Origin of the sequence: Halorubrum halophilum, assembly GCF_000739595.1 — an archaeon.
In the GTDB taxonomy this organism is placed as follows: Archaea; Halobacteriota; Halobacteria; order Halobacteriales; family Haloferacaceae; genus Halorubrum; species Halorubrum halophilum.
Genome location: NZ_BBJP01000013.1, coordinates 55,656 through 110,779 on the forward strand (window position 1 = coordinate 55,656; position 55,124 = coordinate 110,779).

General features: G+C 68.2%; 57 protein-coding genes, 4 tRNA genes and 2 pseudogenes (1 of these 63 only partly in view). 35 read left to right on the forward strand and 28 right to left on the reverse strand.

From position 1 onward, the window contains the following. The first annotated feature begins 261 nt into the window (after positions 1–261). Positions 262–426, forward strand: coding sequence for a hypothetical protein (locus tag ACP96_RS04610; RefSeq protein ID WP_154020403.1), 165 nt, complete (start codon positions 262–264; stop codon positions 424–426). Between the two features lie 204 nt (positions 427–630). Here the strand turns inward: ACP96_RS04610 and ACP96_RS04615 are convergent, their stop codons facing one another. Continuing rightward, entirely contained in the window at positions 631–1,164 is a 534-nt protein-coding gene (locus tag ACP96_RS04615; protein WP_050032425.1) for a DUF5815 family protein, read from the reverse strand. A 96-nt stretch (positions 1,165–1,260) separates the two neighbouring features. Beyond that, complete coding sequence (locus ACP96_RS04620; protein WP_050032426.1) at positions 1,261–3,483, reverse strand: CDC48 family AAA ATPase; 2,223 nt, start codon at positions 3,481–3,483, stop codon at positions 1,261–1,263. A 229-nt stretch (positions 3,484–3,712) separates the two neighbouring features. On the opposite strand from ACP96_RS04620, the gene ACP96_RS04625 reads away from it, so the two are divergent. Then, on the forward strand, positions 3,713–3,904 hold the full coding sequence (locus tag ACP96_RS04625; RefSeq protein ID WP_050026720.1) for a hypothetical protein: 192 nt from the start codon (positions 3,713–3,715) through the stop codon (positions 3,902–3,904). A 47-nt stretch (positions 3,905–3,951) separates the two neighbouring features. Here ACP96_RS04625 and ACP96_RS04630 read toward each other — a convergent pair whose 3' ends face one another. The 5 genes from ACP96_RS04630 to ACP96_RS04650 form a co-directional block, all read right to left on the reverse strand. Continuing rightward, complete coding sequence (locus ACP96_RS04630) at positions 3,952–5,070, reverse strand: ATP-NAD kinase family protein (RefSeq protein ID WP_050032427.1); 1,119 nt, start codon at positions 5,068–5,070, stop codon at positions 3,952–3,954. Positions 5,071–5,291: 221 nt separating this feature from the next. Continuing rightward, positions 5,292–5,987 (reverse strand): competence/damage-inducible protein A, encoded by a 696-nt coding sequence (locus ACP96_RS04635; protein WP_050032428.1) that lies wholly within the window; start codon positions 5,985–5,987, stop codon positions 5,292–5,294. Between the two features lie 38 nt (positions 5,988–6,025). Further along, positions 6,026–6,802 (reverse strand): DUF5803 family protein, encoded by a 777-nt coding sequence (locus ACP96_RS04640; RefSeq protein ID WP_050032429.1) that lies wholly within the window; start codon positions 6,800–6,802, stop codon positions 6,026–6,028. Positions 6,803–6,805: 3 nt separating this feature from the next. Continuing rightward, positions 6,806–7,501, reverse strand: coding sequence for a DUF2110 family protein (locus tag ACP96_RS04645; RefSeq protein ID WP_050032430.1), 696 nt, complete (start codon positions 7,499–7,501; stop codon positions 6,806–6,808). Continuing rightward, positions 7,501–8,025 carry a transcription factor gene (locus tag ACP96_RS04650; protein WP_050026713.1) on the reverse strand — a complete coding sequence of 175 codons (525 nt, stop codon included), beginning with the start codon at positions 8,023–8,025 and terminating at the stop codon, positions 7,501–7,503. Before ACP96_RS04650 ends, ACP96_RS04645 begins: the two co-directional genes overlap by 1 nt. Positions 8,026–8,182: 157 nt before the next feature. Here ACP96_RS04650 and ACP96_RS04655 point away from each other — a divergent pair, with 157 nt between their 5' ends. Beyond that, complete coding sequence (locus ACP96_RS04655) at positions 8,183–9,262, forward strand: hypothetical protein (RefSeq protein WP_050032431.1); 1,080 nt, start codon at positions 8,183–8,185, stop codon at positions 9,260–9,262. Between the two features lie 29 nt (positions 9,263–9,291). Here ACP96_RS04655 and ACP96_RS04660 read toward each other — a convergent pair whose 3' ends face one another. After that, on the reverse strand, positions 9,292–10,773 hold the full coding sequence (locus ACP96_RS04660; protein ID WP_050026476.1) for a PAS domain-containing protein: 1,482 nt from the start codon (positions 10,771–10,773) through the stop codon (positions 9,292–9,294). 72 nt (positions 10,774–10,845) lie between these two features. Between ACP96_RS04660 and ACP96_RS04665 the strand changes: the two genes are divergently transcribed. Then, positions 10,846–12,324, forward strand: a complete 1,479-nt coding sequence (locus ACP96_RS04665) for an ATPase domain-containing protein (protein WP_050032432.1) — start codon at positions 10,846–10,848, stop codon at positions 12,322–12,324. A gap of 6 nt (positions 12,325–12,330) precedes the next feature. Here the strand turns inward: ACP96_RS04665 and ACP96_RS04670 are convergent, their stop codons facing one another. Continuing rightward, a complete protein-coding gene (locus ACP96_RS04670) occupies positions 12,331–12,969 on the reverse strand; it encodes a tRNA (cytidine(56)-2'-O)-methyltransferase (RefSeq protein ID WP_050026478.1) in 639 nt (212 codons plus the stop codon). A 169-nt stretch (positions 12,970–13,138) separates the two neighbouring features. Between ACP96_RS04670 and ACP96_RS04675 the strand changes: the two genes are divergently transcribed. Then, a complete protein-coding gene (locus tag ACP96_RS04675; protein WP_050032433.1) occupies positions 13,139–14,212 on the forward strand; it encodes a phosphoribosylaminoimidazolesuccinocarboxamide synthase in 1,074 nt (357 codons plus the stop codon). 144 nt (positions 14,213–14,356) lie between these two features. Here ACP96_RS04675 and ACP96_RS04680 read toward each other — a convergent pair whose 3' ends face one another. The 3 genes and pseudogenes from ACP96_RS04680 to ACP96_RS04685 all read right to left on the reverse strand — a co-directional run bounded on the left by ACP96_RS04680 (position 14,357) and on the right by ACP96_RS04685 (position 18,699). After that, positions 14,357–15,472: a methyl-accepting chemotaxis protein gene (locus ACP96_RS04680; protein ID WP_050032542.1), complete on the reverse strand. Its 1,116-nt coding sequence runs from the start codon at positions 15,470–15,472 to the stop codon at positions 14,357–14,359. A gap of 198 nt (positions 15,473–15,670) precedes the next feature. After that, a pseudogene (locus ACP96_RS19475) lies at positions 15,671–15,895 on the reverse strand (PAS domain-containing protein); the annotation flags it as partial. An 83-nt stretch (positions 15,896–15,978) separates the two neighbouring features. Continuing rightward, complete coding sequence (locus ACP96_RS04685; RefSeq protein ID WP_050032544.1) at positions 15,979–18,699, reverse strand: AAA domain-containing protein; 2,721 nt, start codon at positions 18,697–18,699, stop codon at positions 15,979–15,981. Positions 18,700–18,810: 111 nt separating this feature from the next. On the opposite strand from ACP96_RS04685, the gene ACP96_RS04690 reads away from it, so the two are divergent. From ACP96_RS04690 to ACP96_RS04715, 6 genes are all read left to right on the forward strand, one after another. Next, the gene (locus ACP96_RS04690) at positions 18,811–19,362 is read left to right on the forward strand and encodes a hypothetical protein (protein WP_050026484.1); all 552 of its coding nucleotides are present in this window, start codon (positions 18,811–18,813) and stop codon (positions 19,360–19,362) included. 1,048 nt (positions 19,363–20,410) lie between these two features. Beyond that, positions 20,411–20,863 carry a hypothetical protein gene (locus ACP96_RS04695; RefSeq protein WP_050032434.1) on the forward strand — a complete coding sequence of 151 codons (453 nt, stop codon included), beginning with the start codon at positions 20,411–20,413 and terminating at the stop codon, positions 20,861–20,863. A 63-nt stretch (positions 20,864–20,926) separates the two neighbouring features. Continuing rightward, positions 20,927–21,865, forward strand: coding sequence for a methenyltetrahydromethanopterin cyclohydrolase (gene mch, locus ACP96_RS04700; protein ID WP_050032436.1), 939 nt, complete (start codon positions 20,927–20,929; stop codon positions 21,863–21,865). 37 nt (positions 21,866–21,902) lie between these two features. Beyond that, entirely contained in the window at positions 21,903–22,436 is a 534-nt protein-coding gene (locus ACP96_RS04705; RefSeq protein WP_050032437.1) for a hypothetical protein, read from the forward strand. 69 nt (positions 22,437–22,505) lie between these two features. Continuing rightward, positions 22,506–23,711: a potassium channel family protein gene (locus ACP96_RS04710; protein WP_050032438.1), complete on the forward strand. Its 1,206-nt coding sequence runs from the start codon at positions 22,506–22,508 to the stop codon at positions 23,709–23,711. Beyond that, positions 23,708–24,073, forward strand: coding sequence for a nuclear transport factor 2 family protein (locus ACP96_RS04715; protein WP_050032439.1), 366 nt, complete (start codon positions 23,708–23,710; stop codon positions 24,071–24,073). The genes ACP96_RS04710 and ACP96_RS04715 overlap by 4 nt, the downstream gene beginning before the upstream one ends. Before the next feature lie 26 nt (positions 24,074–24,099). Here the strand turns inward: ACP96_RS04715 and ACP96_RS04720 are convergent, their stop codons facing one another. Continuing rightward, a complete protein-coding gene (locus ACP96_RS04720; RefSeq protein WP_050032440.1) occupies positions 24,100–24,696 on the reverse strand; it encodes a DNA-3-methyladenine glycosylase family protein in 597 nt (198 codons plus the stop codon). Positions 24,697–24,822: 126 nt separating this feature from the next. Between ACP96_RS04720 and ACP96_RS04725 the strand changes: the two genes are divergently transcribed. Beyond that, positions 24,823–26,808, forward strand: a complete 1,986-nt coding sequence (locus ACP96_RS04725) for a 3-hydroxyacyl-CoA dehydrogenase/enoyl-CoA hydratase family protein (RefSeq protein ID WP_050032441.1) — start codon at positions 24,823–24,825, stop codon at positions 26,806–26,808. A 121-nt stretch (positions 26,809–26,929) separates the two neighbouring features. On the opposite strand, the gene asd is transcribed toward ACP96_RS04725, so the two are convergent. After that, positions 26,930–27,976, reverse strand: a complete 1,047-nt coding sequence (gene asd / locus ACP96_RS04730) for an aspartate-semialdehyde dehydrogenase (RefSeq protein WP_050032442.1) — start codon at positions 27,974–27,976, stop codon at positions 26,930–26,932. A gap of 155 nt (positions 27,977–28,131) precedes the next feature. On the opposite strand from asd, the gene ACP96_RS04735 reads away from it, so the two are divergent. Then, positions 28,132–29,811, forward strand: coding sequence for a Na+/H+ antiporter NhaC family protein (locus tag ACP96_RS04735; protein ID WP_050032443.1), 1,680 nt, complete (start codon positions 28,132–28,134; stop codon positions 29,809–29,811). Between the two features lie 258 nt (positions 29,812–30,069). Here ACP96_RS04735 and ACP96_RS04740 read toward each other — a convergent pair whose 3' ends face one another. The 3 genes and pseudogenes from ACP96_RS04740 to ACP96_RS04750 all read right to left on the reverse strand — a co-directional run bounded on the left by ACP96_RS04740 (position 30,070) and on the right by ACP96_RS04750 (position 32,370). After that, entirely contained in the window at positions 30,070–30,657 is a 588-nt protein-coding gene (locus tag ACP96_RS04740; RefSeq protein WP_050032444.1) for a hypothetical protein, read from the reverse strand. Positions 30,658–30,725: 68 nt separating this feature from the next. Continuing rightward, positions 30,726–31,756 (reverse strand): annotated as a pseudogene (locus tag ACP96_RS04745) (hypothetical protein). Continuing rightward, entirely contained in the window at positions 31,753–32,370 is a 618-nt protein-coding gene (locus tag ACP96_RS04750) for a hypothetical protein (protein WP_050032445.1), read from the reverse strand. Before ACP96_RS04750 ends, ACP96_RS04745 begins: the two are co-directional and overlap by 4 nt. 141 nt (positions 32,371–32,511) lie before the next feature. On the opposite strand from ACP96_RS04750, the gene ACP96_RS04755 reads away from it, so the two are divergent. Together ACP96_RS04755 and ACP96_RS04760 are read left to right on the forward strand one after the other, a co-directional pair. Further along, complete coding sequence (locus ACP96_RS04755; RefSeq protein ID WP_050032446.1) at positions 32,512–33,492, forward strand: calcium/sodium antiporter; 981 nt, start codon at positions 32,512–32,514, stop codon at positions 33,490–33,492. Positions 33,493–33,579: 87 nt separating this feature from the next. Next, the gene (locus ACP96_RS04760) at positions 33,580–34,314 is read left to right on the forward strand and encodes an MBL fold metallo-hydrolase (RefSeq protein WP_050032447.1); all 735 of its coding nucleotides are present in this window, start codon (positions 33,580–33,582) and stop codon (positions 34,312–34,314) included. A gap of 36 nt (positions 34,315–34,350) precedes the next feature. Here ACP96_RS04760 and ACP96_RS04765 read toward each other — a convergent pair. Then, positions 34,351–34,423 (reverse strand) — tRNA-His (locus ACP96_RS04765). Positions 34,424–34,584: 161 nt separating this feature from the next. Here ACP96_RS04765 and ACP96_RS04770 point away from each other — a divergent pair. The 6 genes from ACP96_RS04770 to ACP96_RS04795 all read left to right on the forward strand — a co-directional run bounded on the left by ACP96_RS04770 (position 34,585) and on the right by ACP96_RS04795 (position 39,805). Then, positions 34,585–35,040 (forward strand): DUF5814 domain-containing protein, encoded by a 456-nt coding sequence (locus tag ACP96_RS04770; RefSeq protein WP_050032448.1) that lies wholly within the window; start codon positions 34,585–34,587, stop codon positions 35,038–35,040. A 543-nt stretch (positions 35,041–35,583) separates the two neighbouring features. Then, complete coding sequence (locus tag ACP96_RS04775; protein WP_050032449.1) at positions 35,584–36,420, forward strand: COX15/CtaA family protein; 837 nt, start codon at positions 35,584–35,586, stop codon at positions 36,418–36,420. 128 nt (positions 36,421–36,548) lie between these two features. After that, on the forward strand, positions 36,549–37,346 hold the full coding sequence (locus ACP96_RS04780) for a basic amino acid ABC transporter substrate-binding protein (RefSeq protein WP_050032450.1): 798 nt from the start codon (positions 36,549–36,551) through the stop codon (positions 37,344–37,346). 1 nt (position 37,347) lies between these two features. Continuing rightward, a complete protein-coding gene (locus tag ACP96_RS04785; protein WP_050032451.1) occupies positions 37,348–38,133 on the forward strand; it encodes an amino acid ABC transporter permease in 786 nt (261 codons plus the stop codon). Further along, complete coding sequence (locus ACP96_RS04790) at positions 38,130–38,879, forward strand: amino acid ABC transporter ATP-binding protein (RefSeq protein WP_050026091.1); 750 nt, start codon at positions 38,130–38,132, stop codon at positions 38,877–38,879. Before ACP96_RS04785 ends, ACP96_RS04790 begins: the two co-directional genes overlap by 4 nt. Continuing rightward, positions 38,879–39,805 (forward strand): amino acid ABC transporter permease, encoded by a 927-nt coding sequence (locus tag ACP96_RS04795; protein ID WP_050032452.1) that lies wholly within the window; start codon positions 38,879–38,881, stop codon positions 39,803–39,805. The genes ACP96_RS04790 and ACP96_RS04795 overlap by 1 nt, the downstream gene beginning before the upstream one ends. 12 nt (positions 39,806–39,817) lie before the next feature. Here the strand turns inward: ACP96_RS04795 and ACP96_RS04800 are convergent, their stop codons facing one another. Beyond that, positions 39,818–40,897, reverse strand: coding sequence for a zinc-dependent alcohol dehydrogenase family protein (locus tag ACP96_RS04800; protein WP_050032453.1), 1,080 nt, complete (start codon positions 40,895–40,897; stop codon positions 39,818–39,820). Positions 40,898–41,144: 247 nt separating this feature from the next. Between ACP96_RS04800 and ACP96_RS04805 the strand changes: the two genes are divergently transcribed. Next, entirely contained in the window at positions 41,145–42,335 is a 1,191-nt protein-coding gene (locus ACP96_RS04805; RefSeq protein WP_050032454.1) for a sensor histidine kinase, read from the forward strand. Between the two features lie 39 nt (positions 42,336–42,374). Here the strand turns inward: ACP96_RS04805 and ACP96_RS04810 are convergent, their stop codons facing one another. The 6 genes from ACP96_RS04810 to ACP96_RS04835 form a co-directional block, all read right to left on the reverse strand. Next, a complete protein-coding gene (locus ACP96_RS04810) occupies positions 42,375–43,853 on the reverse strand; it encodes a replication factor C large subunit (RefSeq protein ID WP_050032455.1) in 1,479 nt (492 codons plus the stop codon). Positions 43,854–44,125: 272 nt separating this feature from the next. Continuing rightward, positions 44,126–44,196 (reverse strand) — tRNA-Pro (locus tag ACP96_RS04815). Between the two features lie 72 nt (positions 44,197–44,268). Continuing rightward, positions 44,269–45,255 (reverse strand): RNA-guided pseudouridylation complex pseudouridine synthase subunit Cbf5, encoded by a 987-nt coding sequence (locus tag ACP96_RS04820; protein WP_050032456.1) that lies wholly within the window; start codon positions 45,253–45,255, stop codon positions 44,269–44,271. A 48-nt stretch (positions 45,256–45,303) separates the two neighbouring features. After that, positions 45,304–45,882 (reverse strand): (d)CMP kinase, encoded by a 579-nt coding sequence (gene cmk, locus ACP96_RS04825; RefSeq protein ID WP_050024933.1) that lies wholly within the window; start codon positions 45,880–45,882, stop codon positions 45,304–45,306. An 87-nt stretch (positions 45,883–45,969) separates the two neighbouring features. After that, complete coding sequence (locus ACP96_RS04830) at positions 45,970–46,293, reverse strand: hypothetical protein (RefSeq protein WP_050032457.1); 324 nt, start codon at positions 46,291–46,293, stop codon at positions 45,970–45,972. After that, positions 46,283–47,323, reverse strand: a complete 1,041-nt coding sequence (locus ACP96_RS04835) for a zinc-binding dehydrogenase (protein ID WP_050032458.1) — start codon at positions 47,321–47,323, stop codon at positions 46,283–46,285. The genes ACP96_RS04830 and ACP96_RS04835 overlap by 11 nt, the downstream gene beginning before the upstream one ends. A gap of 237 nt (positions 47,324–47,560) precedes the next feature. Here ACP96_RS04835 and ACP96_RS04840 point away from each other — a divergent pair. The 13 genes from ACP96_RS04840 (at position 47,561) to rpsB (ending at position 53,755) form a co-directional block, all read left to right on the forward strand. Further along, a tRNA-Ser gene (locus ACP96_RS04840) sits at positions 47,561–47,646 on the forward strand. Between the two features lie 57 nt (positions 47,647–47,703). After that, complete coding sequence (locus ACP96_RS04845; protein WP_015910531.1) at positions 47,704–48,228, forward strand: 30S ribosomal protein S13; 525 nt, start codon at positions 47,704–47,706, stop codon at positions 48,226–48,228. Then, on the forward strand, positions 48,225–48,752 hold the full coding sequence (locus ACP96_RS04850) for a 30S ribosomal protein S4 (protein WP_050024936.1): 528 nt from the start codon (positions 48,225–48,227) through the stop codon (positions 48,750–48,752). The genes ACP96_RS04845 and ACP96_RS04850 overlap by 4 nt, the downstream gene beginning before the upstream one ends. A 6-nt stretch (positions 48,753–48,758) precedes the next feature. Next, a complete protein-coding gene (locus tag ACP96_RS04855) occupies positions 48,759–49,151 on the forward strand; it encodes a 30S ribosomal protein S11 (RefSeq protein WP_004595254.1) in 393 nt (130 codons plus the stop codon). A gap of 1 nt (position 49,152) precedes the next feature. Continuing rightward, positions 49,153–49,905: a DNA-directed RNA polymerase subunit D gene (locus tag ACP96_RS04860; protein WP_050032459.1), complete on the forward strand. Its 753-nt coding sequence runs from the start codon at positions 49,153–49,155 to the stop codon at positions 49,903–49,905. A 107-nt stretch (positions 49,906–50,012) separates the two neighbouring features. Beyond that, positions 50,013–50,097, forward strand: a tRNA-Leu gene (locus ACP96_RS04865). Positions 50,098–50,136: 39 nt separating this feature from the next. Further along, positions 50,137–50,490 (forward strand): 50S ribosomal protein L18e, encoded by a 354-nt coding sequence (locus ACP96_RS04870; RefSeq protein WP_050032460.1) that lies wholly within the window; start codon positions 50,137–50,139, stop codon positions 50,488–50,490. Further along, positions 50,487–50,936 carry a 50S ribosomal protein L13 gene (locus ACP96_RS04875; protein WP_050024940.1) on the forward strand — a complete coding sequence of 150 codons (450 nt, stop codon included), beginning with the start codon at positions 50,487–50,489 and terminating at the stop codon, positions 50,934–50,936. Before ACP96_RS04870 ends, ACP96_RS04875 begins: the two co-directional genes overlap by 4 nt. Next, positions 50,930–51,328, forward strand: a complete 399-nt coding sequence (locus ACP96_RS04880) for a 30S ribosomal protein S9 (protein WP_050024943.1) — start codon at positions 50,930–50,932, stop codon at positions 51,326–51,328. The genes ACP96_RS04875 and ACP96_RS04880 overlap by 7 nt, the downstream gene beginning before the upstream one ends. 12 nt (positions 51,329–51,340) lie before the next feature. Next, positions 51,341–51,535, forward strand: coding sequence for a DNA-directed RNA polymerase subunit N (locus ACP96_RS04885; protein ID WP_050024945.1), 195 nt, complete (start codon positions 51,341–51,343; stop codon positions 51,533–51,535). A 3-nt stretch (positions 51,536–51,538) separates the two neighbouring features. Beyond that, a complete protein-coding gene (locus ACP96_RS04890; RefSeq protein ID WP_050024947.1) occupies positions 51,539–51,718 on the forward strand; it encodes a DNA-directed RNA polymerase subunit K in 180 nt (59 codons plus the stop codon). After that, positions 51,718–52,920 (forward strand): phosphopyruvate hydratase, encoded by a 1,203-nt coding sequence (gene eno / locus ACP96_RS04895; RefSeq protein ID WP_050032461.1) that lies wholly within the window; start codon positions 51,718–51,720, stop codon positions 52,918–52,920. Before ACP96_RS04890 ends, eno begins: the two co-directional genes overlap by 1 nt. A gap of 16 nt (positions 52,921–52,936) precedes the next feature. Next, complete coding sequence (gene rpsB, locus ACP96_RS04900; RefSeq protein ID WP_050024949.1) at positions 52,937–53,755, forward strand: 30S ribosomal protein S2; 819 nt, start codon at positions 52,937–52,939, stop codon at positions 53,753–53,755. A 113-nt stretch (positions 53,756–53,868) separates the two neighbouring features. On the opposite strand, the gene ACP96_RS04905 is transcribed toward rpsB, so the two are convergent. From ACP96_RS04905 to ACP96_RS04915, 3 genes are all read right to left on the reverse strand, one after another. Further along, the gene (locus ACP96_RS04905) at positions 53,869–54,237 is read right to left on the reverse strand and encodes a DUF4870 domain-containing protein (protein ID WP_050024951.1); all 369 of its coding nucleotides are present in this window, start codon (positions 54,235–54,237) and stop codon (positions 53,869–53,871) included. 50 nt (positions 54,238–54,287) lie between these two features. Then, a complete protein-coding gene (locus ACP96_RS04910; RefSeq protein ID WP_050024977.1) occupies positions 54,288–54,881 on the reverse strand; it encodes a mechanosensitive ion channel domain-containing protein in 594 nt (197 codons plus the stop codon). A 117-nt stretch (positions 54,882–54,998) separates the two neighbouring features. Beyond that, on the reverse strand, positions 54,999–55,124 hold the 3' end of the coding sequence (locus tag ACP96_RS04915) for an RNA-guided endonuclease InsQ/TnpB family protein (protein ID WP_050032462.1). 1,029 nt of this gene lie beyond the right edge of the window; only the last 126 of its 1,155 coding nucleotides appear in the window; the start codon falls outside the window, past its right edge; the stop codon is at positions 54,999–55,001.

Consider the following 55,124-nt stretch of genomic DNA (forward strand, 5'->3'; position numbering starts at 1 on the left):
ATTTGAAAGGGGTAAGTACGGCGTCGATCCTCGCCCGCTTCGATCGTTTCTTGAGGAGGAGGAGGCGTCCGCGTTACTGATTCAGTTGAAGACGTCGACGGCCGGCCCGACTGCGCTTCCGACTGCGTTCGGGCCACGGATCGGTCCCGTCGGAATGTAGCTGTCTTCCGATCAGCCACCGGTTTCGGTATCTCTCACCTTCGTTTCCCCATAGTGCCGGAGAAGGGTTTCGACCGTCTCTTTCACCCCAAATCTCGTCGCTTGATCTCGGAGCTGATTCCCGTTACCATCGAGATACACGGGAGGGACACCGGCGTAGTATCTCTCGATCTACGGGAGAAATGCCACGTCGACGAGGCGGCGTTTCTCGTCGAGGCTGACGGGGCTCTCACAGCTCTGCACTCACGGACCTCGATCCGAATTTGAGTCGTTCGACACGGGTATCAGACTGACTATAAAACCTATAAAGAACGATAAGATGGTAGAAATATATACTTTTAAATGTATCAGATTCCGTCAATTCAAAATGTCTCTCCCGGTCGAGCCAACGGCTTTCGGACTGGCGGAACGATCGTAGTATCGATCGAAAACAGGCGGAGTTCGACACGATCGAGATTCCGAGCGTCGCACTCAGGCGTACGGGTCCTCGGCTTCCAGATCGCGCTCGGCGCGGTACTGGTCGACGAACTCGCTCACGTCGAACTCGACCATCTCCTCTTCGAACGCCGAGAGCGCCTCGTCGTCGTCGGCGTGGCTCACGGCGTGTTCCATCAGTTCGACGACGAGTTCGACGACGATCTCGTGGAGCCGGCGGGAGTCGAAGTCGGTCACCCACGCCATCGCGTACCCCACGTCGGCGTTCTCGCTGGCGTCGGACGCGACGACGGCCTCCGGGAACTCCTCTAAGACCACGCCGAGCAGGTGGGGCGTGTCGAACTCCGGCATCTCCTCGCTCGTCGTCTCGATCGCCTCGCGGAGCACCTCGACCAAGAAGTCGGGAATGAACCGCTCCGGGGGATGCACGTCCATCACGACCGCGTGCGTCTCGCCGCAGTCGCACTCGAACTCGCGCATCCCCAGGTCCAGTTCGCCGGACGCGATCGTCTGTCCGCACGGCAGCTCCAGCGTGTTCTCGTCACCGCCGGGGACGCGCGGCTGGGACATACCCGACGTTGGGCGCTGTCGTGGTTAAAAGGCGCGGAACGGGACGGAAGCCGGGGCGCCGTAGCCGCGGCGACGCCGCGAACGCGGCTCCGCCGCCTACTGGAAGCCGATCCGGCCGCCGGTGTCGCGGATCGCCTCCCCGCTACCGCCCTTGAACTGCTCTTCGACCTCCTCGTAGTACGCGAGGATGTCGTCGTTGATCGTGGGGCGCACCGACTCCAGCGCGCGCCGGAAGTGCTTCATCTCGACCTCCTCGGCGTCGTCGTCGTCCCGCAGCGCCTCGATGGCGGCCTCGCGGGCGATCCCCTCAAGGTCGGAGCCGACGTAGCCGTCCGTGATCTCGGCGATCTCGCGCAGGGTCACGTCTGGCGCAAGCGGCGTGTCCTGCGTGTGGATGTCGAGGATCTGCTCGCGGCCTTCTTGGTCGGGCTGGCCGATCATCACGAGCCGATCGAACCGTCCGGAGCGCAGCAGTGCGGGGTCGATCATGTCGGGGCGGTTGGTGGCGCCGATCACCATCACGTCGCCCATGTCCTCTAACCCGTCGAGCTCGGTCAGCAGCTGGTTGACGACGCGCTCGGAGACGTTGTTCCCCATCTCCTGCCCGCGCGAGGGCGCGAGGCTGTCGAGCTCGTCGAAGAAGATGATCGTCGGGCTCACCTGCCGGGCCTTCCGGAAGGTCTGCCGGATCGCCTTCTCCGACTCGCCGACCCACTTCGAGAGCAGCTGCGGCCCCCGGACCGAGATGAAGTTCGCGTTCGTCTCGTTGGCGACTGCCTTCGCCATCAGCGTCTTCCCGGTGCCCGGCGGGCCGTACAGCAGCACGCCCTTCGGGGCGTTGACGCCCATTCGGTCGAACTTCTCCGGCGAGGTGAGCGGCCACTCCACCGACTCTTGGACCTGCTGTTGAGCGTCGCTGAGTCCGCCGACGTCGTCCCACGAGATCTTCGGCAGCTCGACGAGCACCTCGCGCATCGCGGAGGGTTCCACCTCGTTCAACGCGCCCGAGAAGTCGTCGCGCTTGACGATCATCCGGTCGATGAGGCTCGGCGGCACCTCCTCCTCGTCTAAGTCGATCTCGGGGAGGTAGCGACGCAGCGCCTTCATCGCGGCCTCCTTCGTAAGGCTCTCGATGTCGGCGCCGACGAAGCCGTGCGTCTCGTCCGCGAGGTGGTCTAAGCTCACGTCGTCCGAGAGCGGCATCCCGCGGGTGTGGATCTGGAGGATCTCCTTGCGGCCAACCTCGTCGGGGACGCCGATCTCGATCTCGCGGTCGAAGCGTCCGGGGCGGCGGAGCGCGGGGTCGACGCTGTCGACGCGGTTGGTCGCGCCGATGACGATCACCTGTCCGCGCGTCTCCAGTCCGTCCATCATCGTCAGCAGCTGGGCGACGACGCGGCGCTCGACCTCGCCGGTCACGTCCTCGCGCTTGGGCGCGATTGAGTCGAGCTCGTCGATGAAGATGATCGAGGGCGACTCCTCTTTCGCGTCCTCGAAGATCTCCCTGAGCTGCTGTTCGGACTCGCCGTAGTACTTCGAGATGATCTCCGGGCCGGCGATCGAGAAGAACGACGCCGACGTCTCGTTGGCGACCGCCTTCGCGAGGAGCGTCTTCCCGGTGCCGGGCGGGCCGTGGAGCAGGACGCCCTGCGGCGGCTCGATGCCGAGCTTCGAGAAGATCTGCGGGTGTTTCATCGGCAGCTCGACCATCTCGCGGACGCGCTGGATCTCCGACTGGAGCCCGCCGATGTCCTCGTACGTGATCCCGCCACCGGTCTTCTCGAACCCGGAGATCGGCTCCTCGCGCAGCTCGACCTCGGTGTCCTCGGTGATCAGACAGACGCCGTCCGGCTCCGTCTCGACCGCGATCAGCGGGATCGCCTGTCCGGGCGACCGCATGAACGGGTGGTTGGTCGACGACATCACGGGGACGATGTCGCGCTCGACGACCGGCCGCTTGAGGATCTGGCGTTTTACCATGCCGGCGGCGTCGGAGCCGAACTGGACCGACGCCTCCTCGGGCGGGGCCAGCACGAGCTTGTCGGCCTTTTCGGCCTCCGCCTTCCGGATCGTCACGCGCTCGCCGATGCCCACGTCGGCGTTCTGGCGGGTGAAGCCGTCGACGCGGACCGTGTCGGTGTTCCAGTCCTGCCGGTCCGCGCGCCAGACCTTCGCGGCGGTCGTCTCCGCGCCCTCGATCTCGATGATGTCGCCGGGCGAGAGCTTGAGGTGCAACAGCGTGTCGGGGTCGAGTCGGGCGATGCCGCGCCCCGAGTCGTTCGGGTACGCCTTCGCCACTTCGAGTTGAACTTCGTTCATGGTTCCTCGCGGGGGTTGTCCGTAACTGCACCCGGTTCGGGAATAAGCCTGTTGCCCCTGTCGGCGACGCCGGTTCCCCCGAGCGGTTCGGGAACCCCGGCGATCTGTGTCATCATATAGCACGATACGGCATCCGTATTTAAAACGCCGTCGCATGGGCGGGTTTTCGCCGTCTCCGAGGAGCGCGCCGTGCCGTCGACTTTTCCCCCGTTCACCGCCAACTCCGCCCGTGCTCGACTCGCTCTCCGAACCGATGCGGATGCTCGTCACACGGCTCGCCGTCCTCGCCGCCGGCGTGCTCCTCGGTGCCGCCCCGTACGCGCTCGGCCTCGCGGGTCCCCTCGCCGTCCCGCTCGCGGCGGTCGCGGCGGTGGTGGCCGGCGAGATCTATTTCCTCGTCGCGGGCGACGGCTCGGGCTGACCGGAAGTCCAGGAAACCCGTCCGGGCTCCTCCGCCGTGCTCGTCCCCTACGCGATCTTCATCATCCGCGTCTCGAACTTGCCGACGCGGACTCGGACCCACCCGGCGAGTTCCGCGTCGAGGTCTGGGTCGTCGGTGTCGACCCGAAGCGCTCGCACGTCGTCGAGCTTCGTCCGCGAGGCGACGATCCGAAGGTCACACCGCCGGATCACCGCCGGCGACAGCTGCGGGTTCCCGCGGCCGAAGACGAACCCTTGTCCACCGATCGGCGAGACGACGATGACGTTCTCCTCGCCGAGCGCGTCGAGGATCTCTCGTTCGGTCCCGTCCCGGACCACCACCTCGCCGTCGCGCCACACGTCCACCCCGATCGGCGACGGCTCGAATCCGAGTTCCGCCTTGATCGCCCCCACGGTCGATCCCGGGCCGAGCACGAAGGTGACGCCCTCTCCCTTCCGGTCGCGGATGTCCTCGGCGACTCCCTCGGCGAGCGACTCGACGGTCCCGCTCGCGGTCTGTTTCGACGACTGGAGGTCGTCGGCGACCGGGACGCGCGCGACCGCGCGGAGCTCCGGGCGGACTTCGCCCTCTCGGTAGGCGTCCTCGTCGATGTCTACCACCTCGCGGCGCTCGGTGCGGGAGAAGGCGGTCGCGACCTCGGCGGCGTCCTCGGGCGAGACGGCGAACACGGACGAGTACACCTTCACGCCGGCGGGGACGCCGAGCATCGGGATCTCGGACCCGACCCGTTCCAGCGTCGTCGCCACGTCGGTCGCCGTGCCGTCGCCGCCGACGAACAGGATCAGATCCACCGGGTCGTCGCCGCCGACGAACGCCTCGACGACTCGGGCGGTGTGCTCGGCCGTCGTCTCCGTGGGATCGGGCGGGGTCGCTCCATCGCCGCAATCCTCGCCGAACGGGTCGATCACGCGGACCGGCTCGAAACCGGCGTCGCGGACCAGTCGCTCGCCCATGGGGTCGGCGGCGGTCGAGACGCGCGTCTCGGGCGCGATCGCCGCGAGCCGATCTAACGCTCGCCGCGCCCGGTCCGGCGCTCGCGGCTCCGCGCCGCGTGCGACCGCCTCCGCCACCTTCCCGTCGGTTCCCTTGAGCCCGACGCGGCCGCCCATCCCGGCGACCGGGTTCACCGCGAATCCGACGTGCATGTCCGGTCCTTCGGCGGCGAGCCCTTAAGCGGGACGCGTCTCGCCGCGGGAAGATCAACGTTTAAGACGCCCCCAAGACAAGCGCGAACCATGCTCCTCGAAGCCGCCCCAGTCGAGCCGCTCCCGATCGACGCGACCGCCACCGCCGTCCTCGTCGCCAGCCTCGTGATCACCGTGCTGTGGCTCGCGTACCTGTATCGGTAGATCGCCGGTCTCTGTCCTCAGCTCTCGGAATCGATCAACACCGACCGCTCCCGCACCCACTCGGCGGCGCGCTCCGCCTCGTCGGCGGTCGCCGCCGTGATCTTCACCCGCACGCTCTCGCCGGGGTACGATCCGACGCTCACGTCGAACGCTTCCTGGAGCTCCGTGAACCGGTCTAGCAGCTCGCTCTCCGGCTCGTCGACGTCGACGACGACGGTGTGGGTCGGGGTCCCCTCGAACTCCTCGACGACCGACTCGAACATCGCCTCCATCTCCGCCGGGACGCCCGGAAGGACGTACACCGACTCGACGACGGCGCCGGGCGCGACCCCCTCCTCGTTGGCGAGCGGCCGGCAACCGGTCGGGAGGTGGGTGGTTTCGGCGACCAGGTCGTCCGCGCTGTATCCGCGCTCCGCGAGCCAGTCCGCGGCCCGATCGTTGGCAACGAGATCGCGTCCGAACGCGGCCGCGACCGCCTCCATCGTCACGTCGTCGTGGGTCGGGCCGAGCCCGCCGGTGACGATCACGGCGTCGTACTCGGCGTGGTACTCGTTGACGACTCTCGCTATCTCGGCGACCTCGTCCGGGACGACCGTCACGCGGCGAACCGTCACGCCGCGGTCGGCGAGCCGGCCGCAGAGCCACGTCGCGTTCGTGTTCTGGGTGTCGCCGACGAGGAGCTCGTCCCCGACGGTGACGATTGCGGCGTTCATACCGTCACAAGGCGACGCGCACTGAAAAAGGGCGTCAGTTATTTGTTCTCGTCCTCGTCGTCCTCGTACACGCCGAGCCCCATCTGCCGGCGTCGCTGGCGAAGCTCCTCCAGCTGTCGACGGAAGTACACCGTCCCGACGACCGCGGCGACCGCGCCGATCACGAGGATCACCCCGAAGACGAGCAGGTCACTCTCGCGGTACGACTGGACCACGACCGACCCGCTCGTGACCGAGTCCCACGTGATCCGGTCGCGACCGTCGACCGTCTCGATCTCGTGATTGCGCGGCGACACGTGCCCGACGATCGGCATGTCGGTGCTGAATCCGGGCGGGAGCGTCACCGCGTACGACCCCTCGACGTAGGTGAGCGTGGTGAACCGGCGTGGCGATCCGGACGCCGAGATAGCCAGCCGCCCGTCCTCCATGTCGTCGCCGAACCGGACCCACGTCTCGTCGGGAGTGCGCTCGACCTCGCCGCCGCGGGCGCGGAACTCGCTCCCGTTGACGACCTCACCGTCGGGGTACTGGTACCGGAACGCCTCGAACTCGAAGGGCTGATCGCCCGTGTACGGGGTCTGTCGGTAGAAGCGTATCTCTTCGACGTCGGAGACGTTGTACACGACGGTGTACCGCGTCTCGGTCGACAGGTTGATCGACGCGTCGCGGTCGGTCGCGAAGTCGTACGCGTGGGGCGGCTCGGCGTCGAGCGTCTCGTTCGCCACGTCGCCGCCGTCGTTGACATAGGTGAGACAGCCGGCGCTGACGGCCAGCAGCGCGACGACCGCGACCGCGAGGGCGAAACGTCGGTTCACGGGTCAGACGACGCAGCGCATCTCCGCCGGGAGGTACGAGCCGATCGCGGCCAGCAGCCCCGGCGGGTCGGTGTCCTCGGTGCAGACGACGCTCTGTTCTAAGAGTCCCAGCCGCTCGACGGTGACGATGTCCTGCGCGTGGCCCGCGCGGTTCACGGTCGCCCGGACCTCGCCGCGGGTCGCCGAGTTGACGTTGAGCCGCCCGTCGCCGCGCTGCCAGTCGTAGAGGCGGTCGCGCTCGGCGTCCGACAGCCGACTCGGCTCCGAATCGGGGTCGCCGACGTCGCCGCCGTAGACGAACCGCACGGGGAGGTGCTGAACCAGCCCGAACCGCTCGACGACCTGCTCGGGCGAGCCCCTGCCGAGGCCGATCTCGTCGGCCGGAATCCGCACGTCGACGCCGGCGTCGAAGACGAACCCGTCGTCGTCCCACGATTCGAGGGTACCGACGTACTCCTCGCCGGCTTCCAGTCCCCCGTCGTGGGCGACGATCTCGCCCCACGTCTCCGCGAGGACGTTGCGGGCGACCTCGGCGTCCTCGCCGCTCACGTCCACCTGCACGAAGTCGTCGTCGCGGACGCCGACGTGCCAGTCGACGTCGAGCTCGCCAACGTCGTTGGCGACCAGCGAGTTCATGCCGTCGAGCGCGCGGTCGCGGGCGTCTCCCCCGACGTAGCACTTGGTTGCGAGAACGACCATTATCCCGTCACGTCCACGTTGAGCTCGTCACGGAGCTTCTCGACGCGCTGCCCCATCGCCTCTCGGAGCCGGTCGTTGTCCATCGCCTCGACCGGGGAGCCGCACTCCGGACACTCGAAGCCGAAGTCCATCGCCTCGCCGAACTCGAAGCGGATCGAACACACCTCACAGAGGTAGAACTCGTGGGTCCGTTCGTACTCCTCGCGCTCCTCTAACGCGTCGAGCAGGCGGTACATCTCCTCTTCGAGGTTCTCCGGGATGTTGTCGTAGTGGAACGTCCAGAGGTACGTGAGCCATCCCGAGTCCTCGTCGCGCACCCGGCGGTAGGTGGCGAGGTCGTTCTCGTACAGGATGAACAGCGCGCGTCGGACGTCGTTGAGCTCCAGTCCGAGCTCCTCCGCCAGCTCCTCGTCGGTGACCTCGCCGTCGGGCGGCGCGGCCGCGACCGGCATCCCCGTCGGCCCCACCAGCTCGTGGAGGTACTTCTGGATGACGGGGTCGTTCAGTAGATCCTCAAAAGCCATTACGTGGATCTGGTGGAGGAACCGGGTTAAAAGCTCCGGAAGGAGCGGTGACCGCGTCCGCGTCGCCGCCGATCCGGACTGCGATCGGGTCCCGCGGGGGTTCCGACCCGACCGCCTCCGGCAAAGCTTTACCCGACCTGTGACACGACACGGTCGTATGGCATCGATCGGCGGCACGGGGGAGGGGTCGGACCCGCCAGCGCGATCGGAGGGGTCGGACAGTGCGGACGGGGCGGGCGGGCCGAGTGGGCCGGAGCGGGCAGTCGCGACCGACTCCCCGACGACCGGGACGCGCGTCCGCCGAGCCGTCGGCGCGCTCGCGCTCCTCTCCGTCCCCGTCCCGCTCGCCGCCGTTCCGCTGGTCCCCGCCGCCGCCCTCCTCGGCCCCGCCGGGCTCGGCGTCGCCGGTCCGGGCGCGGCCGGGGGGCTCCTCGCCGCCGTCGTCGTCGGTATCGGCGGCTCCGCCCTCCTAGGCCCGATCGTCGTCGACCGCCGGATCGCTCGGCTCCCCGAGGCCGAGCTCGACGACCGCCCGGCCGACTTCGTCGCCGATCGCGTCGCGACGCTCGCGGACGAAGTCGGCGTCGACGCCCCCGAGGTGACGGTCGTCCGCGCCGACGCCGCCAACGTCGCCGTCGCCGACGGGTACCGCGGCTCGCGGCTCGTCGTCTCGACGCGGCTGCTCTCGCTGCCGAAGGCCGACCGAGACGCCGCGCTCCGACACGCGCTCGTCCGGCTCCGAACTCGGGAGGCGCTCGTCGCGACCGCGCTGCTTCCGGCGCTCGCCGCGGTCGAGACGGTCGCGCTCCTCGCGACCCTGCTCGTCGGGCGCGGCGGCGAGCGGACGGCGGCGGATCGCGGCGTCAACCGCATCCACGGGTACGAGCCGGAGCGCGACCGGATCCCGTCGTGGGCGTACGCGGTTGCCGGGGTCGCGCTCTGGCTCCTGCTCCTCCCGGCGTGGCTCCCGGCGGCCGTCGGCGACCGGCTCTACGTCGCCGGCGGGCGTCGGGACGCCGACGGAGCGGTCGCGCGGGTCGGGACCGCCGAGCGCGACGGGCTCGGCAACGCGGTCGCGTTCGCCAGCGACGCCGCGGGCGCCGCCGACTGGCCGCCGCTCCTCGACCGGCTCTCGCTCGTCTCGATGGCGGACGCCGAGACGGGTCGCGTGCGAGGGACGAGTCGGCAGGAGGCGCGGACGCGGCTCGCTCGGCTCCGCTCGAAGCGGGCTCTGTGAGCTGGGACGGCGCGATCCGGGGCACGTGATCAGGGGTGCGCCGGGACGACGATCCGGAGGATCGTTCCGCCCGTCTCCGACAGCGCCACCGAGAACTCCCCGCCCGCCTTGCCCACGACCCAGTACATCAGCCAGATCCCGAGCCGGTCCGCGTGCTTCAGCGACGTCTCGCCCCGTTCGAGTACGTGTGTCTCGTGTTCCGGAATCCCCGGCCCGTCGTCTTCGATCTCGATCTCGATCCATCCCTCGTCCCCGCGCTCGACGCGTATCCAGACGGTCGGGTCCGGGTCGTCGTTGTGCTTGACCGCGTTCTCTACCCCCTCCTCGATCGCCGTCTGGAGGCCGAGCACGCTCACGCAGAGGGGATCGTCGTCGGGGAGCGAGAGGTGAAACGTCGCGTCCGGGTACCGATCGGTCATCTGACTCAGCAGCTCGGACAACCGGTCGCGGAGCTCGACGGCGGCCTCGGCGGGCTCCGTTTTCGAAAGCGTGTGGTCGATCTTTCGCACCGCCTCCGCGATCCGCATCAGGTCGTCGGTCGTCTCCGCGATCACGTCGAGCGACTTCCGGAGCTGCTCTTCGTCGGGATTCGTGCGTAGGAGGTCCGTGTACCCCTCGATGAGGTTCATCTTGTTCCGGAGGTTGTGGTTGAGCACCCGGCCCATCACCTCCAGCCGACGCTCGCGGATCTTCCGGTCCGTGATGTCCGTCTGAAAGCCGACGAAGCGGATCACGTCGCCGTTCTCGTGGATCGGCGCGACGGTGAGCTGGTTCCAGAACTTCTGGCCGTTCGCGCGGTAGTTCAGAACGTCGACGGATATCGGCCGCTCGTCGTCGATCGCCTCGCGGACCGCCGCCGTCTTCTCCGGGTTCGTGTGCTCTCCCTGGAGGAACCGACAGTCCTTCCCCAGCATCTCCGGACCGTAGCCGGTGAGCCGCTCGAACTCCCCGTTGACGTAGGTCAGCGGGTTGTTCCCCGTCCCCGGCTCCGCGAGGGTGATTCCCACCGGAGCCTCGTCCATCGCCCGCTCCTTCTGTCGGAGCTCCTCGACGGCGGCCGCGAGCCGCCGCTCGCGGTCGGCGAGCCGGAGGGAGGTGCGCCGTCGCTCGACGAGGTTCCCGATCCGGGTGCGGAGCGCCCCCTTGCGCACCGGGAGCTCGATAACGTCGTCGACGTGATCCCACGCGCTCCCCGTCGTCTCCCGGTCAGTGTCGCCGCTCGCGAGGAGGACGAACGGGAGGAAGGCGGGCGCCGCGCGCTCCCGTCGTGATTCGATCCCCTCGGCGGCCCGCTCGAACGCCTCGGCGCCGAAGACGCAGCAGTCGAACGTCGAGTCGAGCGCCGCCGCGTCCGTCGTCGAATCGACGCGGAAGCGGTCGCCGAGGGCCTCGGCCACCAGCTCGCGGTCGCGTCCCGGCCGCATGAACAGCAGGACGCGGACCTCCTCGTCCGCGTCGGGCGGTCCGCCGAACGGGGCGTCGGAGGCGGTCCTCGCGGGGTCTGGGACCATGTCTCCTAGAAAGATACCGCGTGACCACTAAGTGCTACCCATTGTTAACTATCCCCGCCCGGAGTGGAACGTATGTCAACACCACTCGCCGATCGCACCTCGACCGGTATCGCGGGGCTCGACGAGATCCTGTCGGGGGGGCTCGTCCCGAGGCGGAGCTACATGGTCCGCGGACAGGCCGGCAGCGGGAAGACGATTCTGAGCTTCCACTTCCTTCAGCAGGGGATCGACGAGGGGGAGACGGCGCTGTTCATCAACCTCGAAGAGGACCTCCGAGACCTGAAGGCGAACGCGGCGGCGCTCGGCTTCGACACCGAGGCGATCGAGTTCCTCGATCTGAGCCCGAGCGCTGACGTGTTCGTCGAGGACGAGTCGTACGAGGTGTTCGAGCCCGCCGAGGTCGAGCGGGAGTCGCTGACCGATAGAATCGTCGAAGGCGTGACCGCGGTCGAACCCGACCGCGTCGTCGTCGACCCGCTGACACAGCTCCGGTTTCTCCTGTCCGACGACTACCAGTTCCGGAAGCAGGTGGTCGGATTCATGCGCTTCTTAAAAGACCGGGAAGCGACGGTGCTCTTCACCGTCCAGAACACCAAGTCGCTGCCGACGGACGACCTCGAGTTCATCACTGACGGGACGATCCGGCTGGACGCCGCGGAGTACGGCAAGACGGTCAGCGTACCGAAATTCCGGGGATCGTCGACGCAGAGCGGCGATCACGCCTACCGCGTCACCGACACGGGCATCCGCGTGTACCCCGCGCTCCAGCCCGGAAGCCGCGACGGCAACCTCGAGTTCGAACAGATCTCTTCGGGGATCCCGGAGGTCGACGAGCTGCTCCACGGCGGGATCGAACGCGGCACCGTCACCATCGTGAGCGGACCGACCGGAGTGGGGAAGACGACCCTGAGCACGCAGTTCATGAAAGAGGCCGCCGGTCGGGGGGAACGTTCCGTCATCTACCTGTTCGAAGAGAACCGGGAGACGTTCCTCACCCGGTCGCGCGCCGTCAACATCCCGGTCGACGAGATGCTGGAGCGGGGGACCCTGCAGGTGAACGAGGTGGAGGCGTTAGAGCGGTCGCCACAGGAGTTCGCGCGGATGGTCCGCGGGGAGGTGGAAGAGCAGGACGCCGACATCGTCATGGTCGACGGGATCTCCGGGTACCGGCTGACGCTGCGCGGCGACGAGGACATGATGCTCCAGCAGATGCACGCGCTCGGTCGCTACCTCAAGAACTCCGGCGTGACGGGGATTTTCATCGACGAGACGCGGAACGTCACGGGCGAGTTCCACGCGACGATGGAGAACATCAGCTACCTCGCGGACAACATCGTTTTCCTCCGGCATCTGGAGGTCGAGGGCGAACTCCGCAAGGCGATCGGCGTCCTCAAAAAGCGGACGAGCGACTTCGAGCGGACGATCCGCGAGTTCCGGATCACGGAACACGGAATCACCGTCGGCGAGCCAATGTCGGGGCTCCGCGGTATCCTGAGCGGCACGCCCGAGGTCGTCGATCAGGCGTCTAACCGCGGCTCTCGGGACGAGTAGGACGAGTCAGTCGCGGTCGGCGGGTGCGGGGTCGTCACCGGTTCCGGCGTCGTCGTCGCCCGCGACCTCCTCGCCGGCGTCGACGACCGTTTTCCCGGTCGCCTCCGGCAGCACCCGGCGGTCGGCGTTCTCCCACTCCCGGTCGAGCTCCGCGCCCTCGAACAGCCGGTCGAGGAACACCGCGAGCCCGGCGACCTCGGAGTGCGGCTGGTTCGTCACGCCCACGTTGAAGTCGGCGCGCTCGTACAGCGCCCACGGCACCTTCTCGCCGCCGACCACGACGAGGAGGTCCCGGGGCGTCGACGCCTCTCCGTCGGTCCCGTCCGAGCCGTCGAGCCCGACCGCCTCGCGAACCTCCTCCTCTACGTCCTGGACGCGCTCGCCGTACATCGTGAGGTGGACGACGATCCCCTCGAAGTCCCGGACGATCGCCTTCTGGTCCTCGCGGAGCTCGACCGCGAACGGGCCGCCGAACCGGTCGGTGATGTCCCGCACCGTCTCCGCCGACTGCCCGGCGTTGTCGGGGAAGATCACCCGGTCGGCGCCGAGCGCTCGGGCCGTGAGTCCGACGTGCGTCGTCATGCGGTCGTCGCGCCCCGGCCGGTGGCCGTACCGGAGGACGACGACCTCGCGCGCATCGTGCATACTCGGCAGTGCGCCCGCGAGCCGCGTGGTCCTTTCGATGCGGAGTCGCCGGCGGCTCGTGTTCGCCGCCGCCTGATCATCCCACGGTCGTGGATCGTTTATCGAAGCGAAGGCGAGAGGTGACCACGTAAGTGAAAGATTCATGGGGAAGGCGGTCGCCGGATGAGGTATGACGAGCGTCAAGGAGTTCCGCGTCGACGAGCCCGCGACCGCCGACGCGCTCGGCCGCGGTCGGTTCGTCTTCACGGACGCCTACTCGGTGTTCGACTGGGGCCAGATGCCGGACGCGATCCCGAACAAGGGCGCGAGCCTCTGTGCGATGGGCGCGTTCAACTTCGAACTGCTGGAAGACGAGGGAATCCCGACCCACTACCGGGGCGTCATCGACCCCGGCCGTGACGCCGACGTGGACGGGGAGGGCGGGCCCGAAGTCGTCCCCCTCGCCGAGGCGACCGCCCCGCCGACGGAGATGGCCATCGACCTGACGCAGGTGCCGGATCTCCCGTACGAGGGCCCGGAGGCCGGCTACGACTACGACGCCTTCCACGCCGCGGGCGGGGAGAACTACCTCGTCCCGCTGGAGGTCGTCTTCCGCAACCGGGTGCCCGTCGGGTCCAGCCTGCGACGCCGCAGGGACCCCGCCGACTTCGGGTTCGGCGACCTCGCCGGCGCCGACGGCGACTGGCCCGACGAGCCGGTCGACCTCCCCGAGCCGGTCGTGGAGTTCTCGACGAAGTACGAGCAGCAGGACCGCTACCTCACCCGCGCTGAGGCCGACCGGATCGCGGGCGTCGCCGACGTCGACGCCCTCGAATCGCTCGCGCGCGACGTGAACCGGGTCGTCACCGAGCGCGCCGAGGCGGCCGGGTTCGTCCACGAGGACGGGAAGATCGAGTGCCTGTACGTCGACGGCGAGCTCCGGGTCGCCGACGTAGTCGGGACGTTCGACGAGAACCGCTTCTCGTACGGCGGGCGCGGGATCTCGAAGGAGGTCGTCCGCCAGTGGTACAAGGCGAACGACCCCGCGTGGGTCGAGAGCGTGAAGGAGGCGAAGGCGGCGGTCGCCGACCGCGACATCGACGACTGGCGCGAGCTCTGCGAGCGCGACCCCGAGCCGCTCCCGCCGGCAGTCGTCGGCGCGGTCTCGGAGCTGTACGCGGCCGGCACGAACGCGTACACCGACCGGGAGTGGTTCGACGTCCCCGACATCGAGGCGGCGCTCGACGCGGTCGACGGGCTGTAGGCCGGGGACAGGCGCCGACTGCGGCGCCGGACCGACGAGTACGCCGACCACCGCGTCTGACCGAACGACCGCGATCGAGGTCGACACGACTCCGGTGACTCACAGTCGCGTCGCGGGGGATCGGCGTGTCGCCCGCGTCGGTACTCAGACGGACCTGTCCATGACTTCGGCCAGCTGTCGGTCTATCTCCTCGACTTGCTGGGTGAGGCGCGAGACCATCTCCGTCTGACTCTCGTTTTCGTCTGCGATCTCCGAGATTTCCTCCGTGATGACGCGAGCCCGCTGTGAGACATCGTCAACGACGCTTGCCATCTCTTCGGCTACGCCCGCTTGCTCGTCCGTTGCGTCTGCTATTTCGCTGATCCCACCTTCGGTCTGTTCTACCGCCGACAGAATCTGTTTCTGATTTTCGAGGACTCGTTGGATATCCTCTCTCGCAGACTGAATCTGGTCATTGGCCGACTCCATCTCCGTTGTGGTTTGGCCAGCTTTCCGTTTGATCGTCGTGACGATCTCTTCGATTTCGGCGGCTTGGTCCTGTGATCGAGTCGCTAAGTCCTTTACTTCGTCCGCGACGACCGCGAATCCGTCACTGTCGCTTCGCGCAGCCTCAATATTGGCGTTCAACGCCAGCATGTTCGTCTGCTCGGCGATACTGTTAATCACACCGACGAACTCCTCTACCTGCTCGATCTCGTCCCGTAGATCAGCCACGTCTTCCGCTACTGTTGCTGACTTTTCAGCGGTTTCGTCCACCTGATCAATGACCTCCGTCACAGTCTCCACGGATTCCTGTGCCAGTTCCCGCGACTCGGCGCTCTGCGTATTCACTTCGTCGGCACTGGAGGCGATCTCTTCGACGGTAGCGCTGAACCCGGAGACGTCTTCCTGGGCGCTGTCGAGTTCGTCCGCTTGGTCGGAGACGAGCTGGGTGATCTCGTTCGATCGGCTCGCGATCTCGCTCGTCGATGCCCCCAGTTCTCCCATCGATGCCTCGACGTTATTCGACAGTTCTTGCTGGAGTTCGCTCAGTGATTCACGCTGCTCGACGACCGTTGTAACATCGAAGAGCAACTCGACCGCACCAACGGTCTCACCCGTCGGCGTCTGTATCGGCGTCCCGATCGCGCGAGCGTGTGCTTGTGATCCGTCTGGTCGCTCCGCAGATCGGAACTCTTCTTCTCGGATCGGCGTTCCAGTGCGAACGACCTTCTCGGCGAGCGTTTCGTCTTTTCCTTTCGTCTGCTCTGTTGAATCCACAGAGGGCAGCGGGATCGGGTCATTCTGTACACAATTCAGGACCGCTGCCGAGAGAATGTAGAGATGGACTCTTGCCAGGGAGCGCACGGATCGAGATCGCTGGGTGGATCGATCCAATCATCGACAACGAAAAACGAGATAACCGCGTCTTCAGCGATCGTGATCACGGTGCCGTCATCGGATTCAACAGAGCACTTTCGTCCCGAACACATCATATGCGTTTGTTCCGACCGCTTCGCTTGCAGGGAGGCCCAGCAGATTTTCCGTGGCCGCGTTCCATTGGGTGATATCGCCATTAGCATCGACGACGAATGCTGCCTCAGGAAGTTCCGAAATGAACTGCTCGAACGTATTTCGCCAAAATGCACCGTCCGGTTCGGCACTCGCCTGCTGGAGATGTGAATTCTGCGTGGCCTGAGCCATATCGATTGGCTCCGATCTGACTACATGTGTGTTTCGTCGGTATTATTGAAACTGATAGATTGCGAGTCGAGCCACCGATCGCCTCACCGCCGCGCCCAGTCGAGCATCCGCGCGTAGAAGGGATCGGAGCCGAGCGCGTCGGCGTCGCCGACCAGCGTCAACTGTTTTTTCGCCCGGGTGAGCGCCACGTTCATCCGGCGGTGGTCCTCGAAGATCGGGCCGTCGAGGTCGCCGGTCGCGACCAGCGAGACGACGATCACCTCCTTCGAGGAGCCCTGGAAGCGGTCGACCGTGTCGACGGTGACTCCAGTTCGTCGGCCGATCTCGGCGACCTGCGCGCGGAAGGGCGCGATCACGCCGATGTCGTCCGGGTCGACACCGGCCGCGACGTAGGCGTCGACGACCTCTGCGACGCGCTCGGCCTCCCGGACATTCCGGTTGCCGTCGCGGCTCCCGTCCGGGTCGACGAAGCTCACGCCGCCGGCGAGCCCCTCGGGGAGGTCGGCGGGGTCGACGCCGAGGTCGCGGAGGGTCTGGCCCGCGACCTCGGGGGTCGCCGGGCGGAGCGCGCCGTCGTAGAACTCCGCGGAGGCGAACGCCTGAATCCGCTGGCTCATCCGGTACTGGCGGTCGAGCATGACGCTCGCGTCGGGGTACTCCTCGATGAGTCGCTGGAAAAGGGACGTTTGGAGGTCGTTCTCCGCGCGCACGACCGGCGGGAGCTGCTCGTGGTCGCCGACGAGGACGAACCGGTCCGCGCGGTTGATCGCGGCGTGGGTGCCCGGCTCCGTGAGCTGCGAGGCCTCGTCGACGAGCGCCACGTCGAACTCGCACTCGCGGAGGACGCGGGAGCCGCAGGCCGCAGTGGTGGCGGCGACGACGGGCGCGTCCCGCAGTTCGGCGGCCTTCGCGTTGGGGTCGCCGCGCTGGACGAGCCGCACGTCCTGCATGTCGCCGCGGACGCCGGTCTCGCTCCCGACCCGCAGCACGTCGTCGAATCCTTGCTCTCGGAGCGCTTCGAGGGCGTTGTCGACCGCGCGGTTGGTGAACGCCGACAGCAGCACCCGGTTCCCCTCCTCGACCAAAGCCCGGATCGTCCGCGCGATGGTGTACGTCTTCCCGGTGCCCGGCGGCCCGTGGATCAGCGCGCAGTCCTCGGCGTCGACGGCGAGTTCGACGGCCTCGTTCTGGGACGCGTTGTTGTCGATGTAGGCGTCGGGGGCGTCCGGGTCATCGCTCCCGGGAACTCCGGCCGGGCGGTCGCTCTCCGCCCGGAACTCCGGCTCCCGACGCCCGAACAGCACGTCCTTGCGCGCGTCGCTCCCTTTTAAGATCGCGTCGTGAAGTGCGGTGAGCGAGCGGTCGACCGAGATCTCGGAGGGGTAGACGTCGAGCCGCCGGAGCTCGACCGGCTCGTCCGTCTCGACGACGACCTCGTCGCCGTCGAGCGCCGTGATGCGCCCGAGTTCGCCGTGCCCGGTCACGGGGTCCCCGTCGCTCGCGAGCGCCACGTCGCCCTCGCGGAGCTTCGAGACGGCGTCGCCCGGCTTTCGGGCGCGGAGTTTCCACCGGGCGTCGTCGATCTCGGTCTGCGAGACGGGTTCGAGGTCGATGAGCGCGCGGTCGTCTGCGGCGCGCTCCTCGGGCGACTGCTCCCACAGCTTCCGGTACTCGGCGTGGGTCTCGCGGCGCTCCTCCTCTAAGGCGACGTAGAAGCGGTCGAAGTAGTCGCGCTCCTCGTCGGGGACCGGCGTCCCGACCGAGCCCGCCTTCGACTCCTGATCGAGCCGGCCGGAGACGACCATGCAGGTGTCCTGCTCGAAGCAGTACTGGCACTTCGCGTCGGCCTCGTACCCTGTCGGGACCGTGGGGCGCTCGCCGGGATCGTGGAGCGCGCGCCACTCCATCGCCGCGAGGGCGTTGCGCTCGCGGACGACGAACTCCAGCAGGCCACGACCGACGGAGAACTCCTTGGCGGGCGCCAGATCGCCCGATTCCTCGTTGCGGTCCAGCGCGGTGTTTTTGGTGTAGAGGAGGGTTCCGATGTCGGGGTCGACGCCGCGCTCCTCCAGCATGAGCGCGTAGCAGGCCGCCTGGATCTTGTCGTGGAAGCGCGGCTCGCGCTTGGTGTTCTTCCCGGTCTTCAGCTCGACGGGGGTCCCGCGCCGGAGCGCGTCTGCCCGGCCCTTCAGGCCGAACGTCGGCGAGATGAGCGTGAACTCCGATCGCCACGTGTCCTCGTCAGTGAGGGTTCCCTGCGCGAGCCACCCCTCGATCGCGGCGGCGTTGCGGCGCACCTCGTCGGCGACCTCCTCGGGCTCGTAGCCCAGCAGGCCCAGTTCGAGGCCGGCCTCCTCGACGCGGTCGACGACCGACTCCTCCAGCTCCATCCCCCGGAGCAGGTCGCCGAACACCTCGTGGACGACGGTCCCCTTGACCACGGGGTAGTTGAGGGGGATCCCGGAGAGCTTGTTCAGGTAGTACATCCGCGGGCACTGCACCCACGACCGGATCCCGGTCACGTCGACGAGGAAGTCGGGCTCGAGCACGACCCACGAGTCGCCCGTGGTCGCGTACCCCGTCTCGCCGCCGAACTCGTCCGCCTCGGCGTCGGTGACGAGCAGTTCCATGCCCGGCTCGGCGTGCTCGGCGGTCTCGGTCCACTTGCCCCACAGTGTCACGTCGACCGGATCGCCCGCGCCGCGGTCGGGGCGGATCCGGAGCTCGCGGAGCTCCCGGTCGCCGTACGACGTCGACACGGTCCGCGCGTCTCCCACGGAGAGGATCGGCCCCCGAACGTTCACGGCCGTCATCGGCGGCCGTCTCGAAAAACGCTGTCGGTGGGGGCGACGGGCCCGACCTAACTGGCCGGGACCGACACGCTCATGCGCCGCTGCCCGGTAGTGCACGCCGACATGCGCGTGCGAGACTGGGACGACATCCTCGCCGACGTCGCGAGCGACTCGACCGACCCCGACGGCTGGCGCGCGGTCGCCGGCTCCCGACGCGAGGGGCTCGGCGAGGACCTCTACTTCGGTCACCCGGGCGTCGGCGTCTACCACCTGAAGACGTACGCGAAGAACCCCCGCGACCTCCGCGGCGTGGGCGCGAAGATCGCCCGCAGCGTCGACGACGAACTCGACCCCCTGCTCCCGAGCGAGGAGTCGGCCGGGCGGTTCGCGGTGCGGTCGCCGCCGGAGGACGAGTCGGAGGCGGAGGACGTTGCGACCCGACTGCGCGAGACGCTGAAGGTCCACGCGGAGGCGCCGACGAGCCCCGATCACCTGTTCGAGGACGTGATGGAGGCGATCGACTCGCCCGCGTTCGGTCCGATGGACTACGAGTTCGACGGGCGGCCGGACGAGCTTGACGAGCTCTCGGACACCTTCGAGGAGGCCGAGGAGCTCCTCTCGTCCGAGCTAGAGGACCTGATCGACGACGACGACGTGGACCGCGGGTTCCACTGATAGATCGTTTATATAAGATCAAGGAGAATACCTGCGGCTTTAGCCGCAGGATGAATCCGACAGCTTGGAATCAAACCACGTTGGACTCCCTAGTTCGAGTTACTAATAGATACTTTGAAGTTTCAAGAATCGCTATATGTCGGTAAGGTCAGGTCGGAACGGAGCGGATTCCGAACGACCTTCGGAGGCGGCCTGTCCGCCCTCGCAACGAGGCAGTATCGGAAACGCTGACGCGGTGAACACGAACCCTCGAAGGGTTTGCCGAGTGCCCGTCGGTCTGAGAAAGCCCAACGATACCTCCGAGTCTGACGATGTGTCAGCGACTCCCTGCTGGCAAAAACAACAGGTGGGAGTCACCAACACCGAGGATAGGAGTAACGGCCACTTGGCATGGCCAGTCAGCCACCGACCACGACGACTGGGTTAAACGGACTCCCGTGAAGTGGCGGAGTCATGGTTGCGAACCTGAAACTCCCACCGCTCGGGATTCCTCCGCCTGAAGGCGGAGGAGGATGTCAAACGTCCGATTCCGGTGTTTCTACGTGATCGATTTCTTCGCGGTGAGGACCGCAAAATCCCCAGCCGCTCGCTTATAAGTGATCGACGGTAGATCTGCAGTGGAGACGTCCAAAGCCCTAGCCGCTCGCTTATAAATGGTTGACTACGGATCGACCGCAAACACCTCCAAAGCCCCAGCCGCGAGGACTCGCGTGACTCGCTGCGCTCCTCGCCACTCGCGTTGCTCGTTCCTGCGGTGCTTGCGTCGTCAGGCGTTGCCCTCGCGGCTGCCCCTTTGAATCCCACCCGACCGCACCGTAACCGCGCCTCACGCCTCCCCAGCCTCGTCGGTCGCCGCAGGCGACCGACTCCCTCGCGGGCGTCGCCGGCGGCGAAGCCGCCGGCTGCCAGAGGGACCGAAGGTCCCTCGCGGTTCGCGGCCCTTCGGGCCGCTCACCGGCGCGCCACCGCAACTATTTATAAGCGATCGCAACCGAGTCAGCGGCACACCCGCCGACGCTCCTTTATAAATGACGACCGTACGATCCGCATGAGCTATCCGGTCACGTACTACTGTCCGCACTGCGGGACCCTCGTCGAACTGGAGCGCGACGGCTACCTCGCGGACAAGTCGGTGACGCCGTATCCCCTCGAAGGATGGGAGTACGTCGATCCGACGGCGCCGTTCGAGGGCGACGACGCCGACGGCGTCCGGTTCGTCTGCGGCGAGAGCGACGGCGTCGACTGGGACCCGCACGACGGCGTCCGCGGGTCGGACGTGGGCGGCGACGAGCCCTACCGAGAGCCGGACGCCGAGGGGAGCGGCTGCGGCGAGCCCTTCTACCTCTCGTTCGTGCGCTACGAGGAGGGCCGCGAGATCGACCCGCGATCGGAGTCGGAGCTCGTCGAGATCGATCCCGATCCCCGCCCGAGCGGTCCGCGCGGACCGGGCGGGCCAGATAGGTCGGGGGGACCCGGAGGCTCCGACGGCGGCTTCTGGTGAGCGGTCGCCGGAGTCCGCTCCCGACTGACAAACCCCTTAACGGGTGAGCGAGTACACCGGCGTATGGAAAGCATCAACCGGACCGCGATCGAGCTCGTCGACGAGGCGCTCGACTTCGCCGGCGAGCTCGACGTCGTCGGCTACGAGCTGGACAACGGCGCCACCGTCGTCGACTTCGGCGTCGACGCCGCGGGCGGCGTCGAGGCGGGACTGCTACTCGCCGAGATCCAGACCGCCGGCCTCGCGAACCTCCGCACCCGCATGGGCGAGGTCGCGGGCGCGCCGCGCCAGTACGTCGAGCTGTCGACCGACCACCCCGCCATCGCGCTGCTCTGCTCGCAGAAGGCCGGCTGGGAGCTCGCCTTCGACTCCGGCTTCGAGGGGCTCGGCTCGGGGCCGGCCCGGGCGCTCGTCGGACAGGAGACCGAGTTCGAGCGCGTCGGCTACTACGACTCCTCGGAGTTCGCGACGCTCGCCGTCGAGTCGACGACGCTCCCCACCGAGGAGGTCGCCGAACACGTCGCCGACCTCGCCGAGGTCGACCTCGAAGGCGTGTTCCTCCCGGCCTACGCAACCGGCTCGACCGCAGGATCGGTCGCGACCGCGGCCCGCGCCGCGGAACTCGCCGTCTTCCGCCTGCTGGAGCTCGGCTACGAGCCGACCGACGTGCTCCACGCCTCCGGCGCGGCGCCGATGGCCCCGGCCACCCGCGACGAGGACCTCGCGATGGGGCGCACGAACGACGCCTTAGCCTACGGCGGGGAGGTCCACCTGCAGGTCGCGCGCGACGACGACCGCTTCGACCAGATCGTCTCGACCGCCCGCGAGGAGTACGGGACGCCCTTCGTCGAGGTGTTCGAGGACGCCGACTGGGACTTCTACGAGGTCGACGAGCGCGTCTTCGCGCCCGCAAAGGTCACCGTCGACGTCGTCGACGGCCCCGTCTACACGGTCGGCGAGACGGACGAGGAGCTGCTTGCGGAGTCGTTCGACTACCGCTGATGCCGGCCGCCGCGTCGGCCCGCCCGGGTCGTTGACGATGCGTCTCAAGCCGGTCCCCGAACCCCCCGACTCGCTCGATGACCTCCGCGCGTTCCAGCGGGCGGTCCCGCTCGTCCCCGGGAGCACCGACGACTGCTGTGCCCGGCTCCGCGAGCGCCGGGGGCTCTCCGACCGCCAGACGGCGAACGACTGGCTGGCGTTTCTGCGCGCGCTCGGACTGGCCCGGGAGACGCCCCGCGGGTTCGTGAGAACCGACGCGGAGCCGACCCCGGAGCGCGTCCGCGAGGGGCTCCGCGAGGGCGTGCTCCTCGTTCCCGAGGCGCTCGCCGCCCTGCGGGACGCCTCGCCCGCGGACCCGCTCACGCCAGATGCCCTGTTCGAGGCGACGCGGGAGTCAGTGCCGCGACACGACCGCGCTCGCGACCCGAACTGGGAGGCGACGTGGCGCGAGCGCGCCGACCGGCTCCTCCGGTGGCTCGCGCTCGTCGACCTCGCCGAGGAGATCGAACCGGGCGAGCGTGGAGATCCGGACGAGCGCTCGGTCGCCTACGTCGCGGGCGATGTCGCCTGAGACGACGCTTCTCGGAACCTGCGGGCGACCCGTGACAAGCCTTTTACTCGGAGCCGGAGAGGGAGTCCCATGGGACGATTCGACGGGCGGGACGGGCCGCTGACGGTCCGGTACGAGCCGACGAGCGTGAAGGACCTGCTCGTGGAGATGAAGGACACCGCCGAGCTGCTGATCGACCTGTCGTACTCCGCCGTCCTCCACGGGAGCCCGACGATCGCCCACGAGGTCGTCGAGCTTGAACACCGGATGGACGTGCTCCAGATGCGCGCGCGCATGAGCCTCATGCTCGCGGCTCGGAGCCCGGACGAGGCCGAGACGCTCGCGCCGGTGCTCGGCGTGATCGGCGCGGCGGACAAGATCTCCGACGCCGCCGGAGACATTGCGAAGATCGTCACCGAGGAGATCGGGCTCCCCGACGCGATGCGCGGCGCGCTCACCGAGGGCGTCGAGACGCTGGTCCGGGGCACCGTCTCGTCGGACTCCGCGTACGCGGGGCGGACGCTGAAGGACATCGACTTAGAGTCGGAGACGGGCGTGCGCGTCATCGCGATCCGACGCGACGACGACTGGATATTCAACCCCGGCCCGAAGACCCGGATCGAGGTCGGCGACGTGACGCTCCTCCGCGGCCCCGAGACGGGCGTCGCCGACGTCCACCCGACGCTGACCGGCGACCCGTTCGACCCGGAGGAGCCCCCGGAGCCCGCCATCGACGACTTAGAGCGCGCGGTCGACTCCATCGTGCTGATGAAGAACCTCTCGGAGCTGGCGGTCGACCTGGCGTACGGCTCCGTGCTGTTCGACAACGAGGCGCTCGCCGAGGAGGTGTCGAACCTGGAGATCGAGGTCGACGCGCTCCAGTCGCGGTTCGAGGCGTGGACCCTCCGGGCCGCCCGCGAGGCCCACGACCCCGTCTCGCTGCGCGGGCTGATCCACCTCGGCGTCGCGACCGAGGAGATCTCCGACGCCGCCCTGGAGATCACCGAGGGCGTCATGCGCGACATCGGCGTCCACCCGGTCGTGGAGATGGCGGTCCAGGAGTCCGACGAGATCATCACCCGGACCGTGATCAAAGAGGGGAGCGACCTCGACGGTACCCGGATCGAGAACGGGATCCCCGCGACCGACATCTCGACGAGCGTCATCGCGATCCGGCGCCCCGACGAGGGGTGGCTCGTCGGCCACGACATCGACACCACCCTCCGGGGCGGCGACGCCGTCATCGCGAAGGGGACCCGCACCTCCGCCGAGGAGTTCGAGGCGCTCGCGGCGTGACGGGGCCCCGAACCGACGCTCCGTCTGACCCGTCTCGACTCGTCCGCGCGTACTACGACGCGCTCGACGCCGGCGAGTACGACCGGCTCGCGGCCCTGCTCGATCCGGAGTTTGTCCAGCGACGCCCCGACCGCACCTTCGAGGGGCGCGACCGCTTCGTCGCGTTCATGCGCGACGAGCGCCCGATGACCGACACAAGCCACGCCGTCGACGCGGTGTACCCCGAGGGGCCCGGCGTCGCCGTCCGCGGGAGACTGCTCGACGCCGACGGCGACGAGCTGTTCGCGTTCGTGGACGTCTTTTCGGTCGAAGGCGGTCGGCTCGCGGCGCTGGAGACGTACGCGGCGGCGGACGACGAGTAAGGTTCAGTAACGGTTCCAAAGCCCGGCTATGACTCGTACTCCGCCCAGACGTACCGCGTCCCGTAGCTCCGGTAGGGCCGCCACGCCTCGCCGATCTCGCCCATCTCCGCGCGGGTCAGCTCTGCTCCGTCGTTGTACACTTGCTCGATCCCCTTCCGCACCGCGAGGTCGCCCAGCGGGAGCACGTCCTCGCGGCCCAGCGCGAAGATGAGGTACATCCGCGCGGTCCACTCGCCGACGCCGCGGATCTCGGTGAGCGCGGCGACGACTGCCTCGTCGCTCGCGTCCGCGAGCCCCTCCCGCGTCAGATCGCGGTCGCCGTCCCGGAAGGCCGCCGCGACGTTCCGCAGGTACTCGACCTTCGTGCCGCTGAGCCCCGCCTCGCGGAGGTCGTCCTCGTCGGCCGCGAGCACGAGGCCGGGCGTCGGATCACCACCCAGTACGTCGAGGAACCGCTCGTGGATCGCCGCCGCCGAGGCGGTCGAGAGCTGCTGGTTCACGATCGAGGTGCAGAGGCGCGCGAACTCGTCGCCGGCGGGTTCGACCGCCAGGGGACCGTGTCGGTCGATCAGCCGCGCCATCGTCGGGTCCTCGCGCAGGGTCACCGCGACTCGCTCGTTCATCGGGAGTGGGTAGGGCCCCGAGACGGGAGTGAGTTTCTCCCGCGAGACGCGTACGGATAAACTTACAGTGAGTTTTTCGTTTGGAAGATGGAAACGTTCAACCATGACGGTTCCGACCGTTTCGGTATGCAACTCGAAGACGTCCAGCGCGTCGCGGTTCTCGGCGCCGGGAACATGGGGCACGGCATCGCGGAAGTGGCCGCGCTCGCCGGCTACGACGTGGCGCTGCGGGACATCGAGGAGGAGTTCGTCCAGGACGGCTACGACCAGATCGAGTGGTCGCTCGGCAAGCTCGCCGAGAAGGACCGGATCGGCGAGGAGGAGGCCGACGCCGCGCTCGACCGCGTGGAGACCTTCGTCGACCTCGGGGACTCCCTCGCCGACGCCGACGTGGTGGTCGAGGTCGTCCCCGAGAAGATGGCGATCAAGAAGGACGTGTACGACGAGGTGGTCGAGTACGCGCCCGAGGAGGCGGTCTTCGTCACCAACACCTCCAGCCTCTCGATCACGGAGCTCTCCGAGGTGACCGACCGCCCCGAGCGCTTCTGCGGGATGCACTTCTTCAACCCGCCGGTGCGGATGGACCTCGTCGAAGTCATCTCCGGGAAACACACGTCCGAGGACACACTCGAACTGATCGAGGGGCTCGCGGAGTCGATGGGGAAGACCCCCGTCCGCGTCCGGAAGGACAGCCCCGGCTTCATCGTCAACCGCATCCTCGTCCCGCTGATGAACGAGGCGGCGTGGATCGTCGAGTCCGGCGACGCGACGATGGAGGCGGTCGACTCCACGACCAAGTTCGACATGGGCCTCCCGATGGGCTCGTTCGAGCTCGCCGATCAGGTCGGCATCGACGTGGGCTACCACGTCTTGGAGTACATGCACGAGGTGCTGGGCGAGGCGTACCGCCCCTGCCCGCTGCTCGTCGAGAAGGTCGAGGCCGAGGAGCTCGGGAAGAAGACCGGGAAGGGGTTCTACGACTACGAGAACGGCGACGGCGCGCAGATCCCTAGCGACGCGATCGACGCCGACGTCCGCAGGCGACTGCTCGCCGTGATGGCCAACGAGGTCGCCGGGCTCGTCGGCAACGACGTGGCGGACGCGCCCGCGATCGACCGCGCGGTGATGCTCGGCGCCGGCTTCCCGGACGGCCCCGCGAAGCTCGCCGACGGCGAGGGGCTTGACACGTTGGTCGAGACGCTCGACGCACTCGCCGAGGAGACCGGCGAGGCGCGCTACGAGGCGACCGACCACCTCCGCGAGGCCGCCGAGGCGGGCGGCTTCCACGGCGGAGGCGACGGCGCCGAGGGCGACGCGGAGGACGACACCGACTTCGAGGTGCTGAACGTCGAGGTCGACGAGCGGGTCGGCCACGTGGAGATCGACCGCCCCCACCGGATGAACACCATCAGCGGCGAGGTGCTCGATGAGCTCGCCGACGCGATCGACCGCCTCGACGCCGACGACGAGGTGCGCGCGATCCTGCTCTCCGGCGCCGGCGACCGCGCGTTCTCCGCCGGCGCCGACGTACAGAGCATGGCCGCCGGCGGCGCCGAGCCGATCGGCGCCGTCGAGCTCTCCCGACAGGGTCAGCAGACGTTCGGCAAGCTGGAAGACTCCGACAAGCCCGTGGTCGCCGCCATCGACGGCTACTGCCTCGGCGGCGGGATGGAGTTGGCGACCGCGGCGGACATGCGGATCGCCTCCGAGCGTTCCGAGCTCGGCCAGCCCGAGCACAACCTCGGGCTCCTCCCGGGGTGGGGCGGCACCCAGCGGCTCGCCCGCATCGTCGGGGAGGGGCGCGCGAAGGAGATCATCTTCACCGCCGAGCGCTACGACGCGGAGACGCTGGCGGACTACGGCTTCCTCAACGACGTGGTCCCGGGCGACGAGCTCGACGAGCGCGCGCGGGAGCTGGCCGAGTCGCTCGCCGCCGGGCCGCCGATCGCCCAGAAGTACACGAAGCGCGCGATGCACGCCGGGCGCACCGACGGCGAGGCCGGCCTCGAAGTGGAGGCGATGGGCTTCGGCCACGTGATGAACACCGACGACCTCATGGAGGGCGTCACGGCGTTCATGGGCGACGGCGAGCCCGAGTTCGAAGGGAAGTAATCGGCGAGCAGATCGGCGGTGGCGGTACCCACCGCCACCTCGCCGACCGGTCATATATAACTGGATATTTAAAGAGACAGTCCGCCGCTGGGGGCGACGGCGCTTGACCCGGATTCGCGCCCTAGACGTACCCTTCCTCGACGAGCAGCTCGCCGTTGAGCAGCGAGGCGCCCGCGGCGCCGCGGATCGTGTTGTGCGCGAGGCAGTTGTACTTCGCGCCGGCGTTCGTCTCCTGCACGCCGCCGGCGACGATGCCCATCCCGTCCGCGTACGTGCGGTCGAGGCGCGGCTGCGGCCGCTCCGGCTCGTCCTCGCCGAACACCTTGATGAGCTGGTCGGGAGAGCTGGGGAGTTCGCCGGCGCCCTCGAACGAGCGCATCGCCTCGCGGAGGTCCTCCGGGGAGGGGTCCTCGGCGAACTCGGCGAAGACGTTCTCCAAGTGCCCGTCGAGCGTCGGGATCCGGTTACAGGAGGCGGCCACGTCGGCGCCGTGGAGGTGGACCTCCGCGCCGTCGAACTCGCCCAGCAGCTTCCGCGACTCCGTCTCCATCTTGTCCTCCTCGCCGCCGATGTGCGGGATGGCGTTGTCGATGATCTCCATCGAGGTGACGCCGGAGTAGCCGGCGCCGGAGACGGCCTGGAGCGTCGAGACGCGGACGCTCTCCAACCCGAACTCGTCGATCGCGGCGAGGGTCGGGACCATCGTGATCGTCGAGCAGTTCGGGTTCTTGACGAGGGCGCCGTCCCAGCCGCGCTCGTCGCGCTGGACCTCGATCAGGTCGAGGTGGCCGGGGTTGATCTCGGGGATCGTCAGCGGCACGTCCGCCGCCATGCGGTCGTTCGAGGAGTTCGAGGAGACGACGTATCCTTCCTCCAAGAACGCCGGCTCGACCTCGGCCGCGACGCCCGAGGGAAGCGACGAGAAGAGGAGATCGACGTCGTCGTCCGCGATCCCTGCGGGCGTCGTCTCCGCGACCTCCATCTCGGTCACGTCGTCCGGGATCGGGGTGTTCACGCGCCACTTGGCGGCCTCGCGGTACGTCTTCCCCGCGCTCTCCGAGCTCGCGGTGACCGCGGCGAGGTCGAACGTCGGGTGGTCGTCGAGGAGCTGGATGAACCGCTGTCCCACGGCGCCGGTGGCGCCGAGGATGCCGACTCGTACAGACATTGCGCGTGAGTCGGTCACAGGGACGTAAGTGCGTTCGGATACGCGCCGATGCCGCCGGTCGGTGAACGGCGCCCGCGCCAGCGCGACCGACCGCGCCCCGGCGCCGCGAGCGCGGCACGCGGCGTTTATATACTTTCCCGTGGCAGTACGTGGCAATGACCGATTTCGGAGCGCTGTCCGTCGCGCCGCCGGTGCTCGCGATCGTGCTCGCTGTGATCACTCGGAAGGCCGTCCTGTCGCTGTTCCTCGGGATCTGGTCCGGGGCCGTCATCGTCACGGGCGGGCTCGGGATCGTCCAGACGTTCGAGTGGATCGTCGCGGCGGTCTCCGACGAGTTCCAGGCGACCATCCTCGTGTTCACCCTGCTGCTCGGCTCCGGCGTCGCCATGGTGTGGAACCTCGGCGGCACCGCCGCGGTCCGCGACTGGGCGCTCGAACGCCTCAACTCCCAGCGCCAGGCCGGGCTCGTCGCGTGGGGGCTCGGGATCGTCCTCTTCTTCGACGACTACGCGAACACCGCGATCGCCGGCTCGGCGATGAAAGACGTCTCCGACCGCCTCCGGATCTCCCGCGAGAAGCTCTCGTACATCGTCGACTCCACCGCCGCCCCGGTGGCGACGCTGGGGATCTCCTCGTGGGTCGCGTTCCAGCTATCGCTCATCACGGAGGGGTACGAGTCCGCCGGGGTCGCCGAGGCGAACCGCCCCGGCACCTTCGAGGTGTTCGTCTCGTCGATCCCGTTCAACATGTACGCGATCTTAGCGATCGTGATGGTGCTGTTGATCGTCGGTTCGGGCCGCGACTACGGCGAGATGCTGACCGCCGAGAACCGGTCGTGGACCTCGGGGAAGGTGACCCGCGACGAGGCCGTGCCGATGCAGGACGTGGCCGGCGAGCTCGGCGAGCCGCCGGCGTCGACGCCCCGACTCGTCAACTTCTTCGTCCCCGTGGCGGTGCTGATCGCGGTCACGGTCGCGACCGCACTGTGGTCCGGCGAGTTCTCGCCCGCCGGATTCGGTAGCGACCTCCTCGCCGGGGAGTTCGAGGCGGCCGGCGGTCGGCTGTGGGACGCCGCACTCAACGCCTCCTACGAGGTGGCGCTGATGATCGGGTCGTTCGCGATGGTCGCCAGCGGCTTCGCCCTCGGGAAGGCCTACGGGATCTTCGGCGTCGGCGACGCGACCGAGTACACGATCGACGGGTTCGGGATCATGCTCACCGCGGCCTCCATCCTCGCGCTGGCGTGGGGGATCGGCGAGGCGATCGACGCGCTCGGCACCGGCGACTACGTCGCGAACATCGCGGTGGGGTCCGTCTCGCCCGCACTCCTGCCCGCGCTGGTGTTTGTCGTCGCCGGCCTCATCGCCTTCTCGACCGGCACCTCGTGGGGGACGATGGGGATCGTCACCCCCATCGCGATCCCGATCGCGTGGGAGGTCAGCGGCGGCGGCGCGGCGGGCCACACCCTCGTGGCGGCGATGGTCGGCGTCATCTTCTCGGGCGCCATCTTCGGCGACCACAGCTCGCCCATCTCCGACACCACGGTCCTCTCGGCGACGTTCACCGGCGCCGACCTGATCGACCACGTCCGAACGCAGATCTACTACGCGGTCACGGTCGCCGCCGTGGTCGTCCTGCTGCTCGTCGTGTGGGGGGTCACCCGGGTGACGCCGCTGGCGCTGCTCCCGCTCGGCGCCGTCCTGCTCGCCGGGCTCGTCTACCTCCTCTCCGAGTTCGACGCCTCCCGTCGCGGGATCGATCCGGTCTCGGTCTCGGAGCCGCAGACCGACGACGGCGAGCGCGTGGTCGTCGCCGGCGAGGATCAGAGCGACTGAGCGTCTCAACGGACCTTTTAAACCCGGCGAGGGGCTATCCGTGGACGCGCGCCCTCAGTCCCCGCCCGAGTACTCCCCGATGGGAGCGATGACCGCGCGGAGAACCCAGGCGCGTCACATGTGGTCGCACACGCGACCCGCCCGTCGCCGCGGAGGCGACCGCCCGCCACGAGGGTTTCCCGGTCGACGCGGCACGCCGCCGGAGATGAGACCGGTCGTTAGTGTTGCGGGCGACATTTACTCCAGCAGTCCGAGCACCTACTCCAACAGCACCGAGAACCCCCACTCCGCGGAGGACTCGGGCTCGGCGTCCTCCGAGACGATCGATATCGTCGTCTCGAAGCGGTGTTCTCCGACCGGGAGGCAGCCGTCAGCGTCGGTGGTGGCGTACGGATCGACGAGCCGGTCGCTCGACCCGCCGGCCTCGATCTCGAACGTCCGGTACTCCTCGGTGACGGCGACCCCCTCGGTGAGCCGCCAGCAGTCGGGCTCCGCGGGGTACGTCTGACCGCTTTCTCCCGGGAGCAGGACGAGTAACCCGGAGTCGCTGGTGACGTATTCGAAGTGGACGGCTCGGCCCTCGCCGACGCGCAGCGGCTCGTCGCTCGTGTTCGCGAGCGTCGTCCGAAGCCGCGGCGGGTGCTCCGACGTAGCGTTGTCTCGGACGACCTCGACGGACGGTTGAACCGGGAGGTCGACAGCCTCGTCGGCGGAGGCGATGGCGACGCCGGGGCCTCCCGTCCCGGAGGGGCGAGTTCCGTCGGGGTCACCGCCGAGACAGCCGGCGAAACCCCCCGCGAGCGCGGCTCCGATCCCGCCGATGTACTGTCGTCGTATCGGGTGCATGCGTCTCCTACGGGTCGCAGAGACGTATCGTTATCTGTGCGTTAGTCCCCCGAAACGCCGCACTACCGTCAGTCCCGCAACACCAACGGCCCGATCGCGAGCGTCCGCTTCGCGAGGGTGAGGACGCGGAGGACGTAGGAGACGAAAAGCGAGAACGGGAGGAGCGTGACCGCGAACGCGCCGCCGACGACGAGCGTCACGTGGTCGATCCCGAGGGTACTCCCGGGGAACGTCCCGGCGTCGACGACCGTGAGCATGAGGCCCGCGACGACCAGCGCCGGCACCGCGGCGTAGAGTATCTGTCGCGAGAGGTCGATCAGCGCCCACTGGAAGTACAGCGTCTTGATATGCTCGCGGGCGGGGCCGAACAGGGACAGCGACTCCTTCAGCCCTTCGAGCAGGACTCGTTCGTCGTCGGTGAGCGCGTCGTCGTGGTCGGCGGCGACGCGCTCGGCCCGTCCGATCTTCGGGCCGTAGTCGAAGTTGAGGGCGGCGAACACCACGTCGAACGAGCCGAACTCCGCGCCGTCGAGCTGGCCGCGCACGGTTTCGGCGTTCTCGACGGTGCCCGCGGCGAGTTCGTCGACGTCCTCCCAGAGGGCGGTCTCGGCCGGTTCGCCCGCGCCGCGGCCCCGAGGATCGCGTCGAGGAACGCGGCGGGGTCCGTGGGCGCCGGCGAGCCGGTCAGTTCCGCGACGGACTCCCGGACCGTGAGCGTGTCGTCCATGCGCTCCTGCTGGTCTCCGAGCGGGCCGTTCTCCTGCGTGAGCACGACCTGGCCGATCGTGACGACGAGCGTCGCCCCTGTGACGATCACCGTGATCATCGAGGCGAACAGCGTCTCGATCGGATCGCTCGCCCCGACCTTCTCGGCGAGAGACGGCGAGAACGCGACCGCGGCGGCGACGAACGCGACGAAGACGGCGAGCGTCAGGACGCCCGCGACGAGGAGCCGGTCCGCGCGCAACAGCAGCCAGAGCTTCGCTCGGTTCTCCTCGGCGCGTTCGCGCATCGTGTCGGCGGTGCTCGCGTCGCTGTCGGCGTCGTCGGCGTCGGCGGCGTCGTCCGCGCTCGACGCCACCTCCGGGTCCTCGCTCATCGCGACTCGACGGTCACCGCGAGGTCGTCGACGTAGTGGGTCGCGTCGGCCTCCCAGATCACTGCCGTGCCGACGGCGAGGTGGAGCGTGTCCGTCGACAGTTCCGGGGTGGTCCACTCGAAGGAGTACTCCCGCCAGCCGTCGGCGAGCCATAGCGCGTCGCGGAGCCCGCCGTAGGGCGTCTCGCCGAGGTCCGTCGTGTTGAGCCCGGGCTGCGGGAAGTCCTCCTCGGTCTCCGGCGGCTCCGGGCCGAGACGCATCAGCGCGTGCCGAATCGTGTTGAACGACTCCGACTCGCTCCAGAACTGCCCCGTCACCTCGATCCGATACGCGTTCCCCGACTCGATGGCTATCGGGTGGGTGGCCCACGTGACGCCGTCGTCGTAGTCGCCCTGGTTCCAGATCCGGAGCGAGCGCTCTCCGGAGGCCGCCTCCTCCTCGGAGAACGACGCCTCCCAGTCGAACTCGTCGATGTCCACCTCGGGACCGATCGCGGCGCCGAACGTCCAGTCACCGATGTCCTCCTCGAACCCCTCCTCGAAGGCCGGGTCGTCGCTCCCACCCGTACACCCCGCGACGCCGGCGCTCCTCCGGAGCAGACCGCGTCGTCTCACGGCGTCTCACGTCCGTCCATAACGAACGACACGACGCTCGACCGACACATAAGTACCCGGTGCGTTACGGGTTTGATCAGGTCGAGTGATCGCGGTTCGGTGGATCGATTTTAACACCGCTTTGCGAGAACGACTACGCACATGGCTCTCGGAGGGCCGGCCGCCCAGCTCGCGATCGTCGCGCTCACCGTCATCGGCCTGTGGATCGGCGCCCGCGCGCTCGTCGATTCGACGGTGCGGATCGCTCGGCGGTTCGGGGTCAGCGAGCTCACGATCGGGCTGACGATCGTCGCGATGGGAACGTCGACGCCCGAACTCGTCGTGACGGTCGACGCGGCACTGGCGGGGCTCGGGGAGATCGGCGTCGGCAACGTCGTCGGCTCCAACGCCTACAACCTCGCGTTCATCCTCGGCGCGGTGTCGCTGTTGCGGGTCATCCCCGTCGAGCGCTCGCTGGTCCACCGCGACGGCGCCGCGCTGGTGTGCTCGACGCTGGCCGGGTTCGCGGTCCTGTTCGACCGAACTGTGACCGGCGTCGAGGGCGCCCTGCTCGTGGGGCTGTTCGTCGCGTACACGGCCTATCTCGTCCGCGACGAGCAAACGGCGCACTCGATCGAGACGGAGTACGCGGAGTCGCGGGTCACGGGGGCGATCCCGACCGGACTCTCGCATCGGGCCCGCGACGCGCTGCTGCTCGTCGGCGGGCTGGCGATCGTCCTAGTCAGCGGGCACTTCATGGTCGAGGCCGCGTCGACACTAGCCCGCGGAGTCGGTATCTCCGACTGGGTGATCGGCGGGACGATCGTCGCGGCGGGGACCTCGACGCCGGAGCTCGCCGTCTCGCTCGTCGCGATGCGACAGGGCCACGTCGGGATGTCGGTGGGCAACGTCGTCGGAAGCAACGTGTTCAACGTGCTCGGTATCCTGGGGATCGCCGCTCTCCTCCGCCCGCTCGCGGTCGGCGGCGCAGCGATCGAGACGCTCCTCTGGTTGACGGTCCTCACGGTGCTGATGGTCGCGGCGCTGTGGTCCGGGCGACGGCTCTCCCGCACCGAGGGCGCCCTGTTCGTCTGCTCCGAGCTGGCCCGGTGGACGCTCGGACTCCTGCGGATCTTCGGGTGACCCCGCGTCGACGCCGCGATCGCGTCGGCGTCGGTACCGGATCGCTCCCGTCACAAGACACAACCCGCCGCTCGCCGAAGGGAACGTATGTCCGCGAACTCCGGTGCCAGCGTCACCCTCGTCCGAAACGCCACGGTCCTCGCGACCGTCGGCAAGACGACCTTCCTCGTCGATCCGCTGTTCTCGCCGCAGGGCGCGCTGCCACCGATCGATAACACGCCGAACGACCGACCGAACCCGCTGGTCCCGATGCCCGATATCGATCTCTCGTACGACGCGGTGATCGTCACCCACCGCCACCCCGACCACTTCGACGAGGCGGCGAAGGAGGAGCTCGACGCGGACGTGCCGCTGTTCTGTCAGCCCGCCGAGGCGGACGCGTTCGCCGAGGAGGGGTTCACCGACGTGCGGCCCGTCGAGGACGCGGCGTCGTTCGGGGGCGTCACCCTCCACCGGACGCCCGGCCGTCACGGACACGGGGAACTGGCCGAGCGGATGGGACCGGTCTCCGGGTTCGTCCTCGAGGGCGACGAGACGCTGTACCTCGCCGGCGACACGGTCTGGTACGAGCCGGTCGCGGAGACGCTGGACCGGTTCGAGCCCGACGCGGTCGTCCTCAACGGCGGCGCGGCGCGGTTCAACGAGGGCGAGCCCATCACCATGGGCGTCGACGACGTCGCCGCCGTCCGCGAGGCAACCGACGCCGCGGTCGCCGTGGTCCACATGGAGGCGATCAACCACTGTCTGCTCTCGCGGGAGGAGCTGCGCTCGGAGACGGAGGACGTGCTGGTTCCGGAGGACGGCGAGCGGATCGAGTTCTAGCTGCACCGCTATTTCAAAAGCGCTGTTCCGTAGAAGGTCCGGGTGCGAGAATCGAACCCGCGTCTCAGCCTCCACAAGGCTGAAGGATAGTCCACTACCCTAACCCGGACACGCGTCGATATCTATCCCGCTTTGATAAATAACCGTTACGACTCCCGGACGGGCGTGTGACGCGGTGGCGTCCGGTGATCGGTCCCGCCGGTCGGCCCGCCGATCGCCCCCTGACGACCACGCCGCTTTTACTCCCAGCCGGCGTATCAATGGGCAACCGTGGCGTTCACCGACAAGATCTACGTGAAGAACCACCGGCAGCTCGCCTCCCAGCTGGAGACGAACATCCCGAAGGGGGCCTTCGCCGGCGCGACTCTCGACATGCTGTTCACCGGCGACGGGCTCTCGAAGCTCGACTCGACGACGCGGGACCGGATCCTGGACTTCGCGGAGGACTTCCTCGACTGCGACTGTCAGGCGAACCCCTACTGCGGCTGTCCGGAGGAGAAGTTCATGGCGTACGTGTTGGAGCTTCGCGCCGAGGGGCTCGGCCCGCAGGCGATCGTGGACGTGATGAGCGACGACTACATGGTGTACGCGTACACCGGCGACGTGCTCTCGTTCCTCGACGACTCGGTGCGGCAGCTGGAGGCGATCGAGACCCTCGCCGACGTCGAGAGCAACGAGGAGATGTCGGAGCGGGCGCGGCGAGCGAAGCGGGAACTGTCGGGATAAGCGGTATTCGTGAGTAGATTCCCTGTCGATCGTTTCTGGGCTGTTGCCGACAGATCGACGGTGAAGGCCTCCAAAGCCCCAGCCGAGAAAACGGCTCACGCTCGCTGTGCTCCTCACTCGGTCGCTCACTTCGTTCGCTCCCTCGTTGCGGTGCTTACGTCGCCTGAGCCGTTTTCGCGGCTGCCCCTTTGAGCCCCACCCCGCACCGCAGCCTCACACCTCCCCAACCTCGTCGGTCGCCCGTCGCTTTGCTCGGGCGACCGACTCCCTCGCATCGTCGTCGCCGGCGGCTTCGCCGCCGGCTGCCAGAGGGACCGGAGGTCCCTCGCGGTTCGCGGTCCTCCGGACCACTCACCGGGGCGCGCCACCGCCTCGTTCAGTTATAAGTAGAACACGGCCCCGTGGCGGTTTCTGCCCGGCCCATCGAATTCTCGCCTCCCCGGAGCGTCCGAACGGTCTAAGTGCGCTCAAACCCGAACTTGACCAATGAGTCTTCGGCCCGCGTGGTTGACATTCAGGCGGTACGCGGCGACGACGACCGGGATGACGCTGGTGCTGTTCGCGCTCGGCGTCTACACCGCGGCGACCGGCTCGGGACTGGCGTGTCAGGCCCAGTGGCCGCTCTGTTCGGACCAGCTCATCCCCGCGATGACGATCAACCCGGACTTCATCGAGTGGTTCCACCGCGTGTGGGCGATGGTCACCGGGTTCCTCATCATCGGCGTCGCCGGCTGGTCGTGGTTCGGCGGTCGAGATCGCCGGACCCGGCTGGCGGCGACGCTCGCGGTCGCGATCCTCCCGCTGCAGATCACTGTCGGCGCGCTCACCGTCACCCTCGGCGGCCTCGTCCCCGGCGGCTACACGGTGTCGACGCACGCGGCCCACCTGATCGTCGCGCTCGGGATCTTCACGCTGCTCGGGCTGGCGACCATCTGGGGCGGCGGCCGCGGCTCCCCGCGGCTGCTCCGGGCCGCGATCGGAGTCGCCGCGGTCGGGATCGTCGCCAGCGCGGTGTTCTCGCGGGCGGTCCCGTTCGTCACCTACTCGCCGGGCGCGCAGGCGGGCTTCTACGTGAGCGGGCTGGCGGGCCACCTCGGACTAGTGGCGGCCGTCGCGTACGCCACGGAGGCTGTCAGAACCGGGTATCCGGGACTCGATCGGTCGACCGCGAAGACCGTTCGCCTGCTCGCTGCCGGGTCGATGGCCGCGCTGGTCGGCACCCTGCTTCTGGGCCGCGACCTGGTGTTGTACACCGCGTTCTGGCAGCGGCTCAACCTCGCCGCGCTCGGCGTCGCCGCGGCGCTGGCGCTCGGCGCCGCGTGGGCGGTCAGAGGCGTCGGGCCGGAGGGGACGACGGCCGATCCCGTGCGCGGCGACTGACCGGGTCGGTCGAATCGGGTCGGTCGGGTGGAGATCCGCCGGAGACCGGTGCGGCGCTCCGTCCGAGTGGAGTGTAACACCCCAACCGAGGAGGAAAGCTTAAAATCAGTTCCCGTTCACCCACGGGTATGTCATACCGCACGGAGACGGACATGAGCCGTCGGACGTACCTGAAGCTGACCGGCGGGGCCAGCGCCGTCGGCCTGACCGGCGTCGCCGGCTGTCTCGGCGACGACAGCACCACCATCACCCCGGGCACCGCGCCCGGCTTCCCGCCGTTCGAGATGCAGGAGGACGGCGAGCTGGTCGGCTTCGACGTCGACCTGCTGGAGGCCGTCGTCGGGGAGACCGACTACGAGCTCGGCGAGTGGGCCACCTTCGAGTTCGACTCGCTCATCCCCGCGCTCACGCAGAACGAGGAGATCGACGTGATCGCGGCCGCGATGACGATCACCGAGGACCGGCAGGAGACGATCGCTTTCTCGGACCCCTACTGGGAGTCCGATCAGGCGATCCTCGTACGGGAGGGCGGCGACTTCCAGCCCTCGTCGTGGGAGGACTTCGAGGGCGTCCGCGTGGGCGCGCAGTCGGGGACGACCGGGGCGGACCAAGTGTCGGCGAACCTCGTCGAACCCGGGATCATCTCCGAGGACGACTACTCCTCGTACGACAGCTACGTGTTCGCGGTCGAGGACCTCGCGAACGAGAACGTCGACGCGGTCGTCATCGACCTCCCGGTCGCGGAGACGTTCGCGGCCAACCGCGACGTGGAGGTCGCGTTCATCGAGGAGACCGGCGAGCAGTTCGGCTTCGGCATCCGGCAGGGCGAGTCGGAGTTCCAGTCGGCGCTGAACGACGGGATCGCGACCGTCCGGGACGACGGGACGTATGAGGAGATAACCAACACCTGGTTCGGACAGGAGTAGGATGTCGGACCCGGGGACGCTCGCGCTCGCGGCGGCCGCCAGCGCCGCGGTCGAAATTCCGACGGGCGACGGTCTCGCGACGCTCGCGTTTATCGGCGAATCCGCGGACTGGGATTTCGTCTTCAGCAATGCCGATTACCTCGGTGTCGGCGCCCTGCTAACGATCGGACTCACGATCGCGTCGATCCTCCTCGGGTTCGTCGTCGGGTTCCCGGCCGGCGCGGTCGAGGTGTACGGCGACGGGCTCCTGAAGCGAGTCGTTAGCACGGTCGGGATCGTGCTCCGCGGGACGCCGATCGTCGTCATCCTCATCGTGATGTACTTCGTCGTCGGCGTGCCGCAGATCAACCTCGGCGTCGCCTCGATATCCTCGGCGATGACGGCCGGAATCCTGGGGCTCGGCCTGCGCAGCGCGGCGTACCAGTCGCAGATCTTCCGGGCGACCCTCTCAAGTGTCGACGAGGGGCAACTGGAGGCCGGTCGGTCGATCGGGCTCTCGCGGTTCGAGGCGGTCCGGTACGTCGTCGTGCCGCAGGCCCTGCGCCGGTCGATTCCGGGGTTTCAAAACGAGTTCACGATCGTGTTGAAGGACACGAGCATCGTGTTCGCGATCGGGCTTGCGGAGCTGCTCACGCGGGGGTACGACCTGTTCTCGGAGCAGACGACCGCAGTGCTCGAAGTCATCCTCTTCATCAGTGCAATCTACTTCGTCCTCACGTTCACGACGAACCGCGCGCTCGACTACCTCGGCGATCACTACGCGATCCCGGAGGGTGAGTCGGCATGAGTGACGACAACGACTTCCTCCGGGTGACGGACGTCTCGAAGTGGTACGGCGACGAGAAGGTGCTCGAAGACGTCTCCTTCGAGATGGACCGAGGGGACGTGACCGTCCTGATCGGTCCCTCCGGCTCCGGGAAGTCGACCATGCTGCGGTGCGTAAACCGGCTCGCGGAGGCGCAAGAGGGATCGATCCTGCTGGACGGCGAAGAGGTGCTCTCGCCGGACCTCGACGTCGACGAGCTCCGCCGCGAGGTCGGGATGGTGTTCCAGGGGTTCAACCTGTTCGCGCACCTCACCGCGGTCGGCAACGTCGCCCTCGGCCCGCGCCGCGTGCTCGGGCTCTCCGAGACCGAGGCCCGCGAGCGCGCCGAGGCCCAACTGGAGCGCGTCGGCCTCGGCGAGCAGTTCGACTCGTATCCCGCGGAGCTGTCCGGGGGCCAACAGCAGCGCGTCGGTATCGCCCGCGCGCTGGCGATGGAGCCGAAGCTGATGTTGTTCGACGAGCCGACGAGCGCGCTCGACCCCGAACTCATCGGCGAGGTGCTGGAGGTGATGCACGGGCTCGTCGACGAGGGGATGACGATGCTCGTAGTCACCCACGAGATGAGCTTCGCCCGCGAGGTCGCCGACGAGATCGTGTTCCTCGACGACGGCCGCGTGGTCGAACGCGGCCCGCCCGAACAGCTGTTCGACCGCCCCGAGGAGGAACGGACCGGCCGGTTCCTCGAACGGATCGCGAGTCACGACTGATGGCGAGCGCGACGAGACCCGCGGCGGTACGGGAGCGCGTTGCCGACGCCGACCGCTCGGTCGGCCGGCTCCTCCTCGTCGCCGCCGGCGCGCTGTTCTGGGGCTGGCTCGTCGTGAGCTGGGTCAACCGCTGGCTCGGCGGCGTGATCGTCCCGGTCGGCCAGCCGCTCGTGCCGCCGGGGGCCGTGGAGGCGACGTTCGGGGCGATTCCGGGGCTCGCCGCGTACGCGGCCGACGCCGCCTTCGTTGTCGAGCTGACCCCGGAGCTGTCTCGGGGAACGTGGCTCACGGTCGTGATCACCGCCGTGAGCCTCTTCGTCGGGTTCCTCATGGCCGTGCCGCTGGCGGTGTCCCGCGTGTACGGCCGATTCTCGGCGTGGATCTCGCTCGGGTACACCGAACTGCTGCGCGGCACGCCCCTCCTCGCGCAGCTGTTCGTGCTCTACTACGGGCTCAACCTCGCGAGCTACGTCCCCGGCGCGTTCTCGGGCGTGTTCGCGCGGGACGTGGTCTGGGTGGCGATCGTCGGGTTCACGCTCAACGGGGCCGCGTATCAGGCCGAGTACATCCGCGGGGCCTTAGAGAGCGTCGAGGAGGGCCAGATCACCGCCGGCCGCGCGATCGGGCTCTCGAAGCTGGAGACGATCTACTACGTCGTGCTCCCGCAGGGGCTCCGGTACGCGATCCCGTCGTGGACCAACGAGTTCGTCTACCTGATCAAGTACTCGTCGCTGGCGGCGTTCATCACGGTTCCCGAGCTTTACTACCGGGCCGACCAGATCGCCTCCGAGACCTTCCGGTACACGCTCATCTTCGTCGTGACCGGGGTGACGTACCTCGCCTTGGTCCTCACCGCGTCGAAGCTGATGGAGGGCGTCGAAGACCGCGTCGCGATCCCCGGGCTCGGCGCCGAGCGCGAGGAGTGAGGGGAGCCGCCGCTACCTCGAGAACTCGGTGACGACCTCGACGCCCCGCGCGTCGTACTCGCCCATCGCGGCGAGCCGCTTTGAGACCTCGGAGAGCGCCAGCTCGTCGCTCACCAGCGCGGCTGGATCCACGTCGGTCGCCTCGATCAGGTCGAACAGGTCGTCGTAGCTGGTCGGCGGCATCCCGCGCGAGCCGACGAACGACACCTCCCAGCGAGTCATCCAGTCGGTCGGCAGCGACACCTCGCCGCGCTCGGCCTCGGTGGTCAGCCCCACCTGCACGTGGATCCCGCGGGGACGCACCGAGCGAACCGAATTGCGGCAGGTCTCGGCGATTCCGAGCGCGTCGACCGACACGTCGACCCCGCCGTCGGTGAGGGTCCGAATCCGGTCCGGCACCGCCGTTTCGCCGTCACCGAGGTCGCTCGGATTTACAGCCTCGTCGGCGCCCAGATCGCGGGCGAGCGAGAGGGCCTCCTCGTCGACATCGACCGCGAGGACGCGCGCGCCGAGCGCGTCGCCGAGCTGGACCGTCGAGAGCCCGACGCCGCCGCAGCCGTGGACGGCCAACCAGTCGCCGCCGCCGATCCCGGCCCGCTCTGCGAGGGCGTGGTAGGCCGTCATGTACCGGCAACCGAGCGCGGCCGCGGCGGTGGAGCCGAGCCACGGCGGACGCTCGACGAGGTTGTAGTCGGCGTCCGGGACGGCGACGCGCTCGGCGAACGCGCCGGGGGCGTCGGGCTCGAAGCCGAGCGCTCGCCCGTCGTCGCAGACGTTCCCGTGTCCTCGGCGGCAGCGCGGACAGGTGCCGTCGCCGAGCGAGAAGGGAACGACGACGCGGTCACCCGGCGCGAACCGATCGACGGAGTCGCCGACGGCGACCACCTCGCCGGCGGGTTCGTGGCCGAGCACCTGTCCGCGGGGGACGCGGTCGTCGGCCCACTCGCCGTGGCCCGCCCACGCGTGCCAGTCGCTCCGGCAGACGCCGCAGGCCGTCACGCGGACCACGGCGTCGTCGGGGCCGGGCTCCGGCTCTGGGACCTCGCGGACCGCCAGCGGTTCGCCGTACTCGCGGAGGATCGCCGCGCGCATACCGACGCCAGGACCCGACGAGAATTAAAGCCATCTTCCGAGCTCGATCGGCGTCAAACACGTGATTCGAACGTGATACGATCTCCGTGAGAGACGGAAGCAGACTTTGTTTCGCTCGTTAAACCATCTTTTAACGGCTTTGAGAAGCGTATTATGAAAATTCACTGACCGTACAACGAGTAACTAAAATGATGTTTGAGAAAGGTTTATAATCCTATAATAAGGTGTGTGTGGTGTGACGCAGCCGATGGGGCGTCGACCGGGAGTCGCGTATCGGCGACCGGACGGCGATCCGACGCAGCTCGTCGTTGAGGCCGCCGGCGAGTCCCGTCTGGACCCGGAGCAGCTGCCGCGGTCCGACTGGCTTCGTGTCGTCAAATCGGACGACAGAGGCCGGCTCCGCGACGCGCTCGACGAGGGCGCGGTCGACGTGACGTACCGACTCACGGTCGGCGACGAGTCCGAGTGGGTCCACGAGCGCGGCGCGCGCGACGAGAACGGCGATATCGTCGGCTACCTCTTCCCTGCCGACGACCGGGTCGAACACCGCAAACGGCTCGAACGGCAGCGGGAGCGGTTGGAGGAGTTCGCCAGCGTGGTCTCTCACGACCTCCGGAACCCGCTCTCCGTCGCAGTCGGAAACGTAGAACTCGCCCGCGATCTGGACGGTGAGGAGACGGACGAGCGGTTGGATCGCTCCCTCGACGCGCTCGACTACATGGACGACCTCATCTCGGACCTCCTCGCGCTCGCCCGCGAGGGACGAACGGTCGAGGAGACGGCGACGGTCGACCTCCGGGGCATCGTGGATCAGGCGTGGCGGACGGTCGGCGCGCCGGACGGCGTCGTCCTCGTCGTCGACGAGTCCCTGCCGTGGGTCGAGTGCGACCGGAGCCGGCTCCGGCAGGCGTTGGAGAACCTCTTCCGCAACGCGATCGAACACGGGGCGGGGGACGCGCTCTCGGTCGATCCCGTCGAACGGAGCGCCGGAGAAACAAGCGGCGACACCAACCCGGAGACGCTGGGAGGAGGCGCCTCCGTCTCCGTATCCGGGATCGACGGTTCCGAGACCGCGACCGGTTCCGACCCTTCCTTTCGGGTCTTCGTAGGGGAGCTTCCCGACGGCTTCTACGTCGCTGACGACGGCGGGGGGATCGACCCGTCGGAGCGCGACGCCGTCTTCGACCCGGGCCACTCGACCGACAAGGACGGAACGGGGTTCGGGCTCTCCATCGTCGAACGCATCGCGGAGGCCCACGGCTGGGAGGTGTCCGTGGTTGAGAGTCGGGTGAGCGGCGCCCGGTTCGAATTCACCGGCGTCGACCTCATCGATCCCGAAGGGACCGGCGTCGTCGACGCCGCACCGAGCGGACACGTCGCCTCCGAACCCGGCAAAAGAGACTCAGCGAGCGGATCGGAACCGCCGCCGGGAGAGTAGCGCCGGGGCGACCAGTACCGGTGGACCCCCTTGTCCCGCTCAGACGAAGTCGCTCAGTCCCGCCTGTCCGTCGTCGTCACCGTCACTCGCGGATCCGTCGGTCTCCTCGTCACCGTCATCGTCGTCGGGGACCGGCGCGTCGGCCTCGTTCGCCCCCTCGTCGGCCGATGGGTCGACATCGTCCGTCGCGCGGCGACCGCCGGCGAAGGCCCCCTCGGCGTGGTCCTCCATCCGCTCCTCGCGGATCGCCTGCGCGTCCTCGACGATCGATTCCACCTTGTTCGTCGACTCGCCGGAGCCGGTGACGAAGGCGACGCCCGCCTCGTCGAGGTCGTAGGCGGCCGCCATCGCGACCGTCAGCTCGCGGGGCTTGCAGTGATGCGTGACCGCCTGTAGGAACGGGAGCACCTCCCGGCGCGCGGTCGCGACGCTGCACCCGCTCGCGGCGGCGATCCCCCCGACGACCTCGTCCGCGGTCGCGTCCGAGGAGCTCCAGAACTGTGGGCGGCCGTACCGCGTCCACCCGCCCTTCTCCCCGTCGCGCGCGGCGGCGACGCCGGCGGCCGCGTTATCGGTGGCGTAGCGCCAGTAGGTGTAGTTCTGGGTGGCCCGGACGCGGCCCAGCCACACGTCGGCGTTCGCGAGGAAGTCGTACGCGCGGACCGCCTCCCCCGGCTCGTACACGTCGAGGACGTTGTTCTCGATCCACATCGTGAGGTCGTCCGGCGTCTCGTCGACCGCGTACGCCGACTGAAGCGCCTCCTCCGCCGACTCCTCTTTGAGGACCGCGTCGAGAAATGGAAACAGCCCGAGCGCCTTGTCGCGGTCGCCGGTGACTACGTCCTCGACCGCGATCGAATCGCGCCCCTCCGTGGCGGCCTGCAGGTCGTTGATCGCGCCGCGGAGGTCGCCGCGGTTGCGCTCCGCGATCCGTTCGAGCGCGTCCGACTCGAACTCGATCCCCTCCTTCCGGCACACGTCGCGGAGGACGGGGACGATGGAGCGCGCCGAGACGTCGCGGAACTCGATCTCCTCGGTGGCGTTGCGGAGCCCCCGCGCCATGTCGTAGTAGTCGTTGGCGATGAGCACGATGGGCTGGCCCGACTCTTTGACCAGTTTCGTGATCGCCGAGGCCCCGCCGCGGTCGTAGTTGCCGTGGATGTTGTCGGCCTCGTCCAAGATCACGAGCTGGCGCGAGGCCGTGTCGCCGCCGGCCGCGCCGCCGCCCGCCGCGCTCCCGCCGAGGGTGGCGTTGCGCGCGGCCCGCCCCGCGAAGCGCTCGATGACGTCGGCGGTGCGCTGGTCCGAGGCGTTCAGCTCGACCGTCTCCCACCCCATGTCGTTCGCGAGCGCGTGGGCCGCGCTCGTCTTCCCGACGCCCGGGCTCCCGTGGAGGACGACGGCCTCGTGGTGGTCGTCCCACGAGCGCGCCCACTCCGCGAACGCGTCGCGGGCCTTGTCGTTGCCGCGGACCTCCGAGAGCGTGCTCGGGCGGTACTTCTCCGTCCAATCGGCCATTACCGGTGCAACGAGCGAGCCGCGTTTAGTGGTTGCGGAGCGGTACCCACCGCGGTTGTTCGACGGCGGAGCATACCCGGGACAACGGTTGGCCCGGCGTCGTTGTCGCCGGAAGCTGATTAAAATATTCTGATATATGGCCGTCGCAGTAGAGGCAACGACCGGCCTCGTCGGAACCGCCGTGAAGACGGTTCATAGCACACCTTTGAACCCGGTTTTTGGGCGTTAAATGGATCTAAGGCTACGATAATGGAAACCAGTCAAAATATTTATGGGACCGCTGAGAGTCGAACTCAGGTCATACGGACCCCATCCGCATAGGATACCACTACCCCACGGTCCCTGTCTGCATCCGAAAAAATGAGAGTCCGGTAATTAAGGACTTCGTTTCATTCGTCTCTCGGTCCCGCTCCGCTCAGACGAGGACGCGCTCCAGCGAGACGACGACGCCCGATTCGGCGTCGGGATCGCCGACCAGTCGCCCGAGACAGACCGCGGCGCCGTCGGGGGTGTGGCAGGCGACGAGCGGGGGATCGCGATCGGCGTCGTCGGCCTCGTCTCCCTCCTCGCCTTCCGACACCGAGTCCGCGTCGATGACGCCGGGCGCGTAGACGGGCGCGCCGGTGGCCACGTTGCGCGCGGCGGAGGGCGCGATCGTCACAGACGGGAGGTGGACCAGCGCGTCCTCGGCGGGACGGACGACCTCGCGGAGGAGCGCGTCGTCGCTCTCCTCGGCCCACGCAAGCCCGTCGACGAGGTCCTGTAAGGGATGGAGATCGGTATCGTCGAACGGGTCGGTGGCGGTCCGGCGGAGGTGGCCCATGTGCGCGCCGACGCCCGTGGCGAGGCCGATGTCGTGGCACAGCTTTCGGACGTACGTCCCGGACTCACACCGGATCCGGAGGAGCGCCTGCCGGTCGTCGACCTCCAGCACGTCGAGGTCGTAGATCGTGCGGGTCCGGAGCCGGCGGGTTACCGCGCTCTTGCGCGGCGGTTTCTGGTAAATCTCCGCCTCGAACTCGGCGACCACGTCGCGGAAGTCCGCCGGCGGCGACCCGTGAAGCTCCAGTACCGAGACGTACTCCTTGCTCCCCTCTAGGAAGACCTGCGCGGCGCGGGTCGCGTCGCCGGTCAGGGTCGGGAGACAGCCGGTGACCTTGGGGTCGAGCGTCCCGGCATGCGCGACCCCGTCGATCGGAGGCCCGTCCGGGTCCAGCGTCGCCAGCGACTCGTTGATCGCGTCGCGCACCCACGCGGAGAGCTGGTGGGACGAGGGCCCGGCGGGCTTGTCCACGTTGACGACGCCGAACCGGAGCAACTCCGGGACCGAGCGCTCCTCCGGTGGGGCCCGGAGAGGGTCAACGTCGGGATCGGCGTCGGTGTCGTCGAAGTGTCGGGTCATGCGGGATTGTGGGGGTCGTGGTGAGTGTAGGGAGTGTGGGTTCGGCGGTCAGAACTCGTAGCTCACGCCCTCGATCGGCGCCTTCCCCTCGTCGGTCGCGGGGTCGTACGCGTCGATGGTCGCGACGAGGACGTCGATGAACGGCTCTGGCCCCCAGCGGGCGGTGTTGTACGCGGCGTCGTAGATCGAGAGGTCGTCGATGTCGATGTCGTAGTACCCGCGGTACCGCTTCTTCTCGGAGGCCTCGCGGCGTTCGGTCTCGGCCTTCGCGCGGTCGACCGGCTTCCCTTCGCGCTCGGCGATGCGCTCGGCGCGGATCGACACGGGGGCGTCGAACCAGAACCGAAAGTCGGCGCGGTCCGCGGAGAGCCACCCGGCGAGCCGCGACTCCAGCACGAGGTCGTCGCGGGTCGTGGCGATCTCGTGGAGCCGTCGGTCCAGGTCGCGGTCGATCTGCGGGTCCTCCTCCGCGAACTCGTTGAACTCGACCGGCGTCATGTCGCGTTCGGCAGCCATCTCGCGGAAGATGTCGCCGCCGGAGACGTGATCGAGGCCGAGCCGATCGGCGAGCCCCGCGGCGTTCGTGCTCTTCCCGCTTCCCGGCGGGCCGGAGACGGTGATCAACATATCAATACTGCGCGGGTGTCGTTCAAAACGGTTGTCGTTCGACCCGCGGAGAGACGTTGGGGAGACACGTCGACCCGCAGACGATCCCTACCGATCCCGCGTCGCCGCCGTCATCGACCAGACCGCGACCATCCCGAGCAGGATCGCCGGGACGAGCGGTAAGGCGAGGTACGTCGCGAAAAACGAGAACCCGAGCGCCCCCGCCGCGTACGGGTACACGTAGATGATCCCGGGGATGACGAGGACGCAGGTGAAAAGCGCCGCCGTCAGCGCCCACCCCTTCCGACCGAAGCCGTCGGCCTCGGGTTCGGACTCGGCGGTGTCGTCTTGGACGGCCCCGTCCTCGCCGGGGACGTGGACGTAGCCGCCGTCGGTGCTTTCGCCCCCGTCGCCGTCGGCGTCAGAACTCACTGTCGGGTTTAACGACCACTTTGCCAAAGCCCTCACGGTTCTCGATCATCTCGTGGGCGCGCGCGGCCTCGCTCATCGGCAGCGTCTCGCGGATGTGCGGCTCGAACGTGCCGTCCCAGACGAGCTCGAGGGCGTCGTCGACCTCGCCTGGGGTCGCCATCGTCGAGCCGATGATCGACAGCTGGTTCCAGAAGATCCGGTTAAGCCCGGCGTCGGGATTCGGGCCGGTCGTCGCGCCGCAGGTGACGAGGCGACCGCCTTTCACCATCGACTTCAGCGAGTCGGGATAGGTGGCCTCGCCGATGTGGTCGACGACGACGTCGACGCCGCGCCGGTCGGTGAGCTCCGAGATCTCCTCGGCGAAGTCGTTCGTCTCGTAGTCGATGACGTGGTCCGCGCCGCACTTCTCGGCGTGCGAGAGCTTCTCCTCGGTGGAGGCGGTCGCGAACACCTCACAGCCCGCGTGGTCGGCGATCTGCACCGCCGCGTGACCGACGCCGCCGGACGCGCCGAGCACGAGCACCTTCTCGCCGGCCTCGATGTCGGCGCGGGTCTGGAGCATCCGCCACGCGGTCTGGAAGACGAGCGAGGCGGAGCCGGCGACCTCCCAGTCGACGCCCGAGGGAACGGGGACGAGGTTCTCCGCGGGCACGGCCGCGCGCTCGGCGTGGACGCCGCGAACGTGTTCGCCGATGATGTGGAACGACGGGCAGAGCGACTCCTCGCCGTGCCGGCAGAACTCGCACTCGCCGCAGGAGACGCCGGCGCTCACCGCGACGCGATCGCCGGGCTCGAAGCGCGTCACGTCCTCGCCGACGGCCTCGACGACGCCCGCCGCGTCGCTGCCGGGAATGTGGGGCAGCTCCAGGTCGATCCCGGGCATCCCGCGACGCGTCCAGATGTCGAGGTGGTTCAGCGCCCCGGCCTTGACGTCGACGAGGACCTCGCCGCGGTCGGGGTCGGGGTCGGGGAACTCGCCGTACTCGATCACGTCGCGGTCGCCGTGGGAGTCGAACTGGACTGCCTTCATGGAGTGATCCAGCCGCGGCACCCACTAAACAGTACGCCAAACGGAACTCCTTCCGGGCCCTCTCCTCCCGCTTCCGGCGAGCGCGCGTCACCCACGTTAACCCCTCACACCCGTGCGAATCAGGCCCATTCGCCCCGAGCCTTTCGTGATGTTTAAGTACCGAAAGGGGGACCATACGGATGCACGAACTGCAGGGGCATCGGGTCCCGAGTCCACGAGGGCGATGATACAACGCGGGTTGCGGTAGCCAAGCCTGGCCCAAGGCGCAGGGTTGCTAACTCTGTGGCGTCACTGCCTCCGGGGTTCGAATCCCCGCCGCAACGCTCGAACGGACCGAGTACCGCCGGATTCGCGCCGGTAGGGCTCACCACAACCAACACATGAGCACGGAAGAATCACAGGACGACTCGCCGGAGGAGGAGGAAGACCTCCAGTACTTCGTTCGGATCGGGGGCGCGGACCTCGACGGGACGAAGACGGTCGAGCGAAGCCTGTCCGAACTCGACGGCATCGGCACGCGCACGGCGCGGCTGGTCGCCGAGAAGGCCGACGTGGACCGAAACGCCACGTTCGGGCTCCTCGACGAGGATGACCTTGACGCGGTGGTCGACATCGCCGAGAACCTCGAAGACCACGTCCCGTCGTGGATGACGAACAGACAGAACGACTTCTACTCCGGAGAGACGACGCACCTCGTCGGCACCGACGTCAGCGAGAAGCGTCGCCACGACATCAACCGGATGAAGATCATCGAATCGTACAAGGGCGTTCGCCACAAGCGCGGCCAGAAGGTACGCGGCCAGCGCACGAAGTCCACGGGTCGCTCGGAGGGGACCATCGGGGTCAATGTCGAGGAGATCCGCGAGGAGATGGCGGAAGAAGAAGCAGCGGGTGACGAGGAATGAGCACCGGCAAGAACACGAAGGGCTACGAGACGCCGAATCACCCGTACCAGGGCGAGCGCATCGCCGAGGAGTCCGATCTTCTCTCACGGTACGGTCTCAAGAACAAAGAGGAGTTCTGGCGCGCCCAGTCCGAGCTGCGCAGCATGCGACGCGAGGCGCGTCGCCTGCTCGGCGAGGCTCAGGGTGACGCCGACGTCGCTCAGGAGGCCGGCTCGGAGTTCGTCGCACGGCTCCGCCGGATCGGCATCCTCGGCGACAACGACGACATCTCCGCGGTCCTCTCGCTGGACGTGACCGACCTGCTCGAGCGCCGTCTCCAGACGGTCGCTTACCGGCAGGGGTTCGCGTCCTCGACCCAGCAGGCCCGCCAGTTCATCGTTCACGGTCACATCACCGTCAACGGCGCACGCGTTACGCGCCCCTCGGTGAAGGTCGACGTGGACGACGAAGGCGCCATCGCCTTCGACGAGAACAGCCCGCTCGCGGACGATCTCCACCCCGAGCGCGCGGAGTCACAGGAGTAATCAACCATGAGTGAATCCGAGGACGGAGGAAAGTGGGGCATCGCCCACGTGTACGCGTCGTTCAACAACACGCTCATCACGGTCACCGACGAGACGGGCGCCGAGACGATCGCCAAGTCGTCCGGCGGCACCGTGGTGAAGCAGAACCGCGACGAGGCGTCGCCGTACGCCGCCATGCAGATGGCGGAGGTCGTCGCCGAGCGCGTCAAGGACGCCGGTCTGGAGGGCGTGCACGTTCGCGTGCGCGGCCCCGGCGGCAACCTCAACAAGTCCACCGGTCCCGGTGCGCAGGCGACGATCCGCGCGCTCTCGCGTGCGGGCGTCGAGATCGGCCGGATCGAGGACGTCACGCCCATCCCGCACGACGGGACGAAGGCGCCAAAGAACAAGCGAGTCTGACATGACGGAAGACGACTTCGACGTCCAGTACGTCGAACGGGACGAACGTAGCGCGCGGGTACTGATCCGCGGGCTCACGCCGGCGTTCGCCAACGGCATCCGCCGCGCGATGATCGCCGACGTCCCGACGTTCTCGATCGACACCGTTCGGTTCGTCGAGAACTCCTCCGTCATGTTCGACGAGATGATCGGGCTTCGGCTGGGGCTCGTGCCCCTGACGACGCCGCTCGACGACTTCGAACTCGGCGACGAGGTCACCCTCGCGCTCGACGTCGAAGGCCCGGCGACGGCGTACTCCGGCGACATCGAGAGCGCTGACCCGCTCGTTGAGGTCGCCGACGACAACATCCCGATCATCGAGCTGAAGGAGGGACAGCGGCTGGAGTTCGAGGCCGACGCGGTGCTCGACACCGGCAAGGAGCACGCCAAACATCAGGGCGGCGTCTCAGTTGGTTACCGCCACCTTCAGCGCGTCTCCGTCGAGGGCGACCTCGGCGAGTTCGACGACGACGAGCCGCGAATTCTCCGCGGCGTCATCGAGACGCCCGACGGAGAAGTCGAACTCACCGACGAGTTCGACAACGACCTCTCGGAGCGGTTCTCCGGGAAAGAGGTCAGCGTCGAGGACGTCCCCGGCGCGTTCGTATTCCATATCGAGACGGACGGCTCGTTCGACGTCGAGGAACTGCTGCTCCGCGCGATCGACTCCATCGAGGAGCGCGCGGACGAACTACAGACGAAAGTCGCGGTCTAACGTAATGACGGACCTTCAAACCGCACACACGGCGCTCGCCCCTGCACGGAGTCGCGACGCCGGGACCGAAAGTGGTTTGAAGGGAGCCGGATTACGCAGGAGTGCACGCAGGGATAGCCAAGTCAGGCCAACGGCGCAGCGTTCAGGGCGCTGTCCTGTAGAGGTCCGCAGGTTCAAATCCTGCTCCCTGCACTCCGTTTTCACTAACTCTCCGACACAGGAGAGACAGCTATGAGTAGCAAGACGAATCCGAAACTACAGAACCTCATCGCCGATCTGAAGTCGGTCTCGCGCGATTCCGGTGCCAACGTGTGGCAGGACATCGCCGACCGACTGGAGAAGCCACGGCGCACGCACGCTGAGGTCAACCTGGGCCGTATCGAACGATACGCGCAGGAAGACGAGACGGTCGTCGTCCCCGGCAAGGTGCTGGGCAGCGGTGTGCTCGAAAAGAACGTCACCGTCGCCGCCGTCGACTTCTCGGGAACCGCCCGCACGAAGATCGATCAGGCCGGCGAAGCGGTGTCGCTTGAACAGTTCGTTGAACAGAATCCCGACGGGAGCAACGTCCGGGTGATTCGATGAGTCTCGCGAAGATCGACGCGGACGTCGTCGTCGACGCCCGCGACTGCATCCTCGGTCGCGTCTCGTCGAAGGTCGCGCAGCGCGTCCTCGACGGCGAGACCGTCGCCGTCGTCAACGCCGAGAATGCCGTCATCACCGGCAACGAGGAGGCGACGATGGAGACGTACCACACCCGCGCGGAGCTCGGCTCCGACAGCGGGCCGTACTACCCCAAGCGCCCCGACCGGATCTTCAAGCGTGCCATCCGCGGCATGCTGCCGTACAAGACGGAGGACGGCCGCGAGGCGTTCTCGAACGTGCGCGTGTACGTCGGGAACCCCTACGAGCGCGACGAGGACGCCGAGAGCGTCGTCCTCGACGGCACCTCGCTCGACCGCCTCTCGAACATCAAATTCACGACGCTCGGGGACATCTCCGAGTCTCTGGGAGCCAACGTCACATGGTAACTAACACCTCAGGCAAGAAGAAGACGGCCGTCGCCCGCGCCACCGTGCGCGAGGGCGAGGGCCGCGTTCGCATCAACTCCCAGCCAGTCGAGCTGGTCGAACCGGAGCAGGCGCGGCTCAAGATGCTGGAGCCGTTCCGCATCGCGGGCGAGGAGCTCCGCGACGGCGTCGACATCGAGGTCAACGTCGAGGGCGGCGGCTTCAGCGGCCAGGCGGACGCGACGCGGACCGCCATCGCCCGCGGACTCGTCCAGCACCTCGGCGACGCCGAGCTGCGCGACGCGTACATGAACTTCGACCGCACGCTGCTGGTCAACGACGTGCGCCAGTCCGAACCCAAGAAGTGGGGCGGACCCGGCGCGCGTGCCCGCTACCAGAAGTCCTACCGCTGAGGTGATCCAGTCATGATGATCCCCGTCCGGTGTTTCACGTGCGGCAACGTCGTGGGTGAACACTGGGAGGAGTTCAAGGAGCGCGCCAAGGAGGGCGACGAGGACCCGGGCGAAGTGCTCGACGACCTCGGCGTCGACCGGCACTGCTGCCGCCGGATGATGGTCAGCCACCGCGACCTCGTCGACGTCGTCTCGCCGTACCAGTAACCCATGTCAGAACAGAGATACAATCGGTACGAGAAGGCACGAATCCTCGGCGCGCGAGCGCTGCAGGTGTCCTACGGGGCGCCCGTGCTGATCGAGACGGACCAGACGGAGCCCATCCTCGTCGCCGCGGAGGAGTACGACGCGGGTGCGCTCCCCTTCACCGTCCGGAGGGAGTCCAACTGATGACCCGAATCACCAGCATTTCGCTGCGTCGCGTGCTCGACTCGCGCGGGAATCCGACCGTCGAGGCCGACGTGCTCACCGAGTCCGGCGGCTTCGGCCGCGGGGCGGCGCCCAGCGGGGCCTCGACCGGGGAGTACGAGGCGATCGAGCTCCCGGCCAACGAGTCTATCGCGAAGGCCCGCGAGCACGCGGTCCCTCGACTCGAAGGCGTCTACGCGGGCGACCAGCGCGCCGTCGACAGCGCCCTACGCGCCGCCGACGGCACGGACGACTTCTCGGCGATCGGCGCCAACAGCGCGGTCGCGATCTCGATGGCGGCCGCGAAGGCCGCCGCCGACGTGCTCGGCGCGCCGCTGTACCAGCACCTCGGGGGCGCGTTCCGCGGCGAGAACTTCCCCGTTCCGCTCGGCAACGTCGTCGGCGGCGGGGAGCACGCCAAGGAGGCGACCCACATCCAGGAGTTCCTCGCGGCGCCCGTCGGCGCGCCGAGCGTCTCGGAGGCCGTCTTCGCGAACGCCGCGGTCCACGCGGCGGTCGCAGACGTGCTCGACGAGCGCGGCGTTCCCGCGGCGAAGGGCGACGAGGGCGCGTGGGCGCCCCCGATCTCGGACGCCGACGCGTTCGAAGTCGTCGACGAGGCGGTCGACCGCGTCGAGGAGGACGTGGGCTTCGAGATCCGCTTCGGGCTCGACATGGCGGCCGCCGAGCTGTACGACGACGATCAGGAGGCGTACGTCTACGGCGACGAGACCAAATCGGTCGACGAGCAGATCGAGTACGTCGCCGGCCTCGTCGACGAGTACGACCTCGCGTACGTCGAGGACCCGCTCGACGAGAACGACTACGAGGCGTTCGCGGAGCTGACCGACCGGGTCGGCGACCGGACGCTGATCTGCGGCGACGACCTGTTCGTCACCAACGTCGAGCGGCTTCAGGAAGGGATCGACGTCGGCGCGGCCAACAGCATCCTGATCAAGCCGAATCAGATCGGGACGCTGTCGGACACGTTCGACGCGGTCGAACTCGCCGCCCGCAACGGGTACGAGACGGTCATCTCGCACCGGTCGGGCGAGACCGAGGACACCACCATCGCACACCTCGCCGTGGCGACCGACGCCGGGTTCATCAAGACCGGCACGGTCGGCGGCGAGCGCACCGCCAAGCTGAACGAACTGGTCCGCATCGCGGACGACGCAGTATGACGGACCGACACCACGCATGAGCGAAGACAACGACGCGGTCGAACTCGACGACGACGCGGAGACCGAGGCGGTCGACGCGGCGGTCGAGGAGGAGGCCGACACGACCGAGGAACCGACCGCCGACGCGGCTGCCGAGGAGGCATCCGCCGACGCCGAGACCGACGCGACCGCCGAGGCCGACGCGGGCGACGACGCCGCCGAGGAGGACGAGGAAGACGCCTCCCCGTTCGACGACGACGTCATGCCCGACGACGACGTCGACCTGCTGATCCCGGTCGAGGACTACCTCTCCGCCGGTGTCCACATCGGGACCCAGCAGAAGACGAAGGACATGGAGCGGTTCATCCACCGCGTCCGCGACGACGGCCTGTACGTGCTCGACGTGAGCACGACGGACCAGCGGATCCGCACCGCCGCGGACTTCCTCGAGAACTACAACCCCGAGCAGATCCTCGTCACGTCCTCGCGCCAGTACGGTCGATTCCCGGCCGAGAAGTTCGCGGACGCCATCGGCGCCCGCGCCCGCACGGGACGCTTCATCCCCGGCACGCTGACGAACCCCGATTACGCCGGCTACATCGAGCCGGACGTCGTCGTGGTCACTGACCCGATCGGCGACGCGCAGGCCGTCAAGGAGGCCATCACGGTCGGCATCCCGGTCATCGCGATGTGCGACTCCAATAACCAGCTGTCGAACGTCGACCTCGTCATCCCGACGAACAACAAGGGCCGACGCGCGCTGTCGGTCGTCTACTGGCTCCTCGCCAACGAGACGCTCGACCGCCGCGGCGCAGACACCGTGTTCGCCCTCGAGGACTTCGAGGACGAACTGTAAGTCGGTCTTCGACGTCGAGTTCGACTTTTCGCGAACGTTCTGAACCAGTGTCTGTTCCTAGCGGCACTCGGGCAGAAAACATGTCATCCCCGGAAAGGGGTGCGAGCCGCCGTCTACAGCAGATCGATCGTGAGCGGGTAGCTCCACACCTCGCCGTCGGTCGCCTTCACGGCGGCGATAACGATGAACACGAGGTCAATGAGGCCGAGAATGGAGAACAGTATCGGCGCGATCAAGAGGCCGACTCCGATGACTGCGGTCACTAACACGAACAGGCCTCCAACGATCGAGTAGATCGTGAGCCAGATCTGCCAGTTGATCGCTTTGCGGGCGTTCGCCTTCACGAACTCGTCGTCGGTGACGAGGAGGACCACGAGCGGGCCAATCAGCCACGTGAACAGCGCGAGGATGTGCGTTATCGCCGCTAGGGAGGTGTTACCGTTCGGGCCGCCGGCACCGACGCTCTTCGTTGTAGACGCCATAGGTTTGGGATCTTCGTCCCGGTATTTAGGTATTTGCCGGCTCGGTGTTTTTAGCTAGTGTCCGGCTCGGCGTTCGCGGTCGCGTCACGCTCCTCGGCTCCCGCCTCCACGGGCACGTCGTGGGTCCACCGCGACTCGATCTCTCGGTTCGCGAGGACGACGCGGTCGCCGGTGTCCGTGTCGATCCGGGTCTTTCGGAGCTCGATCGCGGCGACCGTTCCCGTCACGCCCTTCGCTTCGACGCGGTAGCCTGGGTTGAAGTCGGGGTCGCGGAGGAGGTAGACACCCGCCACCGTGTCCTCGATCATCTCGGAGAGCGCGTACGAGATACCCAACGCGATGAAGCCGACGGCGGTACCCAGACTCGCCGCGATGTCGCCCATGCCGAGGATCTTGAGGAACGTCAGCGCGACGCCGAACCACAGGAAGATCGCTACGAGCGTGACGAGGAGGTCGCCCACGAGCTCGCGGTCACCGACGTAGAGCCGATTGATCGAGGTTCGAACCAGAGAGAGGACGATTCGCACGGTCACGTACGCCAGCGCGAGGAAGACCAGCCCCGAGAGCAGCCGCGGTATCGCGACGGCCACGCCGTCGACGAAGTTCGCGATCGACCGCGTCAGAAGCGACGGGAGCGTCGTCATGGCGCGCACGACGGCGGCCATTAGTGAAAAGCTGGCGGGGTCGGAGGGGCTTGCCGCTCCGAATACTCCTCTGCTCGCCCCGCCCACAAGCGCAACGCCTCTGACATCCTCCCACGGCTAAAGCCGTGGGGCTCCCCCACTGGGGGTTGAACCCACGGATACAGAGAGGTTCGCAGGTTCGTCGTCGCGGTGGACGATGACCTGCGTTTCGGGCCGTGCCAGTACGGCCCCCGCCTCGGACAG

Coding starts and splice junctions, on each gene's coding strand:
- ACP96_RS04675 (WP_050032433.1), top strand. CDS start 13,139: ATGACGAGCGTCAAGGAGTTCCGCGTCGACGAGCCCGCGACCGCCGAC.
- ACP96_RS04785 (WP_050032451.1), top strand. CDS start 37,348: ATGTCGGACCCGGGGACGCTCGCGCTCGCGGCGGCCGCCAGCGCCGCG.
- ACP96_RS04850 (WP_050024936.1), top strand. CDS start 48,225: ATGAGCACCGGCAAGAACACGAAGGGCTACGAGACGCCGAATCACCCG.
- ACP96_RS04615 (WP_050032425.1), bottom strand. CDS start 1,164: ATGTCCCAGCCGCGCGTCCCCGGCGGTGACGAGAACACGCTGGAGCTG.
- ACP96_RS04705 (WP_050032437.1), top strand. CDS start 21,903: ATGCGTCTCAAGCCGGTCCCCGAACCCCCCGACTCGCTCGATGACCTC.
- ACP96_RS04810 (WP_050032455.1), bottom strand. CDS start 43,853: ATGGCCGATTGGACGGAGAAGTACCGCCCGAGCACGCTCTCGGAGGTC.
- ACP96_RS04760 (WP_050032447.1), top strand. CDS start 33,580: ATGTCCGCGAACTCCGGTGCCAGCGTCACCCTCGTCCGAAACGCCACG.
- ACP96_RS04795 (WP_050032452.1), top strand. CDS start 38,879: ATGGCGAGCGCGACGAGACCCGCGGCGGTACGGGAGCGCGTTGCCGAC.
- ACP96_RS04860 (WP_050032459.1), top strand. CDS start 49,153: ATGACGGAAGACGACTTCGACGTCCAGTACGTCGAACGGGACGAACGT.
- ACP96_RS04790 (WP_050026091.1), top strand. CDS start 38,130: ATGAGTGACGACAACGACTTCCTCCGGGTGACGGACGTCTCGAAGTGG.
- mch (WP_050032436.1), top strand. CDS start 20,927: ATGGAAAGCATCAACCGGACCGCGATCGAGCTCGTCGACGAGGCGCTC.
- ACP96_RS04635 (WP_050032428.1), bottom strand. CDS start 5,987: ATGAACGCCGCAATCGTCACCGTCGGGGACGAGCTCCTCGTCGGCGAC.
- ACP96_RS04780 (WP_050032450.1), top strand. CDS start 36,549: ATGTCATACCGCACGGAGACGGACATGAGCCGTCGGACGTACCTGAAG.
- ACP96_RS04690 (WP_050026484.1), top strand. CDS start 18,811: ATGCGCGTGCGAGACTGGGACGACATCCTCGCCGACGTCGCGAGCGAC.
- ACP96_RS04650 (WP_050026713.1), bottom strand. CDS start 8,025: ATGGCTTTTGAGGATCTACTGAACGACCCCGTCATCCAGAAGTACCTC.
- ACP96_RS04720 (WP_050032440.1), bottom strand. CDS start 24,696: ATGAACGAGCGAGTCGCGGTGACCCTGCGCGAGGACCCGACGATGGCG.
- ACP96_RS04710 (WP_050032438.1), top strand. CDS start 22,506: ATGGGACGATTCGACGGGCGGGACGGGCCGCTGACGGTCCGGTACGAG.
- ACP96_RS04645 (WP_050032430.1), bottom strand. CDS start 7,501: ATGGTCGTTCTCGCAACCAAGTGCTACGTCGGGGGAGACGCCCGCGAC.
- ACP96_RS04665 (WP_050032432.1), top strand. CDS start 10,846: ATGTCAACACCACTCGCCGATCGCACCTCGACCGGTATCGCGGGGCTC.
- ACP96_RS04620 (WP_050032426.1), bottom strand. CDS start 3,483: ATGAACGAAGTTCAACTCGAAGTGGCGAAGGCGTACCCGAACGACTCG.
- ACP96_RS04880 (WP_050024943.1), top strand. CDS start 50,930: ATGGTAACTAACACCTCAGGCAAGAAGAAGACGGCCGTCGCCCGCGCC.
- ACP96_RS04845 (WP_015910531.1), top strand. CDS start 47,704: ATGAGCACGGAAGAATCACAGGACGACTCGCCGGAGGAGGAGGAAGAC.
- ACP96_RS04805 (WP_050032454.1), top strand. CDS start 41,145: ATGGGGCGTCGACCGGGAGTCGCGTATCGGCGACCGGACGGCGATCCG.
- ACP96_RS04910 (WP_050024977.1), bottom strand. CDS start 54,881: ATGACGACGCTCCCGTCGCTTCTGACGCGGTCGATCGCGAACTTCGTC.
- ACP96_RS04740 (WP_050032444.1), bottom strand. CDS start 30,657: ATGCACCCGATACGACGACAGTACATCGGCGGGATCGGAGCCGCGCTC.
- ACP96_RS04875 (WP_050024940.1), top strand. CDS start 50,487: ATGAGTCTCGCGAAGATCGACGCGGACGTCGTCGTCGACGCCCGCGAC.
- ACP96_RS04800 (WP_050032453.1), bottom strand. CDS start 40,897: ATGCGCGCGGCGATCCTCCGCGAGTACGGCGAACCGCTGGCGGTCCGC.
- rpsB (WP_050024949.1), top strand. CDS start 52,937: ATGAGCGAAGACAACGACGCGGTCGAACTCGACGACGACGCGGAGACC.
- ACP96_RS04655 (WP_050032431.1), top strand. CDS start 8,183: ATGGCATCGATCGGCGGCACGGGGGAGGGGTCGGACCCGCCAGCGCGA.
- ACP96_RS04855 (WP_004595254.1), top strand. CDS start 48,759: ATGAGTGAATCCGAGGACGGAGGAAAGTGGGGCATCGCCCACGTGTAC.
- ACP96_RS04835 (WP_050032458.1), bottom strand. CDS start 47,323: ATGAAGGCAGTCCAGTTCGACTCCCACGGCGACCGCGACGTGATCGAG.
- ACP96_RS04755 (WP_050032446.1), top strand. CDS start 32,512: ATGGCTCTCGGAGGGCCGGCCGCCCAGCTCGCGATCGTCGCGCTCACC.
- ACP96_RS04735 (WP_050032443.1), top strand. CDS start 28,132: ATGACCGATTTCGGAGCGCTGTCCGTCGCGCCGCCGGTGCTCGCGATC.
- ACP96_RS04885 (WP_050024945.1), top strand. CDS start 51,341: ATGATGATCCCCGTCCGGTGTTTCACGTGCGGCAACGTCGTGGGTGAA.
- ACP96_RS04820 (WP_050032456.1), bottom strand. CDS start 45,255: ATGACCCGACACTTCGACGACACCGACGCCGATCCCGACGTTGACCCT.
- ACP96_RS04695 (WP_050032434.1), top strand. CDS start 20,411: ATGAGCTATCCGGTCACGTACTACTGTCCGCACTGCGGGACCCTCGTC.
- ACP96_RS04890 (WP_050024947.1), top strand. CDS start 51,539: ATGTCAGAACAGAGATACAATCGGTACGAGAAGGCACGAATCCTCGGC.
- eno (WP_050032461.1), top strand. CDS start 51,718: ATGACCCGAATCACCAGCATTTCGCTGCGTCGCGTGCTCGACTCGCGC.
- ACP96_RS04905 (WP_050024951.1), bottom strand. CDS start 54,237: ATGGCGTCTACAACGAAGAGCGTCGGTGCCGGCGGCCCGAACGGTAAC.
- ACP96_RS04670 (WP_050026478.1), bottom strand. CDS start 12,969: ATGCACGATGCGCGCGAGGTCGTCGTCCTCCGGTACGGCCACCGGCCG.
- asd (WP_050032442.1), bottom strand. CDS start 27,976: ATGTCTGTACGAGTCGGCATCCTCGGCGCCACCGGCGCCGTGGGACAG.
- ACP96_RS04775 (WP_050032449.1), top strand. CDS start 35,584: ATGACGCTGGTGCTGTTCGCGCTCGGCGTCTACACCGCGGCGACCGGC.
- ACP96_RS04870 (WP_050032460.1), top strand. CDS start 50,137: ATGAGTAGCAAGACGAATCCGAAACTACAGAACCTCATCGCCGATCTG.
- cmk (WP_050024933.1), bottom strand. CDS start 45,882: ATGTTGATCACCGTCTCCGGCCCGCCGGGAAGCGGGAAGAGCACGAAC.
- ACP96_RS04630 (WP_050032427.1), bottom strand. CDS start 5,070: ATGCACGTCGGATTCGCGGTGAACCCGGTCGCCGGGATGGGCGGCCGC.
- ACP96_RS04660 (WP_050026476.1), bottom strand. CDS start 10,773: ATGGTCCCAGACCCCGCGAGGACCGCCTCCGACGCCCCGTTCGGCGGA.
- ACP96_RS04725 (WP_050032441.1), top strand. CDS start 24,823: ATGCAACTCGAAGACGTCCAGCGCGTCGCGGTTCTCGGCGCCGGGAAC.